The organism is Sedimentibacter saalensis (genome assembly GCF_007830175.1).
In the GTDB taxonomy this organism is placed as follows: domain Bacteria; phylum Bacillota; class Clostridia; order Tissierellales; family Sedimentibacteraceae; genus Sedimentibacter; species Sedimentibacter saalensis.
The window spans coordinates 57,672-115,342 of record NZ_VLKH01000011.1; the positions used below are offsets into that span (position 1 = coordinate 57,672).

The window sequence follows — 57,671 nt, forward strand, 5'->3', positions numbered from 1 at the left end:
CTTTGACAAAAGGGTACAGGACCCATATGTAATGACAGATGAACAAAGAGAATATGTCAGGAAAAATATTTTTCCTTACTGGAAGGGAAAATCACTGGAAGAATCATTTTTGTCAAGGCTTCCGGAAGATACTGCAAAAGTTGCAGTAGACACTGGAATTGTTGACAATGATTCCAAGTGGAGGCAGGCAGTGGGGGAAATCACTCCTGATTACCAGGATGTTCTTTTTAAAAAGGGATTCGGAGGAATCATAACAGAGGCTAAGAAACACATGGAAAAATTAAATGAAGTTTCTGCCGAAAACCTGAAGAAAAAAGAATTTTATCAGTCAGTAATTTTAACATCTGAAGGAATCATTTCACTTGCAAAAAGATATTCGCAAAAGGCTTCAGAATTGGCAGACAGCGAAACAAATGAAGACAGAAAAAATGAACTGAAGAAAGTTGCCGAAGTATGCTCCAAGGTTCCTGAAAATCCACCTTCAACATTTCATGAAGCAATACAGTTTGTATGGTTCACACAGCTGGGCGGAATTTTGTCGGAAAATCCTCTTGCCCTTAATGTAGGAAGGTTTGACCAGTTCATGTATCCATATTATAAATCTGATATTGAAAATAACATCATGAATAAGGAACAGATTCAAGAGCTCATTGAAGCACTGTGGTTAAAACTTTCAGAGTGGGTGTGGACCATTTCTGCAAATACTGCAGAGTTTTTTGCAGGATACAACCAGTTTCAAAATCTTACAATCGGCGGAAAGACCAGAGACGGAAAGGATGCCGTAAATGAGCTGTCATACATGGCTCTTGAAGCTACAGAAAATGTAAAGACACATCAGCCTGGCTTAAGCGTGAGGATACATCAGGACTGTCCAAGAGAATTTCTGGATGCAGTAACTCACCTTGTTAGCAAGGGCACGGGATTTCCTGCCATACACAGCGACCAGGCAGGTTATCAGATGCTCATAAATGCCGGCTATGAGCCTGAAGATGCCAGGGATTGGAACAACTGCGGCTGTGTGGTTCCTCATTTCAGAAAAACAGGAGAGTGGACATCGGCTGTTAATATAAATATTACAGCTGCTTTGGAATTTGCTCTCAATAAGGGCTGCAGCAGAATAACCGGTGAAAAAATGGGTGTTGATGAAAAAGAACCAAAGACATTTACAAGTTATGAAGAAATTGAAGAGGCTTTTTACAGGCAATTTGACAATTTAATTAAACATTCGGTAATTTCAACGCTGGTTGCACAAAATCTTCATAAAGAAATGGTGCCAAGGCCCTTCTTGTCATCCTGCATAGAAAATTGTATAGATGAAGGGGTGGACTTGGTTGATGCAGGTGCAAAGTACAATTTAGGCCCTGTACTTACAGGCATAGGACTGGCTGTTACGGCAAATTCTCTGGCTGCAATTAAAAAGCTAGTATATGAAGAAAAATGCACGGACATTGAAACACTAATTAATGCAATTGATGCAGACTGGGAAGGATATGAAGAGCTGAGACAAAAAGCATTGAGTGTTTCAAAGTATGGCAACAATATAAATTATGTTGATGATATTGCTGTAAATATAGCAAACCATTATTACAAGGAAAGCCACAGGTACAAGGACATTAACGGAAACAATTTCAATACTGCATTTATGGGAATATCAAATTACCTGCCTGCAGGAAAGGTAGTAGGGGCAACCCCCTGTGGAAGAAAATCACGTGAGCCTCTTTCTGAAGGAGTATCTCCTTTTGCAGGATCAGATACATCAACTCCATTGGCGGCAATGCGTTCTGCAGCAAGATTGAATCAGGATGTTCATTCAGGAGGAACTCTTCTCAATTTAAGACTAAGCGAAGATCTTGTGAAGACAAAGAGAGGACAAAGCAATCTGGGCAGCATGATACAGGCATTTTTTGCGCTCGGTGCATTTCATGTTCAGTTCAATACTGTTTCCACTGAAACGCTTTTAGATGCACAAAAACATCCTGAAAATTACAAGGACCTGCTTGTTCGTGTTGCAGGCTACAGCACTCAATTTGTAAATTTGTCAAGAAGTATGCAGGATGCAATCATTGCAAGAAATGCTCATGACAAATTTTAATTAATGGTTGTAGAATGTATGAACGGATATTTTATGGAACCTCAAAATTTTTCTGTCAATGACGGAGATGGTATAAGGACTGTTATATTTTTTGCCGGATGTCCATTGAATTGCAAATGGTGCGCTAATCCTGAAAGTACACTGGATTTTAAGCGAGTTTCATTCAACAAGGAAACATGTATTTCCTGCGGCAAATGTGCACAGTTGTGCCCAGGTGGAGTTATGATTGATTTAAACAGTCCGGGACAAAGAAAAAAGTGTATTTCTTGTGGCATATGTGTGGAAAGTTGCCCTACAAACAGCAAGAAAAGACTTGTCAGAATGTATTCAGACAGAGAAATACTTGAAATAATAAAAAGTCAGGAGATTTTTTACAGGTATTCCAATGGAGGCGTTACATTTTCAGGTGGCGAGGCAACCCTACAACAGCATATGTTAAGAATTTTAGTGAACAGCCTTTATGATAAGGCTGTTCATATGGCCATTGAAACATCAGGTTATTTTTATTTTGATGAAGTAAAGGATATTTTAGCAAGACTGGATTTGATATTTGTTGATATAAAGCACATGGATGAAAAGAAACATGAATTATACACAGGAAAAAGCAATAAAAAGATACTGGAAAACATTAAAAAAATGAGCGAACTGGATGTTCCCATTGTTGTGAGAATACCTGTAATAGAGGGTGTAAATTCTGATGATAAAAACATTAAAGAAACAGCTGTGTTTGTTAAGGAAAATATCAAAAACCCAAAAATAGAGCTTCTGCCATATCATAATTTTGCAGAAGAAAAGTATGAATGTTTAGGGCTTGATAAAATGTCTCATAATTTTATAAGACCGTCAAACGAGCTTTTATCTCATTTAAAAATGATTATAAAAAATGAAGGCGCAGAAACAGTCAGCTATATTTAGCTGGCTGCTTCTGCACCTTATATTTATTTTAACTTTAGCATTTCTTCGTGAATTTTTTCAAGTTCTTCAGGTATGTTGATTTGCTGAGGACACTTGGTCATGCATTCACCGCATTTCTGACACTTGTCGGCTCTTGCTTCTTCAGAGGTGAACAGGAAGTAGCTTCTTGCAGCTATGTCTTTGTTTTCAGATTTTTTGTAATCGTTATAAATTTCAAAAATCCCAGGTATGTCAACGCCAAATGAGCAGTCCATGCAGTAACGGCATCCTGTGCAGGGAACCGGCTTGATTTTTCTCAGTTCCTCAACAACTTTGTCAATAACGTTATATTCTTCATCATTTAATGTTTTTAAGTCTGTGAATGTGTTCATGTTGTCTTCAAGCTGTTCCATGTTTGACATTCCGCTTAGGATTATAGCTACATTTGGTAATGATGCAACCCATCTCAATGCCCATGAAGCTGCAGATTTTTCAGAATTGTAGGATTTAATATGTTTCATGGCCGAAGGTGCAAAGGAAGCCAGAAAACCTCCTCTTACAGGTTCCATTACAAAGCACGGTATGTTGTGTTTTTCAAGTATTTCATATGCTCCTTTTGCATCATATTCAGTCCAGTCCCAATAGTTTATCTGAAGCTGGACGAAGTCCCATTTGTGAGAAGATACAAACTTTTCTAAAATATCATTGCTGTCATGGTATGAAAAACCAATATTTTTAATTTTGCCTTCATCCTTCTTTTTCTTGATGAAATTGTAAAGATTGAATTTTTCCACGGTCTCTATAGTATTTTTGTTCAATGAATGAAGAAGATAAAAATCAAAATATTCCGTATTGCATTTTTCAAGCTGCTCATTGAAAAGCTCTTCTGCATCTTTTTCTTCCTTGATTTTCCATACAGGCAGTTTGTTTGTCAGGTAGTAGTTTTCTCTTTTAAACTCCTTAAGAACCTTTCCAAGAAACTCCTGAGATTCTCCGCTGTGATAATTGTAAGCTGTGTCAAAATAATTTAAGCCATTGTCCATAGCATGACGAATAAGCTCTCTTGCCTGGTTAAAGTCAATTTTACCGTCTTTTACAGGAAAACGCATGCAGCCGAATCCCAGTTTTGGGAAATTCACATCAAGACTTTCTATAAATTTTCTGTCCATAATAAACCTGCTTTCATTAATATTTTGAAGTAAATACAGTATACTAACAATTATAACAGCAATTCCAAGATATTGGAAGATAATACAAGATGTTTTTAATCATATCTTCATAAAATTTCTATAATTTTGATGTAAAATTTTAACATAAAAAATATTTAAAAAACATATTGACAAAAATGCAAGACAGAGTTACTATAAAGACACCCCCCGGGTAGGGGGTGTGCAGGAGGTAGATATGAAAGCTGATAAGGTAAAAATAAACCGTTTATTAAAAACAGCGGCAGGTCAAATGGATGGAATAATGAAAATGGTTGAAGAAGATAGATACTGTATAGATATTTCAAATCAGATACTTGCTGTTCAATCAATTTTAAGAAAGGCAAACAACGAAATACTTAAGTCCCATATGGAAATGTGTGTTAAGCAGGCATTTATGGAAGGTAATGAAGAAGAAAAAATAGACGAAATTATTTCACTTTTAAATAAAGTATCAAAGTAAAGGAGATAAAATGAAATCACAAAAATTTAATGTGACCGGCATGACATGTTCAGCATGTTCTGCAAGGATTGAAAAAAATATAAACAAGACTGAAGGAATCAAAGAAGTAAATGTAAACTTGTTAAGCAACAGCATGACAGTCAAGTATGACGAAAGTGTATTAAAGGAAAATGACATTATAAAGGTTGTTGTTGATACAGGATATGGAGCAAATGTTGCAGACACAAAAAAATCTGCTGCAAAATCTGATGACAAAAAAACAGATGCTCAGGCTGAATTTAAGGATATGAAAAAGAGGCTTGCAATTTCATTTGCATTTTCAATACCGCTTCTTTACCTGGCCATGGGGCACATGTTTGAATGGCCGCTGCCTAGCATATTTCATGGTGATAAAAATGCAATGACTTTTGCTTTTACTCAGTTTCTCCTGGCTCTACCTGTAATGATAACTAACAAGAAGTATTATACAGTGGGCTTTAAGACATTGTTCAAAGGATCTCCAAACATGGATTCACTCATTGCCATAGGTACGACAGCTGCCATTGGATACGGTGTCTTTGCCATATATAAAATAGGCTATGGACTGGGACACATGGACATGGAAATGGTAATGAAATATTCCATGGACTTATATTTTGAATCAGCTGCCATAATACTTGCACTTATTACTCTTGGTAAATTCCTTGAGGCTAGGGCAAAGGGAAGAACATCAGATGCCATTAAAAAACTCATGGATTTGTCTCCTAAGACTGCCCTTGTTGAAAGAAACGGAATTGAAGAAGAAATACCGGTTGAGGAAGTTGTTAAGGGTGATATTATAGTAGTTAAACCTGGACAGTCAGTTCCTGTTGATGGAATAATCACATTTGGAAACTCATCTCTTGATGAATCCATGCTCACAGGAGAAAGCATTCCTGTGGAGAAAAAAGCAGGAGACAAGGTTATAGGAGCAAGCATAAACAAATCCGGATATTTTAAGTTTGAGGCGCAAAATGTGGGTGATGATACAACATTGTCTCAAATCATAAGGCTTGTTGAGGAAGCAAGTTCTTCCAAGGCTCCCATATCAAAGCTTGCAGATAAAATAAGCAGCATATTTGTTCCGGTTGTAATTACCATAGCAGTATTAGCTACAATTGTGTGGCTGGTTCTTGGAGCAACATTTGAATTTGCATTGTCCATAGGAATTGCTGTGCTGGTAATTTCCTGCCCATGTGCACTTGGTTTAGCAACACCGACGGCAATAATGGTCGGAACAGGCAAGGGAGCTGAAAACGGAATTCTTATAAAGTCTGCAGAAGCACTGGAAATTGCTCATCAGATACAGACAGTGGTAATGGATAAGACAGGAACTATAACTGAAGGTAAGCCAAGAGTCACAGACATGGTAACAAACGGCATAAGTGAGACAGAAATGCTTAAAATAGCAGCATCAGCTGAAAAAGGATCAGAACATCCTCTTGCAGATGCAATAGTTGAAGAAGCAAAAAACAGAAACCTTGAGCTTTACCAGGTTAAGAATTTCCAGGCGCTTCCCGGACAGGGACTTGAAGCCGAAATAAACGGAAAAAATTATTACCTGGGCAATTTAAGACTTTTAAATGAGCAGAAAATCAATATAAACGGCTTTGGTGAAAAAAGTGAGAAACTTGCAGAAGAAGGAAAAACACCTCTTTATTTTGCCGATGAAAAGAATGTTCTTGGAATAATTGCTGTTGCTGACGTTGTTAAGAAAACAAGCAAAAAAGCAATTCAAGAATTTGAAGCAATGGGAATCGAAGTTGTAATGCTCACGGGAGACAACAAAAAAACAGCTGAAGCCATAAGAAAACAGCTGGGAATATCAAGAGCAATAGCGGAAGTTCTTCCTCAGGACAAGGAAAGAGAAATAAGAAAAATTCAGGAACAGGGAAGAAAAGTTGCAATGATTGGAGACGGCATAAACGATGCTCCTGCTCTTGCAAGAGCTGATGTTGGAATTGCCATAGGTGCTGGAACCGACGTTGCCATAGAATCTGCCGACATAGTATTAATAAGAAGTGATTTATTGGATGCTGTTACAGCAGTGCAGCTGAGCAAGGCAACAATCAAGAATATTAAGCAAAATTTGTTCTGGGCGTTTATTTACAATGTAATTGGAATACCGCTGGCTGCAGGAGTGTTCTATGTAATCTTGAATTGGAAGCTAAACCCTATGTTTGCTGCAGGAGCCATGAGCTTAAGTTCAGTGTCTGTTGTGTCAAATGCCTTGAGGCTTAAGTTCTTTAAACCGGTACGAATTGTGGAATCTCTTGAAGGAACAAAAGAAATAAATGAAACAAATGAAACAAAAAATCAAAAGGGTGACTCAGTCATTAATAAAGACTTTACAAATAAATCAAACAATAATGGAGGAAATAAAATGAACAAGATTTTAACAGTTGAAGGAATGAGCTGCGGACACTGCAAGGCAGCAGTTGAAAAGGCGCTTAAGAATGTTGATGGAGTTGACAATGCGGTTGTGGATTTAAACAGCAAGACAGCAGAAGTAACTTTGTCAAAGGAAGTTAGCACAGAAGATCTGACAAATGCGGTTACTGAAGCAGGATATGAAGTTATAGAAGTAAAATAATTCAAAGGGCAGCTATGCTGCCTTTTTATTTTGTCGTCACTACAATAAAATTTTACCTTATTTTAAAACGCAACAACAAATATTAATACATAAAAAATAAATTTATGATATAATGTATGTAAAACAGTATAAGAAAGGATCAATATGAATTTAAAAAGAATTTCATTTATATTTCTGATTCCTGTTTCTCTTTTTCTCACCTTGTATGCAAGATATTACATGAGTTTTGCAGAATATTATGCTGTTGAAATATATCCTGTATTTGCGGAAACAATAAGTTTTGTTTCGTCAAAGACATCTGAATCCGCAGCTGAAATAATAATTCTTTTTGTGGTTGTCCTGCTCATCATTTATACGTTATCAATGATTGTAAACTCAGTAAAATACAAAACGGCTGATTTTTTCAAGCAATATGCTGTAAATATATTGTCTTTTGCATCAGTTATTTATTTTTTATTTGTGCTTTTCTGTGGAATCAATTATTCAAGATATGAATTCACATTTTACAGCGGACTTGAAATAAAGGAATCATCAAAGGAAGAGCTCATTGCTTTGTGTGAAATATTAATTCATGATGCCAACAGCCTCCGCTCGAATCTTACAACAGGTGAAAACAACACTGCAGAGCTTTTCGACCGGAATTATTACGGCACTGCCCAAAGAGCAAGAGATTCTTTTGACAATATTGCAAAAGAGTATAGTGTCCTTAAGGGAAATTATCCTGCACCAAAGCCTGTGAAAATGTCCCGGGCAATGTCCCACATGAATATAACTGGGGTGTTTTTTCCATTCACATTCGAAGCCAACGTCAATGTTGATATTCCTCCATATCAGATTCCTGCAACCATGCTTCACGAACTGGTGCATTTGAGAGGATTCATGAGAGAAGATGAGGCCAATTTCATTGCTTATCTCTCAAGCATAAATTCAGGTTTTGAAGATTTTGCATACAGCGGGACAATGCTTGCCCTTACTTACAGCATGAATTCTCTGTATGCAGAAGATCCGGAATCTTATGCAAGTCTCAGGGAAACATATTCTCAAGATGTAAAAAATGACATGATTTTCTCATGGAATTACTGGAAAAATTTTGACACAAAGGTTGCTAAAATTTCAAACAACATAAATGATGCATATCTTAAGGCAAACAACCAGGACGACGGTGTCAAAAGTTATGGCAGGATGGTTGATTTGCTTCTGGCATATTACAGAAATTAAGGAAATTAGGCATAATAATCCTTCAGCGGGTCAAACTAAGAAAAATCAATTGAAAGGGGATTATTATGGCACAAATAAATTGCACGGTTACAAACTGTTACTTCAACAATAGACAGGGATGTACGGCGCCTTCCATTGAAGTTGACGGAAAAAAAGCCGAAAAAAGCCGCCTTACTAGCTGCAATACTTTTATTGAGCAAAAACCAGGAATAAGAAGTTCAGTAAGTGAGCCCAAAAGCGACACAGAAATCAAATGCGAGGCAGTGAAATGTATTTATAACAAATCAGAACACTGCAATGCTTCAGACATTCTTGTTAACGGCAGGAATGCATCGGTTCCTGAAGAAACATGCTGCAGCACTTTCAGAGATTAAAAGAAATAGGATGCAATGCATCCTCAGATTGATGATTGTCAATAGTCTGAGGATGCCATGCATTCTTTTTTTGTATTTTTGTTTAATATATTAATAATGATGGTATATAATTTAGGAACAAAACAATTCTCAAAACGTCTAATATATTATAAATAATTAAGGAGGTGCATTATGAATACAATTAAATTAATGAAGAAAATTTTCATATTGTCAGTTGTCTTTATATTTTGCTTTACAATTGCAGCTTTTGCGGAGGACAGCGTGACGGTGTATGTTGACAATGAAAAAGTAGATTTTGATGTGAATCCTTTTATTGAAGGAGGAAGAACCCTTGTACCATTAAGAGGAGTTTTTGAAAAACTTGGAGCCAGAGTTGACTGGAACAAGTCTATTCAGGAAGTTGTCATAAAAGATGACAACAATGAAATACAAATGCTCCTCAATAAGAACAAGGTTATGGTAAATGGTGAAATTAAGGATATTGATGTATCCACAATGATGATAAACAGCAGGACATTTGCTCCACTCAGGTTCATAAGTGAAAATCTTGGACATGATGTAAGATGGGACGGCAGTACAAATTCAGTATATATAACTAAAAATACGTCTGTTCCGGAAAACAAAAATATTTTAAAGACTGTGGGATCCAAGGAAAATCTCATTGCCCTTCTTGAATACAACTCAAAGCTTTACGGCTATTTGTGGACTGACAGATTTGTTGCAGCAGAAGATTCCAATGTAACAGACAAGGAAGAAGCAGTTCAGCAAGTGCCTCAGGAAGCAGGAGCTTCTCAGGACCATTCAGATACAAACGTGCAGGTTGAGGGAGTACAGGAAGGTGACATAATTAAAAATGATGGAAAATACATCTACATAAAAACAGGCGAAAAACTCAAGATAATTGATTCAAACCCCTTAAACCCTAAGATTGTATCAACTGTAAATGTTCCGGAAAACACAAGCATAAGTGAAATTTACATTTCAGGAAACAAGCTTGTAGTCATAGGACAAAACAATTTTTATTATATAATGAAGGAATACGAAAAATCGGCTGTTCCGGCTGAAGACAAGACTGTTGACTACATCATGCCGCCACGTTACTACGATGACAGAACAAATGTGCTTGTATATGACATTTCAAATGTTGAAAAGCCTGTTCTTCAAAGGGAGCTGCTGCTTGACGGCAACTACCTGTCAGGAAGAGAAATAAACGGGTATTTGTACATGGTTACAACAAGGTATTTAAACATTTACTATGACAGACAGGATGTGTCTCTTCCTTATTATACTAATGTGCTTAAAAATGAAAAACATGAATTTACATATGATGATATAAAATATTTTCCAAACTATATAGATTCAAGATACATGTACACTGCAGGAATTAACCTTAATGATTCATCTGTTGAACCTGATGTTGATGTGTACCTTGGAGGTTCGGACACAATTTATGTTTCCGAGGGCAGCCTTTATGCAGCTGTTGCTGATTATTCATATGATTACAACATAAAGCAGACAGAGCTTTACAGCCCAGGGTATTCAACAAGTACAGTTGTTTACAAATATGAGCTTGAAAAAGGAAATATAAAGGTTGCAACTCAGGGTGAGGTACCGGGAACAATAATAAACCAATTTTCCATGGATGAGCATGAAGGTATGCTAAGAATTGCCACCACCACCGGAGAAGTGTGGAATGAAACATCAAAAAACAACATGTACATTCTTGATGAGAATTTGAAATTAAAAGGAAAGCTTGAAGGTCTTGCTCCAGGGGAAAGAATTTACAGCACCCGTTTTGCAGGAGACAGAGTTTACATGGTTACATTCAGGCAAGTAGACCCTCTTTATGTAATTGATGCATCTGATCCTTCAAATCCAAGGGCTGCAGGAATGCTGAAAATTCCGGGCTACAGCACATACCTTCACATTGTTGATGAAAAACACATACTTGGGTTTGGATATGATACGAAGGTGAGCGAATGGGGTGGAATTGTAAATGGTGGATTCAAAATGTCCTTGTTTGATGTTTCCGACATAAAAAATCCAAAGGAAACATTCACAGAGGTTATTGGAGAACAAGGAACATACTCGGAACTTCTGTACAACCACAAGGCACTGATGTTCTCCCTGAATAAAGGTATAATGGCTTTTCCGATCAACAGCACTGCAGAAAACTACAAGACTGATTTCAACGGAGCATATGTGTACAACGTGAGCCTTGACAACATAAGTTATAAAACAAAAATATCACATATGGACAGTGATAATTATCTCTATGGCTATGAAGTAAAAAGAATAATATACATCGGCGATTTCATTTACACATTCTCTGAAAATGAAATGCAGATTCACAGCATCACCACAAACAAAAAAATCAATGAGTTAAATATTTATTAAACTAATAGAAAATATATATCAGACATGTATATGCATGTCTGATATTTTATTAAAAAAGTTCGACAAATTTCGCATAAATACTGATATAATCCCAAGTTATGAACAATGAAAACATTTTTGTAATTTTTAGCAAAATATTTTAAAATTCTCAAAATGTTACAAAAATATTGTCAACTTGTAAACAATGTGTTATAATTACTGAGTGATTTAACATAATTTATCATATTTGGAGGGTATCATGAAAAAAGGATTATCTTTAGTATTGGTGTTATTGATGGTAACATCTCTATTTGGATGTGCAACAAAGACAGAAGCTCCTGCAGCTGAAACTTTAACTGGAACAGGTGAAGGATTTGGCGGAGAAGTTACTGTTACTGTAACAAAAGAAGGTGACAAAATCACCAGCGTTGTAGCAGTTGGAGAAAAAGAAACTGCCGGAATCGGTTCAAACGCGATTGACCAACTTCCTGCAAAAATAGTTGAAGCTAATTCAACTGAAGTAGATGTAATAGCAGGCGCTACTTATACAAGTAAAGCAATAATATATGCAGTTAACAATGCTCTTGATCCAGCAGCATTCCCATATCCTGCAGTTGAGGAAAAACCAGCTGAAACTCCAGCACCAGCACCAGTTGGAGAAGCAGGACCTATTGTCAAATTTGGTTTAGGACAAAATATTGAAATAGGTAAATCAAAAGATGCAACAGCTGAACAAACAGCAGTTGGCCAGGCAGATGTTACAATAGCAGCAGTTGGATTTGACGCAGAAGGCAAAGTTGCCAGCGTTACAATAGATGTTGCTCAGACAAAAATAGCATTTGACAAAGATCTGAAAGTTACTTCTGACAGAGCAGCTGAAGTTAAATCAAAGAAAGATTTAGGACCGGACTATGGAATGGTTAAAGCATCAAGCATAGGCAAAGAATGGTTTGAACAAATCGAAGCTTTTGAAAACTGGATGATTGGCAAGACAATGGATGAAATCACTGGATTAAAAGTAAAAGCAAGAGATGAATCACATCCTGCAGTTCCAGATGTTCCTGAATTGACTTCATCAGTTACAATCTCTGTTGATGCTTACCTTGCAGCAGTTGAAGAAGCTTGGACAAACGCACAGGATGTAGCAGGCGCTGAAAAAGTAGGACTTGGAGTTGAAACTCATATAGGAAGTTCTAAAGATAAAGCAGCTGATGTTCTTCCATTAGCACAGGCTGATACATACATGTCTGCAACAGCTTTGACAGCAGATGGAAAAGTTGCCGGAACAATAATTGATAACGCACAAGTTAAAATAAAATTTGACGAAAAAGGTGTTGTAACTTCTGACAGAGCAGCAGAATATAAGACTAAGAAAGAACTCGGAGCAGAATACGGAATGGTTAAGGCTTCAGCTATTGGCAAAGAATGGTTCGAGCAAATGGAAGCATTTGAAGACTGGATGACTGGAAAATCTATTGAAGAAATCACTGGATTGACAGTTAAACAAAGAGATGATAACCACAAAGCAGTTCCAGATGTACCTGAATTGACTTCATCAGTAACAATCACTGTTGAAGGTTACCAGGCAGTTGTTAAAGAAGCAGCAGCAAACGCAAGATAATAAATGAGATTAGGGGGCTTGTAAAAGCCCCTTTTTAATTATATAAAATAATTGATATTATTTAAAATATTTGATATTATAAGCTAGGGTGATAAATATGAAAAAAATAATTCCTATATTGATGACAGGAATTTTAATTTTTGCTTTTTTTACAGGCTGCCAAAAACAGCAAGAGCCTGAAAAGGAGCAAGTTTATGATAAATTCAGCTATACTTTTTTAGATACCTTTGATACGGTTACGCAGGTTGTGGGTTATGCTAAGACAGAAGAAGAATTCAACGGATATGCTGAAAAAATTCATGAAAGAATGCTTGAGCTGCACCAGTTATATGACAAGTACAACACTTATGAAGGAAAGAACAACATAAAGACCATTAACGACAATGCAGGTATACAGCCTGTGAAAGTCGATAAGGAAATAATTGACTTAATCCTCATGACAAAAGAAATGTATGAAAATGTAGGAAAGAAAACAAATGTGGCTTTGGGCTCTGTTTTGAAAATTTGGTCTGAATACAGAGATGAGGCTGAAGCAAATCCTGCTGAAGCTAAAATTCCTCCTATGGACATTTTGCTTGAAGCAAATGGACACACTGACATCAACAAGGTAATAGTTGATGAGAAAAATTCAACTGTGTATCTTGAGGATCCTCTCATGAGCCTGGATGTAGGAGCCGTTGCAAAGGGATATGCAACAGAAATTGTTGTTAAGGAAATTATCCAGGAAGGTTTCACATCAGGCATCATAAGTGCAGGAGGAAACATACGAGCTTTTGGTAAACCTATGGACGGCATTAGAGACAAGTGGGGAGTTGGAATTCAAAATCCTGACGGTGTTCTTGGCACATCGGATGAAAGCATATTGGAAACAGTGTTTCTGACAGATGCATCTGTTGTAACCAGCGGTGATTATCAGAGATTTTACATGGTTGGAGATACAAGAGTTCATCACTTGATAGATCCTGTTACTTTGATGCCTGGGGATTATTTCAGAGCTGTATCAATTGTAACTGAAAATTCAGGCAAAGCTGATTTCCTTTCTACTACTGTATTCCTGATGCCTTATGAAGAAGGCAGAGCACTTGTTGAGTCCCTTGATGGAGTGGAGGCTCTGTGGGTATTTAAGGATGGATCAATACAAACAACGGAAGGCATGGATAAAATAATGAAGAGCAAGGGTGCCTCCGGAGCAATTGCTAAGTAATAGGCAGGGTATATGAAAAAATCTAATTTTTTTGCTTTTATTTCCAGGATGAAGTATATAAACAGATGGGGGCTAATGCGAAACATCAAGGATGAAAATGTGTCGGAACACAGTCTTGACGTTGCGGTAATAGCTCATGCCCTTGCTGTTATTCAGAAAAGACGTCTTGACATGGATGTAAATCCGGAAAAGACTGTTCTCTATGCAATTTATCACGATGCTTCCGAAATATTTACAGGAGACATGCCAACACCTGTTAAATATTTCAACACTGTAATAAAGACAGCCTACAAGGATGTGGAGCTTGCTGCGAGCAGGAGGCTCTTAAAACTTTTGCCTGAGGACTTTTACAGTGATTATGAAGGAATTCTCATACCTCGTGAAGATGAAAAGGAAATTTGGAAGACAATCAAAGCTGCTGATAAAATAAGTGCCTACATCAAATGTATCGAGGAGGAAAAATCGGGAAACAAGGAATTCCTCAAGGCTAAGCAGACAATATTAAAAGACTTGATCTCCATGGACAGAGAAGATGTGAATATTTTCATGAGTGATTTCATGGATGGATATGAACTCACACTTGATGAAATGGAATAATATAAAATAGAGTTATAACCAACAAGCAGGCTATAACTTTATTTTATTAGACTGAATTTTTTCATGTGGTATACTTAAATAAAAAATATAAGGGTAATATTATGAATCAATACAATTACATGACCTTTAAGTCAGTATCTTATGCAATGAAAGTTGAAACGGCACTTAAAAAGTGTGGCGTAAATTTTAAAATAATACCTGTTCCAAGAAGTATCAGTTCAAGCTGTGGCCTGTGCGTAAGGTTCCAGAAGGAAGACATGGAAAAGTTCAAAGAAATAATAGAAAAAAACAGCCTTGTCTACGACAATATTTACTTGGATATTTAGACTGCATATGAAAGATAACAGCCGCAAAGAAAACCAATTAAAAGCAATACAGAACTGCTTTTACCTTTATGTAGCATGTTTGCTTCGGGAATTAACTGGCTGGCAGAAACATAAAGCATGCTGCTGGCTGCAGCTGACAGGCAGAAGGCTATAAAATAAGTTGAAATTCCGCCAAGCTCAGCTCCAAGCACTGCTCCGAATGCTGTGGGAAGGCCCGTAAGCAGAGTCAATAAAATTACATACAAGGGCGAGGCTCCTGCCATTACAAGAGGAACTCCAACGCTCATACCTTCCGGAATATTGTGGGCAGCAATCAATATTCCTATTTTTATGCCTAAATTGTCAGAGTATACTGTGCTTGAGCCCACGGCTATACCTTCCGGAAAATTGTGCAGGCTGAGACTTACTATGATTATCATGCTCATTTTTATGTAATCCAGTTTTTTGCCTGCATATCTGGAAAGCTTCTTTGTGGGAATCATTTCTTCCGCGAAAAAAACCACAATAAGTCCAATGAAAAGACCCAATGTCACAATGAAGAAACCTCCTATTTCATAGGCTTCAGGCATGAGGTCAAAAGAAATTACAGAAAGCATTATTCCTGCTGCAAAGCTTAAAAGTCCTGAAACTGTTCGGTCACTGGGGCTTTTAATCAGCAATGACACTATTCCACCAACACATGTTCCGATTCCGCCAATAACAAATCCCCATATAAAATAATATAAAATATCCAAAGTTTCCTCCTGTTTGTTCATCTTATTAATATATATGCAGCCAGTTTTTTTTAAGAAATTAAAAATTAATTAAGAAGTAAAATCTTGTACATAATTATAATGTAGTATATAATTAGCCATAGAACTATTGATAAATGATTCTTTGCATATTTTCTTAAATGAGAATGCAGGAAAGGAAATTATATTAAATGAAAGAAATTATAAATACAAAAATAGTTAAAATGGATCCTGACAATTTGGACTATGATATAATAAAAGAAGCCGCACAAATCATCAACAACGGCGGTGTTGTTGTGTTTCCAACAGAAACAGTCTATGGAATTGGAGCAGATGCTTTAAATGACACTGCTGTGGAGAAAATTTTCAAGGCAAAGGGAAGGCCTCAGGACAATCCTTTGATAGTTCATATTCAAGATGTTGAAGAACTGTATGATTTATCCAGAGAGGTTCCGGAAAATGCAATAATATTAGCAGAAAAATTCTGGCCGGGTCCCCTGACTATGATTTTGTATAAAAAGGATATATTATCTGACAAAATAACAGCAGGACTTAGTACGGCTGCAATAAGGTTTCCAAAAAACAAAATTGCCCTGGCACTTATAAAGGAAAGCGGAAAACCAATTGCTGCACCAAGTGCCAACACTTCCGGAAAACCAAGCCCTACAGAAGCTTCTCATGTAATTGAAGATTTAATGGGCAAGGTAGATATGATAATTGACGGAGGGAGCACCTACATAGGAATCGAATCAACTGTTGTAGATGTGACTGGGGATGTGCCCATGATACTAAGGCCCGGTGGAATAACAAGAGAAGACATATCACGAGTTTTAGGAAAATGTGATTACGATCCTGCAATCATTAAAAGCAATGAAAAAATTGTTCCAAAATCACCGGGACAAAAATACAGACATTATTCACCTAAAGCAAAAGTTATTTTGTACAAGGGAACTTTAGATAATATTGCACAAAGAATAGTTGAAGATTATGATAAATTTACACAGGATGGATTAAGGGTGGGCATTATGTCAACTGTCCAGACTGAAAAATATTATGAGGACAAGACCACAATTTGTGTTGGAGACAGAACAAAGCCCATATCAATTTCGTCTAATTTATTCAAGGATTTGAGAAATTTTGACCACATGGGGATGGATGTAATTCTTGCAGAGGCTGTTGAAGAAGAAGAACTTGGAAAGGCAATCATGAACAGATTGGGAAAAGCAGCAAGCGAAACAATTATTGTGTGAGGTATCTATGAATATTTTATTGGTGTGCACCGGCAATACATGCAGAAGCAGCATGGCTGAGGGAATTTTCAAGCAGATGCTCATTGATTCAAATGTTGAAAATATTAATGTATCTTCAGCAGGATTAAGTGCTTTTCAAGGGGACAGAGCAAACCAAAAAGCTATAGATGTTTTGAAAAATCAGGGAATAGACATATCAGGGCACAGGGCCAGACAGCTTACAGGAGAAATGATAAACAGCTCAGATTTGATTTTAACCATGACAGATGCTCATAAGATGTCAATATTGAATTATGCGCCTAAATCAAAGGGAAAAGTGTTTACGCTTAAGGAATATGCCAGAATTACAGGCGGTGAAGAATCGGGTAATATTAATCTTGACATTCATGATCCCTACGGCAGGGAATACAGCGTTTATGAGTCAGTTATGAGCGAAATACGATATGAGATAGAGTCGATTGTCAATAAATTGAAACAAAAAAATAATTAAGAGCTAAGAATTAAGTGAAAAAATGGAGGAAAAATGAAAATAGTACTTGCATGTGATCATGGAGGATTTGAATTAAAGGAAGCAGTAAGGGAACACTTGACTAAGAAAGGTTATGAAGTAAACGACATAGGCGTTTATGACACAAATTCCGTGGACTACCCTGATTACGGAAAAAAAGCTGCTGAACTTGTTGCTGGAAGCGATGACAAGGGGATAGTAATATGCGGAACAGGCATAGGTATTTCCATAGCAGCAAACAAAGTTCACGGTATAAGATGTGCTTTGTGCACAAATGAATATATGGCGAGGATGTCCAGAATGCATAACGATGCAAACATGCTTGCTTTAGGAAACCGTGTCATAGGTCAGGGGGCTGCACTTGACATAGTGGATGTGTGGCTTTCCACAGAGTTTGAAGGCGGAAGACACTTGAACAGAGTTAAGAAAATCATGGAAATAGAAAATATATAAAGAAGAGGAAATGTTCATGACTGGTTACTTTATAGCTTTTATTTCAGCTGTAATTATATCTTTTATAATGACTCCGCCTGCAAGACAGCTTGCAATAAAGGTTGGAGCACTGGATGTACCAAAGGATCCTAGAAAAATACACAATAAGCCCATGCCTTATTTCGGAGGTCTGGCTATTTATGTTTCAATAATGGCATGTATGTTTGTTTATCTGCCTCATACAAGGACTAACATGTATATAATGGCAGGCGCAACAATAATTGTGCTAACAGGAGTTGTTGATGACATGTATGGAATGCCTGCCAAGATTAAAATGCTCATGCAGCTTATTGCAGCATTTGTTGCATTAAGAGGAGGCGTTCAGATACACTTCATTACAAACCCCCTTTCAGAAACAGGAATGAGCTACTTGCTCTCATGGCTTTCATACCCCATAACATTGTTCTGGATTGTGGGTATCACTAACACAATAAACCTCATAGATGGTTTGGATGGCCTGGCTTCCGGTGTAGCCAGCATAGCAGCAACAACTCTTCTTTTTACGGCAGCAACAATGGGACACGACTTCATTATGATGCAGTGTGCCATAATAGCAGGAGCTTCTTTGGGATTTCTTCCATTTAACTTTAACCCTGCAAAAATATTCATGGGTGATACAGGTTCTCTGCTTCTGGGATACATGCTTGCAGTAACTTCTGTTTCAGGTATGGTAAAAAGTGTTGCGGCTGTGGCCCTGGCTGTGCCTGTATTTGCTTTGGGTCTTCCCATATTTGACACCACATTTGCAATAATAAGAAGATATTTAAACAACAAGCCAATAATGCAAGCCGACAAGGAACACCTTCACCACAAGCTCATGAAAATCGGACTCAATCAAAGGCAGACCGTATTGATAATGTACTTCATCAGCATGATGTTGGGAATTGTGGCAGTAATAATAGCCGATGCAGATCCGTTTATAGGAATTATTCTGGCAACCATTATGGTAATAGCAGTATTTTATTTTGCAAAATTAGCAGGATTCTTCAGAAAAAAAGAACAATAATACAATTAAGAATGAAGAATGAAGAATTAAAAATTAGTAGTTGAATTTGGGCATTGCCCAAATTCTTCATTTAATTCTTAATTCTTAACTCTTAATTCTTCATTTAATACGGAGGTAGTGATGAATAAAGTAAAGGTGCTTGTTGTTTTCGGTACACGGCCGGAAGCTGTTAAAATGGCCCCCATAGTGAAAGCCCTTAAAAATGATGAAGAGCATTTCATCTCAAAGGTATGCGTAACAGCACAGCACAGAGACATGTTGGACCAGGTTCTTAAAATATTTGATATTGAGCCGGATTATGATTTGAATATATTCCAAAGCGGCCAGACACTGACGCAAATAACCTGCAGGGCTCTGTCAGGACTTGAAGGTGTTATAGAAGAATTTAAACCGGACCTGATTTTGGTACAGGGCGACACAACAACAGTATTTTCAGGAGCCCTTGCTGCATTTTACCACCAGGTTAAAATAGGCCATGTGGAAGCAGGACTGAGAAGCGGCAATTTGTATTCTCCATATCCTGAGGAAGCAAACCGTATGCTTACGGGAGTACTTACAGATTTCCATTTTGCTCCAACACAGACTTCAAAAAATAACCTGCTCAGGGAAGGCTATGATGAAAACAAGATTTTCATAACTGGAAACACATCTATAGATGCTCTTGGCTGGGTTATAGACAAAAATTATAAGTTTAGCGAAGAAGCATTAAACAACATAGATTTTGAAAAGAAGAAAGTAATACTCCTGACAGCTCACCGCAGAGAAAATATTGGAGAGCCCATGGAAAATATTTTTTCTGCTGTAAGAAGAGCAGCCGAAGAAAATAAAGATGTGGAAGTAATATATCCAATGCATTTAAATCCTAAGGTAAGAGAAATTGCAAGAAAGCTATTTGACGGAATGGAAAATGTCCACCTCATCGAACCTCTTGACTATCTTCCTTTTACAAACCTCATGTCAAAATGTTACCTTGTTGTTACAGATTCAGGGGGAGTTCAGGAAGAAGCACCATCCCTGGGCAAGCCGGTGCTTGTTGTAAGGAAGGAAACTGAAAGACCTGAAGGTATTTCGGCAGGAACAGCAAAGCTTGCCGGAACTGACGGACAGGTTATTTACAATGAGCTTAATATACTCATAAACAATGAAGAAGAATACAAAAAAATGGCCAATGCAGTTAATCCATACGGTGACGGAATGGCTGCAATGCACATAATAGATGCCATTAAGAAAAAAATGCTGTAATCAAAGCCTGTCAATAATGTAGGGAGGACTACTGTCCGCCCGCAGTCTATCGTAACCAGCCCTTAGTTTTTATATAATATGGAGTCAATAGTTTTAGCCTGTAAACAACAGGCTTGTTTTTTTGCCAAATATTAAATGAAGACAAAAACATATGTCAAATAAAACACAATGAGCGTCAAAATATGCTGGCCGCCCAGAAAAATGTACTGACAAAGGGCTCTGTTGTCCTAAATAGTTGTAATTTGTTATAATAAATATATTGACAAACAGTCTGTTTTATATTATACTTCGAATATCAAAATATTTGAAATAAAATAAAAAATGATATCAAAATAATAGACATTAAAACATCTAAATTTATGGAGGAAATAATGATTTTAGAAAAAGTAAAAGCAATTTTAGTTGAGGAATTGGACGTAGAGGAAGAAAATATAAATCTTGACAGCAAAATTAAAGACGATTTGGGAGCGGATTCACTGGATCTTTTCGAATTGATCAGCAAAATAGAAGATGAGCTTGACATCACTATTGATGAAGAAGATTACGGCAAGCTTGTAACAGTTGGAGATATAGTAAACTACATTACAGACAAACAATAATTAATTAGAAGACGCCTGCGGGCGTTTTCTCTTATGCGGAATAATTCGCAATTTTATTACAATACGAGGAGAATATATGATTAATACAGTTATATGCAGCCTGCTGAACATAAAATATCCTATTTTTCAAGGAGGCATGGCACAAATATCAGATGCTGAGCTAGCTGCTGCCGTGTCCGAAGCAGGAGGTCTAGGAGTTATAGCATCAGGCAACAACACTGCGGAATTTATAAAAAAAGAAATACATAAGATCAAATCGCTTACTGATAAGCCATTTGGTGTTAATGTAATGCTTTTAAGCCCATATGCCAACGATGTGAGCAACCTTCTGATGGAGGAAAAAGTTCCGGTAATAATTACAGGAGCAGGAAATCCCGGAAAATATCTTAAGCTTTGGAAAGATGCAGGAATTAAGGTAATACCTGTTGTTCCTTCAGTTGCTTTTGCAAAACATTTTGAAAAGCTCGGAGCCGATGCCATCATCTGCGAAGGTACTGAATCAGGCGGACACGTAGGAGAACTTACAACAATGTGCCTGACTCCTCAGGTGGTTGATGCTGTAAATATTCCTGTTATTGCAGCAGGTGGAATCGGCGACGGAAGAGGTATTGCTGCTGTCTTAAGCCTTGGAGCTCAGGGTGTTCAGGTTGGAACAAGATTTTTGCTTGCCAATGAATGTAACGTTCACCAAAACTACAAAGACAAGGTTCTAAAGGCAAACGACACAGACACGGCTGTTACAGGAAGAAAAACAGGCCATCCTGTAAGAGTTTTGAAAAATAAACTTGTGAATCAATTTAAAGAAATTGAAAAGAACAACGGAACCGTTGAAGAAATGGAACAGCTGGGCAGAGGAAGACTTTACAAGGCAGCAGTTGAAGGGGATGTTGATTACGGTTCAGTAATGTCAGGACAAATTGCAGGCTTGGTGAACAAAGAACAAAGCTGCAAGGAAATTATTACAGAAATGTTTGATGAAGCGGAAACTATTATGAAAAACTTGAGTTCATTTATTTCAGGAGGTAGTAATGAGTAAGACAGCTTTTGTATTTCCAGGACAGGGCGCTCAGTATGCTGGAATGGGAAAAGAATTTTATGACAATTTCGAAGAAAGCAAGGAAATTTTTGAAAGAGCTAATCAGGCTCTGGGATTTGACATCGCAAAGCTTTGTTTTGAAGGACCTGACCAGGATTTAAGTGTTACAAAAATAACTCAGCCTGCACTTCTTACAACTTGCATGGCAATTTATGAAGTTTTGAAGAAAAACAACAAGGATGACTCTGTTGTCATGGGAGGACTTTCCCTTGGTGAATATTCAGCACTGACTGCTGCAGGAGCAATGGATTTTGAAACTGCTGTCAAGCTTGTTTACAACAGAGGAAACTACATGCAAAATGCAGTTCCTCTGGGCGAAGGCGGAATGCTTGCACTCATGGGATGTACAGATCAGGATGCAATAGCATTTTGTGAAGATGTAACAAAGAGCTGCGGACTTCTTGAACCTGCAAACTTCAACTGTCCGGGACAAATAGTTGTGGGTGGAAAAAGTGAAGCAATAGATGAAGCATTATCAAAGACCTCCCAGTTCAACATCAGAAGAGCCGTTAAACTTCAGGTAAGCGCGCCATTTCACACATCAATGTTGAAACCTGCCGGTACAAAGCTTAAGGAAGATTTGGCTAAAATTAATTTCAAGAAACCAAAATGCAATGTTATTTCCAATGTAGACACAGAATATTACGAAGACGATCAGGTAATAGCTGATAAGCTGGAAAAACAGGTTTACAATCCCGTTAGATGGGAAGAATGCGTAAGAAAAATGATAGCTGACGGTGTGACTACATTTGTTGAAATAGGACCTGGAAAGACATTGTCAAGCTTTATAAAGAAAATAGATAAAAATGTTAAATCAATAAATATAGATAGCATTGCATCCCTCAAAGAATATATAGAATTGTCTTATGCTTAGCAGGTGATTTTCCTGCTAAGTATTAGAAATTATTATTATTGCGAATAGAATTGTCTTATGCTTAGGCAGGATTGAGGCATTGATGCAATACATCGGAAAGGATTACTATGAAGACTGCAATTATTACCGGAGCTTCAAAGGGTATAGGAGCTGCAATTGCTTTAAGGCTTAATGAACTGGGCTACAACCTGGTATTAAACTACAGAAGCAACACAAGCTCCATGGAAGAATTAATCAATAATTTTCCAAACAAAGAAACTAAAAATGTGACTGTACAATGCGACATATCAAATTATGAGGATGCCAAGAGACTTATTGACGAAGCCTATGACAACTTTGGTTCTGTTGATGTGTTAGTAAACAATGCAGGAATAACCAAGGACAACATACTTCCAATGATGAGCGAAGATGAGTTTGATCAGGTTATCGATACAAATTTAAAAGGAACATTTAACTGCTGCAGACACATTTCCAAAAGAATGCTTAAGCAGAAGTACGGAAGAATTGTAAATATTTCATCCGTGGTTGGGCTAGCAGGAAATGCAGGACAGGTAAATTATGCTGCTTCGAAAGCAGGAGTTATAGGAATGACCAAATCTATGGCAAGAGAACTTGGAAAGAAAAATGTCCTTGTAAATGCCGTGGCACCTGGATTCATTCAAACTGAAATGACAGACAAAATACCAGATGACATAAAAAATGAAATGATGAAAAATATACCTCTGCAAAAGCTGGGACAGCCAAGCGACATTGCAGATGCAGTTGAATTTTTAATATCTGACAAAGCATCCTATATAACAGGACAGGTATTATCAGTCAACGGCGGATACTACATGTAAATTAAAAAAATAGTGTAGGGGAGGACCTCGTGTCCTCCCGAAAATAGCAAAATTATTGTATTAATAACACGGGTGGATACAAGATCCGCCCCTACGATTTGATAAAAATTAGGTTTGTCAATAGTCTAATTAAGAATTAATAATCTTAATTAATCGAAATTGGAGGAAAAAATGAAAAGAAGAGTTGTAATAACAGGTGTTGGTGTTGTAAGTCCAATCGGATCAGGCGATGCTTTTTGGGAAAATGTAAAAAAAGGAACATGCGGAATAAGCCCTATTGAATCTTTTGACACTACTGAATTCAGCGTAAAGCTTGCTGCTGAAGTAAAGGATTTCGATCCTACACTGTACATGGACAAAAAAGAATCAAAGAGACAGGACAGATACAGCCAGTTTGCACTTGCTGCAGCTGATATAGCAGTAAAAAATTCAGGACTTGACATAGAAAAAGTTGACAGCGACCGTTTTGGAGTAATAGTAGGAAGTGCAGTTGGAGGAATTCATACAATTGAAGCCGAGCATGCAAAGCTTCTTGAAAAAGGACCAGGAAAAGTGTCAACATTTTTTATTCCTATGATGCTTTCAAACATTGCATCAGGACTTGTGGCTATTAAGTACCAGGCAAAGTCTGTGAACTTCAGCACAGTTACTGCATGTGCAACAGGAGCAAATGCAATCGGAGAGTCATACAAAAGAATCCAGGATGGAATTTGTGATGTAATGATTGCCGGAGGAAGTGAAGCTGCCATAACTCCATGTTCAATAGCAGGTTTTTCTGCCCTCACTACTCTTTCAACAACTACAGATGTAAACAGAGCATCAATACCTTTTGACAAGGAAAGACATGGATTTGTAATGGGAGAAGGAGCCGGAATAATGGTTCTTGAAGATTATGACCATGCAGTAAAAAGAGGAGCTAAAATATATGCAGAGCTGGTAGGCTATGGAGCAACATGCGATGCATATCACATGACAAGCCCTGATCCAAGTTCAGAAGGTGCTTCAAAAGCCATGAAAAATGCCATAGAAGATGCCGGCATAACACCTGTTGACATAGGATACATCAATGCTCACGGCACAAGCACACTGTACAATGACAAGTTTGAAACACAGGCTATAAAGAACATTTTCAAGGAGAATGCAAAGAATGTACCAATAAGCTCTACAAAATCCATGACAGGTCACTTGCTGGGAGCTGCCGGAGCTGTAGAAGCAATAGTATGTGCTAAATCCTTGGAAAACGGATATATTCCAGCAACAATAAATCACCAGGTTACTGACCCTGAACTGGATTTAAACTTCGTTCCTAACACAGGAATTGAAAAGGAATATGACTATGCATTGTCAAACGCATTTGGATTTGGCGGACACAATGCAACATTGGTTCTTAAAAAATATAAAGGAAACTAATATGGTTTACAATACAAGCGAAATACAAAAAATAATACCTCACAGATACCCAATGCTCCTCATTGACAAAATTGAGGAGCTCGTAGAAGGGGAAAAGGCTGTGGGAGTTAAAAATGTAACAATGAATGAACAGTTTTTCCAGGGACACTTTCCTGGAAACCCTGTTATGCCAGGTGTTCTCATTATAGAAGCTTTGGCACAGACAGGCGCTGTAGCCATACTCTCCATGGAAAAATTCAAAAACAAGACCGTGTACTTTGGTGGAATCAAAAGCGCAAAATTCAAGAGAAAAGTATGTCCGGGAGACACATTGAAACTTGTTACTGAAATAACAAAATTAAAGGCTAGTTTTGGCATAGGAAATGCTATTGCTTACGTTGATGGCGAAATTGCAGCAGAAGCAGAATTAATATTTGCTGTGGAGTAGAATTGTGACAATATTTTCACAATAAATTTTCCATATTTTAAAAAAATGTGTTATAATTTATAATGTGACACATTTTTTTATTTTTATAACCTTTGCAGACGTTTTCTGTTTATTTTTAGCGAGATTACATGTTAAACATTTAACCATAGATAAAAAGAACAATTGAATTTGTGCAAATCATGTATTTTTAATGATAATATCGGAAAACTAGTTTATGTTGAAATAAAAGTTAATTACATAAACAGTTAAATATTTCAAAAAATAAATGTAACAAAATCACTTGCCCTATAAAATTATTGTGCTATAATATCATATACGTATCTAATAAGGACATAGTATCCAAAAAGATACTGTAGACAATGAAGAGGTGATTAAATGAGTGCAGTTTCATGCGACAATATGTTCAGTGATAAAGAAAGACACAGCACATGCTATATGAGCGACAAGTGCATAAGGTACAAGGTATGTCCAATGGTTCTTGTTCAGAAGCTTTTAGCAGGAAAAAGAAAAATAATGATACTCTGGTATTTAAGCGGCAAGGTTTTAAGATTTAATGACATTAAGAGAAGACTTCCGGATGTCACTCAAAAAATGCTTACGCAACAGTTGAGAAGCTTAGAAGAAGATCATTTGATATTCAGGCATGTTTATCCGGTTGTACCACCAAGGGTTGAATACGGATTGACAGAGCTTGGAGAGAAAATAATTCCCTTGCTGGAAATGATGCATGGTTTTGGTGCAGAGTATTTAGAACTTGGATATAAAGATAACAATCCGGATCTAAATTAAGTATCTTTTAGGGTACTATAGTACAAAAAAGTGCGTACTTGTCAAGTAAAGTCAAATTAAATATACTGTTAAGGGTAACAGTTGAATTTTACGGTTTCTTACATTTTACAAATTTAAAAACCTAAGAAAAATAAGGTTTTTTTATTCAAAAATGGGGAAAAATTTACAATCGCAACTTGTCACTTTAATAACAAGCAGTGTGCTTCAAAGAAAATTAATACGGAATATTTCATGGATGCATGTTATATTATTCCAAATTTATTGACAAACATTTTTTTATATTTTATTATTAATGAAATAGGAAAATGTTTGATTTTATAAAAATATTTGACAGAGGTGGTGGTATAGTGTCTATTGAAATAATCAAGGTAATAAAGGAGGCAGAGGAAAAGGCTGAAGTCACAAAACGAGAAGCCGCTCAGCAAGCAAAACAAATTATTACCAATGCTAATGCGCAAGCTCTACAAATTGTTGATGAAGCAAGAGAAAATGCTGAGTCAAAAAGAACTGATGTGCTAAAAGCAGCAGAATCCCAGGGACAGCTTCTTTATGACAGCATAATCAGCGACGCTGCAAAAAAATGTGATGACATTTTAAAAAGCGCAGAAAAAAACATGGATAATGCAGCATCAATTATACTGGAAAGGATAGTGAAGGCCAGTGGCAATAGTTAAGATGAAGAAAATAAGCACCATAGGTTTAAGCAGCATTAAATCTTCATTAATAAAGGAACTCATGGATTTAGGAGTGGTCGAAATAAGTGCCCAGGATTCAAAATTGACCGACCCGGAGTGGATTTCCTATGTTAAAAAAGATGGAAATGAAGTTGAAGTGCTGGACTGTGATGCGAAAATATCAAAAATAAACGAAGTTTTAAACAGTCTGGAAAAGTATGACAAAAGTAAAAAACCAATGTTCTTTACAAGAAAATCAATATCTTCAAAAGATTTTGAAAATGCCATCAGTGAATTAAGCAAGACTGAGGAAAACGTAGCAAAGGTGCTGGATATGAACAAGAGCTTCAATGAGCTAAGTTCAGAGGAAAATAAAATTGAGACAGCCATACTCAGTTTAAAGCCTTGGGCAAGTTACGAGATTCCTTTGGAATTAACCGAAACAAAGTATACAAGCATCTTTACCGGTGTTGTTCCAAATATAGTTGATGTTGAAAAGCTTAAGTCTGATCTTCGGGAAAAAACAGACAGATGCATAGCAAATCTTGTTGGAAGCGATAAGGATCAACATTATTTTTCAATTATATGCCTCATAAAGGAAAAAGATGATGTTTATGAGATTTTAAAGCAATATGGTTTCAACACAGTGGCTTTCAAAGATTTAAAGGGTACTGCAGCCCAAAACATTGTGCAGTATGAAAACAATTTGAAAGAAATTTCTGAAAATAAATCAGAAGTTGAAAAAAATATTACAGATTATGTTCCATACAAGGAACAAATTCAACTGTTTTATGATTATCTGGTAATTGAAAGAGACAAAAATAAGATACTTGGGAACTTGCTGAACACAGATTCAACTTTCTATATTGAAGGGTGGATACCTGAGGTAAGCAAGGAACAGATTGAGAATGTACTCAACAAACATCAGTGCTGGTTTGAAATATATGAACCTGAAGAAGGAGAACAAACTCCTATAGCTATGCAAAACAATTCTTTCACACAGCCTTTTGAAGCAATTACAGAGCTTTATAGTCTACCTTCATCAAGCAACATAGATCCTACACCATACATGGCTCCGTTCTATTGCTTATTTTTTGGGCTGATGCTTGCAGATGTGGGCTATGGTTTGATTATGGCCGCAGCAACTTACATGGTTTTGAAGAAGTTCAAGCTTGAAGGATCAATTCAAAAGCTTATGAGAGTATTTTTCTACTGTGGAATATCAACTGCATTCTGGGGAGTGATGTTTGGAAGCTGGTTCGGTGATGCCATACCTGCTGCAGCAAGACTGTTGTTCAATTCTGATTTTACTGTGAAACCTTTGTGGCTGAATCCCATGGAACAACCTATGACACTTTTAATAGTATCATTTGTTTTCGGAATTATCCACTTGTTCACCGGTATGGCAGTAAAGGCACACATTCTCATAAGAGACGGAAATCCTCTGGATGCCTTGTTTGACATAGGTTTCTGGTATGGACTTATAATAGGATTGATATTGCTTTTATTCGGTAATACAGTGATTCCGGGTTCAGGGCAGATAGGCAAATGGATGTCCATAATATTTGCTTTAGGTTTAGTTCTTACTCAAGGAAGAGCGAAAAAGAATATTGCGGGTAAACTCATAAGCGGTGTATTGAGCCTGTACAACATAACAAGTTATTTAAGTGATGTTCTATCATATTCAAGACTCTTGGCCTTAGGATTGGCTACAGGGGTTGTATCTTCCGTTATGAGCATATTGGGCTCTATGGGAGGCAGAAACGTTTTTGGCATATTGTTGTTTGTGGTGGTTATGATTATAGGACACACATTCAATTTTGCAATAAATGCTCTTGGAGCTTTCGTACATGCTGCGAGACTGCAGTATGTTGAATTCTTCGGTAAATTTTATGAAGGCGGCGGAGAGCCATTCAAGCCGTTTACGAAAAAAACTAAATATAACAGAATAATCAAGGAGGAAATTTAAATGAACAATATTTTAGTTAGTGGTAACTTTTTAGCAATTTTAGGAGCTTCTGTGGCTGCATTGGCAGGTATAGGAAGTGCAATAGGCGTTGGTATAGCAGGTCAGGCAGCAGCTGGAGTTGTTGCGGAAGATCCTAAGAAATTTGGTTCTACATTGATTTTGCAGGCATTGCCTGGTACTCAGGGTATATATGGACTTTTGGTTGCATTTATCATCCTTAACAAAATCGGTTTATTAGGCGGAAGCATGGCAGAACTTTCAGCAGTTCAGGGAGGATTATTCCTTGCAGCAGCTCTTCCTATAGGTGTGGTAGGTATTATTTCAGCAATTCATCAGGGCAAGGTTGCAGCAGCTGGTATTATGCTTATTGGCAAGAGACCAGAAGAAATAGCAAAAGCTATGGTTTACGCTGCAATGGTTGAAACATATGCAGTATTGGCACTTCTTATTTCTTTCCTTATGATAAACGGAATTGCTATTTAATAAAAGTACTAAAATTTAAATAAGGATGTGAAAAGATGAGCATTGAAAATATAACTACGAATATTTTAAGCGATGCAAGAAACATTGCTGAGATTTCCATAGCAAATGCTGAGAAAACTAAGCAAGACATAATAGATAAAGCTAAATTAGAAGCTGAAGCAATTATAAAAGCTGCTGCAGAAAAGTCTGAAAAGGAAGCTGAAGGCTTGAAAAGCAGAAAGGTATCTGCTGCAGAGCTTCAAGGAAGAAAAATGATGCTTTCCGCAAAGCAGGAAGTCATTAAGAAAAGCTTCAATTCAGCACTTGAAAAGCTTAAAACAATGCCAGAAGACGAGTATTTAAATTTCCTTACAGATGAAATTGTAAAGATTCCAAATTGCAAGGGAACAATAATATTGAATGAGCGTGACAAGAACAAAATCGGCGAAAAATTAGTTAAAGCAGTCAATGAAAAATTAAAAGCAGAAAAGATTGTATTAAGCGATAAAACAATTGAATCAAGCGGAGGATTTGTGCTTAACAACGGATCAATTGAAATCAACAGCACCTTTGAAACCATATTGGACTCCATGAGGGATGAACTTACAAACGAAGTTGCAAATGCGCTTTTTAAATAATTTTCCTGCCTGAAAGGAGGAATGGCTTTGGCAAAGATTAAAGATACAGATTATTTGTTTTCTACTGCACGTGTTCGAAGTGTTGAAAAAAACATGCTTACTCGTGAAAGAGCAGAAAAGATGATTGATGCAAAAACAAATGAAGATGCCTTAAGGGTGCTGGATGATCTGAATTACGGCAATTCCGGCGAAGCAGTCGAACCTAATGACTATGAAAAGCTCTTATCATTTGAACATAAGAAGACATATGACTTCATAACTTCTGTAGCTCCTGAGCTGGATTTCTTCAACATGTTCTTGTATCCATACGATTATCACAATTTAAAGGTAATCATGAAGGCGGAATACTTAGGAATAGATGCTTCAGAGAATCTTGTTGATACCGGATCCATAGACCTGAAAGTTTTGAAATATTCTGTAAAAGAAAGAGACTTTTCAGGCCTCACAGAAAACATGAGCAAAGCTTTAAAGGAAATAATCGAAACATTTCCTAAAACAAATGATCCTCAGGTAATAGATTTTGTACTGGACAAATATTGTTATGATGAAATGCTCAGTTCAGCAGAAAACACAAACAGCAATTTTATAATTGATTATGTCAAGATGCAAATAGATGCAATCAATTTGAAAACATATGTGAGACTTAAAAGAATGAACAAGTCATGGGACTTTTTCACGAAGGTTTTCTTAAACGGCGGAAAAATTAATGAACAGGTGTTTATCAAAAACTACGATGAGCCTTTTGAAAAGTTTGCTGAGCAGCTTTCGGCATACGGCTTCAGGGAATTATTCCTTGAAGGCACAGAATCACTGGTAAGCACAGGAATGTTTACAAAGCTTGAAAAACTTCTGGACAACAAAATCATCGAGCATGTTAAGGGTGCTAAATATATTCCTTTTGGAATAGAGCCTCTTGCAGGCTACCTAATAGCAAAGGACAACGAGATTAAAATTGCAAGAATTATAATGGCAGGCAAACTTGCAGGTATCTCGCCGGAACTTATCAGAGAGAGGTTGAGAGAGACTTATGTATAAGATAGGTGTTATAGGAGATAAACAAAGTATTCTGGGTTTTAAGGCAGTTGGACTTGATGTTTTTGACTGTATAACGAAAGATGATGCAAGACACACTCTTCGTGAGATAGCAAAGGAAGATTATGCCATAATCTATATTACGGAAAATTTCTATGCTGAAATCAAGGATACTGTTTACGAATACAATGAAAAACGCCTGCCGGCAATAATACCTATTCCCGGAATGCATGGAACTGAAGGAATAGGAATTCAGAATATCAAAAAGGCAGTTGAAAAAGCAGTCGGTGCCGACATATTGTTCAACAATGACTAATAAACAAATGTATATAAAATTGAAAGCAGGTGATTTATTTAATGAGCCAAGGTAGAGTAGTAAAAATATCCGGTCCGCTTGTCATTGCAGAAGGAATGAAAGAAGCAGACATGTTCGACGTTGTACGTGTAAGTGAACAGGGATTGATTGGTGAAATTATAGAGATGCGCGGCGACAAAGCATCTATACAGGTATATGAAGAAACAGCAGGATTAGCTCCAGGAGCTCCTGTGGTAACTACAGGTGCACAGTTGTCAGTAGAATTGGGACCTGGTCTTATTGAAACAATTTATGACGGTATTCAGCGTCCATTGGAAGAAATAAGAAAAATTGCAGGACCTAACATAGCAAGAGGAGTTCAGGTTCCATCTCTTAACAGAGAAAAGAAGTGGGAATTTGTTCCTGTAGCAAAGGTTGGTGACAAGGTTCAGGCCGGTGATATCGTAGGTACTGTTCAAGAAACAATTGTTGTTCAGCAAAAAATAATGGTTCCTTATGGAGTCAGCGGAACAATTGAAGAAATAAAATCAGGAAGCTTCACTGTTGAAGAAACAGTATATGTTGTTAAAAAAGACAACGGAGAAAAAGTAAATCTTACAATGATGCAAAAATGGCCTGTAAGAAAGGGTCGTCCATACAAGGAAAAACTTGTTCCGGAAAGACCGCTGGTTACAGGACAAAGAGTTATAGACACAATGTTCCCTATATCAAAGGGTGGAGTTGCAGCTGTTCCGGGACCTTTCGGAAGCGGAAAGACAGTTGTTCAGCATCAGCTGGCTAAATGGGCTGATGCGGAGATAGTTGTTTATATAGGCTGCGGCGAACGTGGAAACGAGATGACAGACGTTCTTATGGAGTTCCCTGAATTAAAGGACCCAAGAACAGGTGAATCTCTTATGAAGCGTACAGTCTTAATAGCAAACACATCAGATATGCCTGTTGCTGCCCGTGAAGCAAGCATCTACACAGGTATTACAATAGCAGAATATTTCAGAGACATGGGTTATTCAGTAGCGTTGATGGCAGACTCAACATCCCGTTGGGCGGAAGCTCTTCGTGAAATGTCAGGCCGTCTTGAAGAAATGCCTGGTGAAGAAGGATATCCGGCTTACCTTGCATCACGTCTTGCTCAGTTCTACGAAAGAGCAGGAAGAGTTATAAGCCTTGGTTCAGAAGGAAGAGAAGGAACGCTGTCTGCAATAGGAGCCGTATCACCTCCAGGAGGAGATATTTCAGAACCTGTTTCACAGGCAACCCTTCGTATAGTAAAAGTATTCTGGGCTCTTGATGCTCAGCTTGCTTACAAGCGTCACTTCCCGGCAATCAACTGGCTGAACAGCTACTCCTTGTATGTTGACAGACTTAACAAATGGTTTGATGAAAATGTGGCAAGAAACTGGTCAGAGCTTCGTGCAGAAACAATGAAGCTTTTGCAGGAAGAAGCTGAATTGAACGAAATAGTCCAGCTGGTCGGCGTTGATTCACTTTCAGTTGACGACAGGCTCAAGCTTGAAGCTACCCGTTCCATAAGAGAAGACTACTTGCATCAAAATGCTTTCCATGAAGTTGACACATATACTTCACTTGAAAAACAATATAAGCTTTTGACATTAATTTTGAAATATTATGAAGACGGCTTGGCAGCACTCAAGGACGGAGCAGATTTTAAAGCATTGTCAGACCTTGCTGTAAGAGAAAGAATAGGAAGATTTAAATATACAGAAGAAAAAGATATAGCAGGAGTTTATGAGGACATCAGAAAACAAATTGAAACTGAAATGTCAGCTCTTGTAGCAAGCAGGGAGGTTGAGTAGGATGATTAGAGAATATAAGACTATATCTGAGGTTGCAGGTCCTCTGATGCTTGTAAAAAATGTTGAAAATGTAGCATATGACGAGTTGGGAGTAATTGAACTTCCAAACGGAGAAACAAGAAGCTGCAGAGTTTTGGAAATTAACGGAAGCAATGCTTTGGTACAGCTGTTTGAAAGCTCTGCAGGAATAAACCTGGCAGAAAGCAAAGTTAAGTTTCTGGGAAGAGGAATGGAACTTGCCGTGTCATACGACATGCTTGGCCGTGTATTTGACGGCCTTGGAAGACCTATAGACAACGGTCCTGAAATAATTCCTGAAAAAAGAATGGATATAAGCGGTCTGCCTATGAATCCTTCAGCACGTGACTATCCTGATGAGTTTATACAAACAGGAGTATCTGCAATAGACGGTCTTAACACACTTGTTAGAGGTCAGAAGCTGCCTATATTCTCAGGCTCAGGTCTGCCTCACGCTGACCTTGCGGCACAAATTGCACGTCAGTCTAGAGTTCTCGGAACTGAATCAAACTTTGCCGTTGTATTTGCAGCAATAGGTATCACTTACGAAGAAGCAGACTTCTTCATTACAGACTTCAGGAAAACAGGTGCAATAGACAGAACAGTATTGTTCATGAACCTTGCAGATGACCCTGCCATCGAACGTATTTCAACTCCTCGTATGGCTCTGACTGCTGCTGAGTTCCTGGCATTTGAAAAAGGAATGCACGTCCTGGTAATTCTTACAGACATAACAAACTACGCAGAAGCTCTCCGTGAAGTATCCGCAGCCCGCAAGGAAGTTCCGGGAAGACGTGGATATCCAGGTTATCTTTACACTGACTTGGCTTCACTTTATGAAAGAGCAGGAAGAAAAAGAGATACAGAAGGATCTATCACCATGATTCCTATACTCACAATGCCTGAAGACGATAAAACTCACCCTATTCCTGACCTTACAGGATACATTACAGAAGGACAGATAATTCTTTCCCGTGAATTGTACAGAAAGAATATCAAGCCTCCTATAGACGTTCTTCCTTCACTTTCACGTTTGAAAGACAAAGGTATAGGCAAAGGAAAAACAAGAGAAGACCACTCAGACGTACTGAACCAGCTTTTTGCAGCTTATGCAAGAGGTAAGGAAGCTAAAGAGCTCATGGCAATACTGGGTGAGGCTGCTCTTTCCGATACAGATAAGTTCTATGCAAAATTTGCTGATGAATTTGAAAAGAAATATGTGTCACAGGGATATGAAACAAACAGAACAATTGAAGAAACTTTGGAAATAGGATGGAATCTTTTGACACTTCTTCCTAAGAGTGAATTGAAACGTATAAGAGACGCGTATATCGAAAAATACTATCCAAAAAATGAATAATGAGGGGGGAAACGCATGGCAAGGTTAAATGTAAATCCGACCAGAATGGTGTTAACCTCTTTGAAAAAGCGATTAAAAGTGGCTGTTAAGGGTCACAAGATGCTGAAAGATAAACGTGATGAGCTTATGAAGCAATTTTTGGAGCTTGCCAGAGAAAATAAAAGGTTAAGAGAGCAAGTAGAAGCCCAGATCGGAAGCATCTATTCAAATTTCGTAATAGCCAGCGCCGTCATGTCTTCAGAAGTATTGAATGAAGCGTTGATGTATCCAAAGCAGGGAGTTTCCATAGAAGTAGGCAGAAAAAATGTAATGAGTGTTGATGTGCCGGTTTTTGATTTTACAACAACAACAGATGACACTTCTAACATTTATCCTTACGGTTTTGCCAACACTTCGGCAGAGTTAGACAATGCCATTGAAAATTTGTCGGGAGTATTTCCTGAAATGCTTCGTCTGGCTGCTGTTGAAAAAGAAGTTCAACTTCTTGCGGCTGAAATAGAAAAGACAAGAAGAAGAGTTAATGCTCTTGAATATGTAATGATTCCTCAGTTCCAGGAAACAATCAAGTACATCCAAATGAAGCTTGATGAAAATGAAAGAGGAAATCAGACAAGACTCATGAAGGTCAAGGACCTGATGGTCAAGGCAGCCATAGAAGAAAAACAAGAAAATACCAAGGCTGCACTGGAAGAGTACAGTTCACAATTTTAAAATAAATGGTGTCGCAAATGCGGCACTGTTTTATTTTTTCTTGACAATCTGTGTCTTTACATATATACTTTGAGTATCAAATAACTAGATATTTAAAACAATGGAGAATATATGGAATTAAAAGAATTGAAAATAGGAAATTTGACAGCAAGAATCCCTATAGTGCAGGGAGGAATGGGCATAGGCGTTTCGCTTTCCAACCTTGCAGCAGCCGTTGCCAACCAGGGTGGCATCGGAACAATATCAGGCGTACAAATAGGTTTCAGAGAGTCTGATTTCGAAACAAATCCTGTAGAAGCAAATTTAAGAGCAATTGCTAAAGAAATAAAAAAAGCAAGAGAAAAAACAAAAGGAATCATAGCCATGAATTTTATGGCAGCCATGAACAACTATGAACTTTATGTAAAAAAAGCTGTTGAGGAAAAAATAGATCTTATAGTGTCAGGAGCAGGTCTTCCCGTTGCCTTGCCAAAGCTGGTAAAGGACTCGGCAACAAAAATTGCCCCCATAGTATCTTCTGCCAAGGCTGCAAAAATAATCATAAGAAGCTGGCTCAAACATGACCGTCTGCCTGATGCTGTTGTGGTGGAAGGACCATTGGCCGGAGGTCACCTTGGATTTAAGATGGAAGAAATGATTGAAGGAACTTACAAGTCCTTGAAGGAAATTGTAGTTGAGGTTAAAGAACTTATTGCTTCCTATGAAGAACAATATGGAGTTAAAATACCTGTTATAGCTGCAGGTGGACTTAGAACAAAGGAAGATATAATGGAGCTGGCAGATGCAGGAGCAGATGGCTTTCAGCTTGCAAGCATTTTTGTTCCCACAGCTGAATGCGATGCCCACGATAATTTCAAGCGTGCATATATAAATGCACAAAAAGAAGATGTAATGATAATCAAAAGTCCTGTTGGTATGCCAGCAAGAGCAATACAGACTCACTTCCTTACAAATTCCATGGAAAACGGATGTATTGTGAACAAGTGCTACGGCTGCATATCAGAATGCAATCCTAGAGAAATTCCATACTGCATATCAAGAGGCTTAATTGATGCGGTAAACGGCGAAGATGGATTGATTTTTTCCGGAGCGAATCTTGACAGCATTGACAAGATGACCACAGTAAAAGAAGTAATAGACAAGCTGATAAATTAATTTTTATCCTATGAACAAAAAGGCAGATGATCATCTGTCTTTTTTGCATGTCAAAAAACACGACCATTATTTACACTTGACACCATTTAAAAATGCATTTATACTTATATTTATTACATTGTTAAAATTTACTGATGTGATTAATATAATAAAAAAGTGGTAATATAATTAAATAACTACTAAAAGGAGGTTGTTTATGAAAGGAGACACATTTCAAATTTTTATTTCAATGATAATCTACATGACTGTTGTAATCGGCATCGGACTGTATTTTGCAAGGAGAGCCAATGAAAGCAGCGAGAATTATTTTTTGGGCGGAAGGTCACTGGGCCCTCTTGTTACAGCCATGAGTGCGGAAGCATCCGACATGAGCGGATGGCTTTTGATGGGTCTTCCCGGGGTTGCATACTGGTATGGCTTAAGCGATGCTGCATGGACAGCTATAGGACTTGCTGCAGGAACATATTTGAACTGGCTTTTTGTGGCTAAAAGACTTCATAATTATTCAGTTGTTGCAGGCGATTCCATAACACTTCCGGATTTTTTCAGCAACCGTTTTAAAGAAAAAAATAAAATTATCATGACCATTTCAGCAATATTCATTCTTGTTTTCTTTACGGTTTATGCTTCTAGCTGTTTTGTCACAGTAGGAAAATTGTTTAATAGTCTGTTTGGTTTCAAATACCAGTACATGATGATTGCAGGTGCAATGTTTGTATTGTTTTACACATTTGTGGGAGGTTTTCTGGCTGAGACAGCATCTGACACCATGCAGGCCTTCGTTATGATTTTTGCGCTCATTACAATATTGGTTGTGGGGGTATCGGCAGCCGGAGGATTGGCAATTGTTGCATCAAATGCAAAATCAATTCCAGGATTTTTCGAGTTTTTCGGCATTGCTTCCCCAAAGATAGCTGACGGAACACAAGAGATAATAAATGGTGTTCCTCAGTTTAATGAAGCTGGTAAGTATGGGTGGTACACAATTTTATCCACTATGGCATGGGGTCTTGGTTACTTTGGAATGCCACAGGTTCTTCTGAGATTCATGGCAATAAGAGATCCAAAGGAACTTACACAGTCAAGAAGAATTGCCACTGTATGGGTTATAATTTCTCTTGGAGCAGCTGTTGCCCTGGGAATAATAGGAAGGTCCTTGTTCCCTGCACAGCTTACAACTTACAGCGCTTCTGAAAGCATCTTTATAGTGCTTACATCAAGACTGCTTCCTTCTGTGCTTGCGGGATTTGTAATGGCGGGTATACTGGCTGCTACAATCAGTTCATCTGATTCATATCTCTTAATAGCAGCTTCTGCATTTTCAAAAAACATTTATCAGCATCTCATCAAAAAAGATGCAACAGACAAACAGGTAATGAACATGTCAAGAATAATTCTTGTATTGATTTCTGTTTTAGGAGTAATCATTGCTCTTGATGAGAACAGCGTTATTTTTACAATAGTATCATTTGCATGGGCAGGATTTGGAGCTACATTCGGCCCAATAACAATATTTTCGCTTTTCTGGAAACGAACAACCAGGGAAGGTGCAATTGCAGGCATGTTGTCAGGAGGAACTGCGGTATTTGTCTGGAAGCTGATTTTAAAGCCAATGGGAGGATTCTTTGGAGTATATGAACTGCTTCCTGCATTTATAGTTTCCTGCATTTTCATTTATGCAGTATCAAAAATGACAGCTGAACCTTCAGATGAAATAAAAGATGAATTTGAAAAGGTAAAGAAAATGGCACAGGAATAAAAAAAGGGCGAAAGCCCTTTTATTTATTTCTCCAAATCCTTGCATGTGTCCATTATCTGATGATATACGTCTTCAATGTGGCGTGAATAATTTTTGTTTTCTAATTTGCTCACGCAGTTTTCAATAACCATTTTTTCTCTTGTTTCATCATATACGGGAAGATCATGTTCTTTTTTGTACTGGCCTATTTTAAGAACCACATTAAATCTTCTTTCCAGGAGTTTCACCAGTTCATCATCGATTGAGTTTATTTCTTTTCTGTATTCTTCCATTATTATATTCCCTTCAACTTATATTTTTCTTCCAACTGCCTGGGCAATGAGTTTTAATTTTTCCATTAGAAGTGTGAATTTTTCCGGCTTTATGGATTGATTTCCATCACACAATGCATTTTCAGGATCGTTGTGAACTTCAATTATAAGTCCGTCGGCTCCTGCAGCCACAGCAGCCATGGCCATGGGCTCTACCATCCACCACATTCCCGTGGAGTGGCTGGGGTCAACTATTACGGGAAGATGGCTAAGTTTTTTAATTGCTGGAATCGCACTTAAATCAAGTGTGTTTCTCGTGTAATTTTCAAATGTTCTTATGCCTCTCTCGCATAAAATCACGTTGTCGTTGCCTCCCAGCAAAATATATTCTGCGGACATTAAAAGCTCTTCAACAGTGGAAGAAAGGCCTCTTTTGAGCAATATGGGTTTTCTGGTCTTCCCAAGCTGTTTTAAAAGCTCAAAGTTTTGCATGTTTCTGGCCCCAACCTGTATTATGTCTACGTTCTCAACATATTCGTCAATATATTCTGTTGACATTATCTCTGTAACAATTGGAAGACCTGTTTGTTTTCTCGCGTACTTCAAAAGCTCCAACCCCTCATCCTTAAGACCTTGAAAGCTGTAGGGGGATGTTCTGGGCTTAAAGGCTCCTCCCCTTAAAAATGAAGCTCCGGCTTTTTTGACTGATTGGGCAATTGATAATATTTGTTCTTTGCTTTCAACAGAACATGGTCCTGCCATTATGGACAGTCTTTCTGCGCCTATGGTTTCCTTTCCAACTTTTATGTGGGTGTCATCGGGATGGAAAAGTCTGTTTGCTTTTTTGTAAGGCTCCTGTACAAATACAACCTTATCTATGTATTCATAGGCCTTGAACACGTCCGGGTCTATTTTGCTTGTGTCGCCTATAATGCTTAATATGTGGTAATTGGGCTCGTTTATTTCATTTAATTCAAAACCCATTTTCAATATTTTTTCTTTTATTATATGAACTTCGTATTCATCAACATTCTTGTTTAAGATTAATAACATACTAACCCCCGAAATGTATTTCATGATTAAAATCTATCATATTATTGCAGAAAGTCAATATTTTTTTCAAATTTGCTCTTTTTTGCCCTTCTGGATAAAATGCCGTAAATTGTCATAATTCCGCGCAAAACAATAAATTAAATTGCAGATACTATGCTTTTGTGATATAATTTACTCAAATATGGATGGCTAGGAGGTATTATGAAAAGTAAAATACTTAATAAAATATTATTGTTAACTGTGGTAATTTCTCTGCTGTTTACAATGACTGCAAATGCCGCTGCATTTACTGATATATCAACTCACTGGGCTAAAAGCTACATAGAGAGAGTGGCAGCAAAGGGGATTGTATCCGGATATGATAACGGAACGTTCAAACCTGACAACAATGTCACGGTGTTGGAAGCCTTGGTGATGATATCCAGACTTTATGACATAGACGATGACTTGAAAGAAAAGATAGTTGAAGAATATGAACCTTCACTTAAGAAAATGACAAACACATTGTACAGTGAATGGTCTTTTGAATATTTATCGGTTATAATCGAGCTTGGAGTTGTTTCTGAAAACGGTATTGAAGACATGTTTGCAAAGAAAACAATATTCCAGCAAGCAACAAGAGAAGAAATAGCAGTACTTCTGACAAAGGCGATGATGCTTGGAGATGAAGCTCAGAATTTAAAGGTTTACACTCTTCCCTTTGCTGATGCAGCTAAAATATCCACATCCGCAAGACCTTATGTATATGTTATGTATGACAAGGATATATTTACAGGAGACTCAAATAAAAATATAAATCCATCAAATAAAATTACAAGGGCTGAAATTGCAACTTTGCTGGACAAGGCGTGGAAATATATAGATGAAAATGATGTGTATCCTGACTTTGACGATTATGTACCCACAACATCATTGAACGGAATAATAACAAAGGTTTCGACAGGTACTGCAGAGTCATACATTTATGTAAAGAACGACAGCGAAGTTGAAAGCATTGTTAAAATAAACAAGGATACAGCTATTTATTTAAACGGGAAGGCTGTAAATATAGACAAGCTTAAAGAGGACATGCTTGTAAAGTGCAAGATAGACAGCGAAAGAATTGCAGTGAAACTGGAAGCAGACAGTTCAACAGACGTGGTAAGGGGCATTATTTATTACGTTGCATACGTTGCTCCTGCAAAAATTACCATAATAGATGAAGACGACGATAAAATTACATATGATATGCCTACGGACGTTAAAGTATACCTTGACGGCAAGGAAATAGCACTTAAGGAACTTAGTAAAAATGATGAAGTCACATTGTACATAGATAACGATAAGGTTTATCAAATTAATTCCATAAGCAGAATAAAGAAATTCAATGGAACCATAACTGCCATCGACTACAATTATCCTATAGTGGTTAAAATGAAGACTAAAGAAGGCGTTATTAAATCATTCACGTTCAACAGCGATGTGGATGTAACAAGAAACGATAAAGATTCAAGCTTTGACCAGGTAAGGGTTGGAGATGAAGTTACTGTAACAACAGAATATGATGATATGATTGCCATCAACACTATTGCAAAAGAAGCTGAAATGAGCGGAACTATTAAGGAAATTATAATAGGGGATGACAACAAAATTAAAATTGCCGACGAAGATGGTGAAACAACACAATATGCTGTGAGCAACAATGTTATAATTACCATAGGAAGCAACAATGCAACCATTTATGACCTTAGGGTTGGCTACAATGTAAGTGTCAATACTTCAGGCAATGAAATTGTTACAATAGAGGCAGCTCAGCTGCAGACTGCAAAGAGCTTCTCAGGAAAAATAATCTACATCAATTCAACCGACAAAATAATCATGATGCAAAATGTTAAGGACAACGGTCAAAAGGAGCTGGTTTACCTTACCGTTACAAACAATACAAAGATATTTGACACAACAGGATCTACAAAATACTTTAAGGATCTGAAGGAAGGCGAAAACATATTGAGCACTGCTATTTCCCAGAGCGGAGAATATGTGGCAGCAAGCATAATGATACAGTAAACAAAAGCATCTGGGAACAGATGCTTTTTTATAATATAGGAAAGTTCTCTTTCCTATATTATAAAAACGGGGATTGCAAAGGGCGGGACGCCCTTGCCGTCAAGGGGGGTGCTCAGTAAAAAATACGTTAGTATTTTTTACGCCGAAGGGGGACATAGGTCCCCTTAGCGGAGTTGCGGAGCAACTTTTTACTTCAAGACAAGGAGATGATTATATGAAAAAAACTGCAATAATTTTGATGTTAGCTTTAACTTTTGTGTCACTTCTATCGGGCTGCACCAGACTGCCGGCATCTGTGGAAACAGGAGTGAAGCCTTCTGAATATACGGGAAAACTCAGTGCGGAGGAAATGAAGAAGGAAAATGAAAGCTTAAAGACTGAACTTGACAGCAAAAAATTAGAACTTGAAAAATTGGAGAAGGACTATCTGAATCTTGCTAAAAACAATGAAGCTATAATTTCCCGGCTTCAAGAAGCTGAATCATTACTCGACATAGTTGTAAGTGATGACTTACCTGATTTTAAATCAGAAGGAACAGACAAGAACAGCATCATATCTTACTTGAACGACAGCATATCATCACTTGATGATTCATACAGAAAAATTGAAATAATTCAGTCCACAGACAGCAAAATATTGTTTCTTACAACAGGCTACGGAGAAAAATTCAGCCAGGTGTTCACGTGGACTATAGGTGAAGACAAGCCTTCAATAATCGAAGGGGCAAGTTTTGAAAGGTCAGGAAAGTGGCAGTGGCTTTTACAGGATAGGTTCATAGTCATTGATTCCGGAAGCGGTGATAAAAAAATAATTGATGCTGAGAACAGCAGGGTTGCAGGAGAATTCAAAGCAAAGGGTGAAATATATCTTTTGCCTGACACTTCAACAGTGCTGATTCAAAATCCTGAAAGCAATGTTTTCTCTCTTTATGACTTTGGTCTGTCATCAGACCAGGAGCTTAAGCTTGACAGCAAGAACAAATATACATCATTCCGTGTTGATGATAAAGACATTATATTTGAAGGAACATACAAGGATCAGGGAATAGAATATAATGTTTCGGCAACAATTAATATTGAAGAAATGAAGGAAGCTTACAGCATAAAAAGCATTGATGAAACAGGTGCAAATGAAAATATGGACACAATAGAATCAGAGGATTCATTGGATGGCCAAAGTGATAATTCAGAAGGAAAAACAGTGTGATAATATGAAATATGATGTCATTGTAATAGGAGCAGGTGCAGCAGGTCTTTTTGCTGCTTGTAGCATCAAGGACAAAAGTGTGCTGCTCATTGAAAAAAACAGCGCTGCAGGCAGGAAAATTCTTTTGTCAGGGGCAGGTCAATGCAACTTCACAAACAGCTGTGAGATGAGCGAATTCTTAACAAGATACGGCGAAAGGGGCAGGTTTTTAAAGACTGCCCTTTTCAGCTTTACAAACAAAAATGCAGTGGAGTTTTTCGAGAAATCAGGAGTAGAGACCATTGCTAGAGAAGACGGTAAAGTTTTTCCCGCATCATTTAAATCATCAGATATAGTTGAAGCATTAATTGAAAAGTGCAGAAAAAACAATGTGAAAATTATATATGATGAGTCAGTAGAAAAAGTGAGCAGGGATGAAGATAAAGACATGTTTCTGGTGAAAACAATAAAGAACACTCATGCAGGAACAAATCTCATAATTGCTGTTGGTGGAAAATCGTACCCTAACACTGGCTCTTCCGGTGACGGATACGAACTTGCAAAGTCACTAGGGCACACAATAGAACAGCCAAAACCATGTCTGGCACCGGTGTATGTGGAAAATTACCCATTCAGTGATTTGTCAGGAATATCCTTTGGAAACATCAAAATAAGTCTTTGGAGAAACAACAAAAAAATCAAGGAATTTTCAGGAGACATGCTTTTCACTCACGTGAACATTTCAGGACCTGTCATACTCAACAATTCTAGATATATGGAAAAGGGAGATGTGCTTAAAATCAATTTCACTTCTTTTCCAAATGCTGAAGAATTTAAAACTGATTTTGAAAATATTATTTTCAGCTCAGGCAAGTACAATGTGAAGACTGTGCTCAAATCTCTTGACATGCCAAAGCGCTTCACTGATAAAATAATGGAGATTACAGGAATACAAGAAGACAAGATGTGCAGTGAACTTGATAAAAGTAAAAGGAAGAAGCTTATGGAGATGTTTTGTGAACACAGCCTCACAGTGGAAAGACTTGGAGACTACAACATTGCTATGGCCACAAGGGGTGGTGTGAAAACATCTGAAATCAATCAAAAAACAATGGAGTCAAAAATTGTTCCCGGTCTTTACTTTGCCGGAGAGGTAATTGATTATGATGGAGACACTGGAGGATTCAACATACAGGCAAATTTTTCAACCGGGCATCTCGCTGCAGAAAGTATAAACAAAAAATAAAAGGCGATTGCTGTAATACTGCAATATCAACAGTGCCAGAATTTTCACACATTACGGCGCTGTTGACATTCTGCGAACATTATACTATAATTGGGTAAACGTAAACACAAGTTTGAGAAGTTAATTTACCATGACTAGGAAAATAATAATAAAAGATGCAGGAGGTTACAAGTGGCAAAGAAAAAAAGCATATTGGATTTGCATAAAATGAAACAGAGCGGCGAAAAAGCGGTATGGGTTACTGCTTATGACTACCCCATGGCATCTTTTGCTGAGCAGGCAGGGATGGACATGATACTTGTAGGCGATTCCCTGGGCATGATTGTGTACGGTTATGACGGCACGGTTCCTGTAACAATGGAAGACTGTATAATTCATTCAAAGGCTGTGAGAAGGGGTGCGCCAAACACATTCATCATTGGAGACATGCCTTTCGGATCATATCACATATCAGACGGAGATGCAGTATATAACGCATGCAGGTTTTTAAAGGAAGCAAACTGCGACGCTATAAAGCTTGAAGGTGGAGCAAGGGTTGCAAGTAAAGTGAAAGCCATTTCTGATGCCGGAATAGTGGTGTTCGGGCACATAGGACTGACCCCTCAGAGCGCAGGGCAGCTTGGCGGATTTAAGGCCCAGGGTCTTTATGTGGACAGCGCGAGATCATTGATTAAAGATGCTCTGGCAATTCAGGAAGCAGGAGCATTAGCCCTTTTGCTTGAAGGTGTGCCACCGGAACTCACTGAATTTATTTCAAAAAAACTCACTATTCCTGTTTACGGAATAGGAGCAGGAATTCCATGTGATGGACAGGTTCTTGTACTAGGTGATCTTCTTGGAATGTTTCAGAATTTCACACCTAAGTTTGCAAAAAAGTATGCCAATCTCGCTGAAGTTGTAACAAATGCGTTCAAGGAATATGCCGATGATGTGAGATGCGGAAATTTTCCTGAAGAAAAGCATGTCTACCACATCAAGGACAGCATTGAGGATTTTGAAAGATTGTTTGAAGAATTCAAAGAAAGTTAAAAAACCGTAATAAAGAAATATTATTTTGCATTAAAGCAAAAAAAATATATAATATTAGTGGGATAACATATCCCGGTATCAACGTGAAATAGTTGAAATTTAACAGTAACTTTAAATCAGGAGGTCTTTATGGCAGAATTTTTAAGCGACATTGAAATTGCACAGCAGGCGAAAATGGAAGTTATCAACAACATTGCGGACAAAATAGAAATACCGGACCAATATGTTGAAAATTATGGTAAATATAAGGCTAAAATTGATTACAGATATCTGCAGAACGAATTAAAAGATAACGATGAAGCTAAACTCATACTTGTGACAGCAATCAACCCTACTCCGGCAGGGGAAGGCAAGACAACAACAACCATCGGACTTGGAGATTCTCTTTCAAGCCTTGGCAAAAAAACAATAATCGCTCTTCGAGAACCATCCCTTGGACCTGTATTTGGAGTAAAGGGCGGTGCAGCTGGAGGAGGATACGCACAGGTTGTTCCCATGGAAGACATAAATCTTCACTTTACAGGAGATTTTCATGCCATAGGAGCTGCTAACAATCTTCTGGCAGCCATGATTGACAATCACATACACCAGGGCAACGAGCTTGACATAGACACAAGAAGAATTGTGTGGAGAAGAGCTGTTGACATGAATGACAGACAGCTAAGACACATAGTGGACGGCCTTGGAGGAAAGACAGAAGGAGTAACAAGAGAAGACGGCTTCGACATAACAGTTGCTTCAGAAGTAATGGCTGTATTCTGTCTGTCAAATGACATAATTGAATTAAAGGAAAAATTATCACATATAATAGTAGCATACAACAGAAAGGGAGAACCTGTAACTGCCGGTCAACTGAAGGCTCATGGAGCAATGGCGGCTCTTCTTAAGGATGCCCTTAAACCAAATCTTGTACAAACATTGGAAGGAACTCCTGCATTCATACACGGAGGACCATTTGCAAACATTGCTCATGGCTGTAATTCAGTTATTGCAACCAGAATGGCAAGCAAGATTGCTGAATACACTGTTACTGAAGCAGGATTTGGCGCAGACCTTGGAGCTGAAAAGTTCATAGACATAAAATGCAGGACAACAGGTCTAAGACCAAGTGCTGTAGTAATAGTTGCAACAGTAAAAGCACTTAAGTACAACGGTGGAGTTGCTAAGGCAGACCTTGGAGCCGAAAACCTTGAAGCTCTTGAAAAGGGACTTCCAAACTTATTAAAGCATGTCGAAAACATAACTCAGGTGTTTAAACTTCCTGCAGTTGTTGCCATAAACAAATTCCCTACAGACACTGAGGCTGAACTGAATCTCATAAAAGACAGGTGCAGGGAGCTTGGAGTAAATGTTGCTTTGTCTGAAGTGTGGGGCAAGGGAAGCCAAGGCGGCAAGGAACTGGCAGAAGAAGTTTTAAGGCTTTCAGAAAAAGAAAGCAACGTAGAATTTGCATATGAACTTGATATTCCAATAAAAGATAAAATAAAAGCCATTGCAACAAAGTTGTATGGTGCAGAGACTGTTGAATTTTCTCCAAAGGCAAGCAAGGAAATTGCCAACTTTGAAAAGCTTGGATTTGGAAATCTGCCAATATGCATGGCTAAGAACCAGTACTCTCTTACAGATGATCCTAAGATTCTTGGAAGACCTACTGGATTTAAAATTACAATCAGAGACATTACCATATCAGCAGGAGCAGGATTTTTAGTGGCTCTTACAGGAGACATTATGAAAATGCCAGGACTTCCAAAGGTGCCTGCTGCAGAAAACATAGATGTTGACGTTGACGGAAAAATAAAAGGGCTGTTCTAAGCAGCCTTTTTTCCTCATATTATATTCAATACAAAGGGGTGGTTAGTTGAGCAATGTTTGTTTATCGCCAAAGGAAACTTCAGATGCTCTAATAAATTCATCAACAGTAAAAGCCTCGTATCCTCTGGGAAAACGAATGCTTTTAAGTGTAGCAGCAGGATTTTATATTGCATTGGGAGGGCATGGCTTCATAGTTGCATATGAAAGCTTGTTTTTAAGAGCAGCAGTCTTCCCTGTGGGACTCATGCTTATTGTATTGGTGGGAGGAGAACTCTTCACAGGAAATTGTCTCATGACATTTGGATTTTTGAATAAATCAATCAGTTTGAAAGATTTTATAAAAACACTTGTGCAGGTGTGGATTGGAAATTTCGCAGGTGCTCTCCTGGCAGTGGCAATACTGTACTTAGGTGGAGCATATGCTAAACCCATTCTTGCAGAAACAATTGCTCAGGTTGCAAATGCAAAGGTGTCACTTTCATTTTTGCAGGTTGTTATGAGAGGAATATTGTGCAACATTCTTGTGTCTCTTGGTGTGTGGTTTTCACTGACGGCAAGGGATACTGCAGGAAAGCTTCTTGGGTGCTGGTTCCCTGTAATGCTTTTTGTTCTTTGCGGTTATGAGCATTCTGTAGCAAACATGTTTTTTCTGCCCATGGGGATGCTGTTTAATTCTTCTGTGACAGCTGCACTGATTTTAAAGAATATAATTGCAGCAACCATTGGTAATTTCATAGGAGGAGGCATAATGGTTCCTGCTCTTTATTATAAAAGCTACTATAAATAATAAAGAAAGCATTAAGCTTAAAAAGCTTAATGCTTTTTTGATGTAATTCTATTTGTTCTTGTCCTTAGAAACCGTTACAATCAGTACACCGGCTAAAATTAAAATGCAGGAAGCAACATTTCTCAAGGTGGTTGGTTCACCTAAAAAGATTATTCCAAGCAAAATGCTTGTTATTGGTTCAAACATCCCTAATATTGATGTGGATGTTGGTCCCACGTTTTTTACGGCTATTGGAATAAATGTGTTTGCCAGGAATGAAACGAAAAATGCCACCAGAAATGTAAAAAACCATCCTGTTGCAGTCATTTTAAAAACCAAGGTGTTGGTAATTGTCCCAAAAATAAACAAATAAACTGATGAAAATATTGCAGCATAAAATGTTATTTTAAAAGGATACATTTTGTTCAGTCCGCTTTTATCGATGAACAACAGATGAGCGGCATAAACAACTCCTGACAACAACGCCAGAAATATGCCAACAAGGCTGAAGTTACCTTCAAAAAACATTAATACACCCACTGTTGAAAGAACAAGGGCGATTATTGTTTCCTTGCTTATTTTTTCCTTGAAAATAAACACACAGGCAACAGTTACTAGCACGGGATATATGTAATGAATAGTGGTGCTCATGCCTACAGATATGTAGTTGTATGATGCATATAGCGTAAGGGCTGTGAGAGTTGAACCCATTGATCCTAGTATTGCAAGCTTTTTAAGTTCATTTTTGTCAGCCGCAACCGGAATTTTCTTATATTTTAGGATGGCGAAAAGAAGAGGTATTGAAAGGAAGTTTCTGTAAAATGTCAGAGACATAGAATTACTTCCTTCCAGATAAGTCAGTTTTCCAAGAACAGGGGTGAAACCATAAATAAAAGCTGCTAAAATAGCAAAGATCAGACCCTTTGTCTTATTCATAATATCCCCCCTGCAGCGGCTATTTACCGCAGCATTTTTTGTATTTTTTTCCTGAACCGCATGGGCATGGATCGTTTCTTCCGACCTTTTCACCTTTTACTACTATTTTTGAACGGTTGAAATCTTTTTTTATTTCTTTTCTTTTTTCATCATCAAAAATGTTCTTCCACTCTTCCATGCCGTAAAGCCATTCTGCTTTTGAATCATGCATGTTCCAGAGAAGTTTTTCAAAGTCGAATTCAACTTTTATCTGAGTATCTTCTTCCAGGTTTTCAAGCTCCAATGTTTCTTTCAAACTTGTGTTTCCACCATCTAAAAATCCTACAAACTCCATGGCAGTCATGTTGTTTTTTTCTGCCAGTTCTTTTATTGTTCCTTCCATAACAGGATTTTTTGTCTGAAGAATATTTTTGTAGCATTCAGTTTCTTTTGTCATATATTCATTAAAAAAAGCCTGATATTCTTCTTGTGTTGTTATTCCTTTTAATGTTTCTGTCCATTCTGTATATAAACTCATAATTTCCTCCAAGTGTTATTTTACTATCTAATTCTAACAGAAAAAAAATAAATTTCAAGGAAAATTGATTTAATTAATAAAAAAGAGCCCGAAGGCTCTTGAATTTATTTTTCTTTCAGCAAGTCTCTAATTTCCATTAAAATCTCTTCTTGAGTAGGACCTTTAGGTGCTGCAGGTGCAGGAGCTTCCTGTTTTATCAGTTTTTCCTTTGATTTGTTTATCAGCTTTACAAACAGGAAAATTGATGCAGCTACTATTAAAAAATCTACAACATTCTGAATGAAATTGCCGTAAAGTATTGCAGCTTCAGCCTTTACCACGGTTTCTCCATCCATGACCGCAGGGCTCATGACATACTTCATTGTTTTGAAGTCCATGCCTGCCATTAAATACCCAAGTACAGGCATTATAAGGTCGTTTACCACTGAGGTAACTATTTTGCCGAAGGCTCCACCCATTATAACACCCACTGCCATATCCAAAACATTTCCTTTGAATGCAAACTTTTTAAATTCTTTCCACATGGTTCCTCCTAGACATTTATCAATATTGTAATATCGTTATTTACAATATAACATTTAAATGGTTATAATGTCAATTTTTATATGAGGTTCCTCCATCAGTTATACCAAGTTCAAATGTGTCGTCGTAAGTGATGTATCTCACATTGTTTTCTATTACAGTATTTTCTTCTGCTCCCTTGAAAACAACAAACACCTGATTATTTTTAGACGACTTTTCAAGAATAGCTTTTAAAACCTCGACTTCACGCTGGTCGTTTATTTTGTCAAGACTGCTGTTCAGAGAAAGAACAAGAACTTTGTCCTTATAGTTTTCAAAGCTTTTTATGTTGTTCCACATTGTGGTGTTGTTTGCACTCATGGTTCCATTAGAAACAATGCCGTCAAAGTATATTATGTTTCCAGATTTTGAACCTGATAATTCAGACTTTTCAGCAGTTATCGAAAGTTTTTCCGTGAAGTTTTTTATTGAAGAAATCTTCATTGAATCAATAAACTGTGTTTCGTCTCTGAGTCCTAAAGCTTTGTCTTTAGGTTCATACATTATTCTCAAGTTGTCGATGTAAATGGTTCCGGAATCTTTTCTTGTTTCATTGATTTCTGCCAGATAAATATTCTTTAATGTGACCGGATATGCTGTTCCCTGAGGAATGAAGGCTTCAACCCACTTCCAGCCTGTAAAATTCACTTCATCTTCAAATGTTATTTTTATTTCATTGCCGTAGGCATCTGTTATTCTTGTTCTTAACCAGTGATTCTTGCCATCACCGTAAACCCACATTCCAATTGCCTTTGGCTTTTCTTCAAGTTTAATTCCCTGACCGTTGTCTCCGAACTCTATGAATGCAATGCTTTGATCAGTCATTTTCGTAAAGTCATAATCAAGCTTCAATGCATTTGAGCCTTCCTTTACAATTTCATCAGTAATGGAGATTTTGCCATCAGAACCTTCGGGATACAAGTTAAGCTTCAAACCTTCCAAATTCTCAAATCTGTTAAGGGTCTGGAACCTATATCCAACCTTTACTATTATGTTCTTGACTGCATTGCCGAATGTTGCAGTGATGGCACCGGTGTTGCTTGTTTCTCCCGCAGTGAAAATTCCGTCAGTTACTTTACCAACCTTGTTCCTGTATGAATATGAAAGGTATTTTGAAGGAATGTATGCTGTTTTTCCGTCTTTGTCAATTCCCAGTGCATTGCCTAAATTGTAGGTGTCTCCATGGGACATAACCAGTGTTTCTGCATCAAATTCCAATGCTACAGGACTATCAAGCACTTCAATATCAATGCTTCCTGATGCATTTCCTACAGTTGCGGTTATTGTGACATTTCCTGACTTGCTGGGGTAAAATATGTTGTTAACTACTTTGCCTGAATTTGAAGGTTTTACAGCGTAATCTACTTCGCTTGTTTTTACATTCACAGGTGTAAAATATTCATTGTAAAACTTAAGTTCAAGGGCGGCTTCAGTGTTGTTAAAAACTGCCTTATCTGCTGTTATTTCAATTTTGTTTATGTTGTCGCTGTCAGGAGAATTATTGAAAACTCCCACACCGGAAGCAATGCTTCTTTCTCTTCCATCAGAAGGAATGTTTACCACTGTTACATTGGAGTTTTTAAGAAAATCAACTCCCATTGTTGTTGATCCGCCGCCGTCCATGTTTACTGCAGTGTATGCTCCAAGGTCTATCATTATCTGTGCAAGTTCTGTTTGTTTTACTCCAACGTAATTTTTGTTTCTTCCGTCGATTGTAACCATTATAATTTCAGTGTTGTCTTTGTTAAATCCAATGGCAGTTCTAGGATTTGATCCAAGCACCTCGCTGCTTGCTTCATTGAACTGTCCGTCCTTTACCAGGTAATTGAGTGCCCCGAAAGCCCATTCAACATTTTCAGGGCTGAAATCAAGCTCTATGTCAAGAGATACAGGATTGCCCGGCTGGAATGATTTTAGCAGTTGTTCCATTGAAGTCTGATTGGAACTTGCTATTATATATCCGTCTGTTGGAATCAATGTTGAAGGCTGGTTTTTTCTCACTTCAGAAACTGTTCCTTCTTTTACAACAACTTCAACAATGTCCTTGTTTGTGTATCCTGGTGAAGTTTTATTCCAGTCTGTTGTCAGAATTGTTGGAGCCCAATCCAACGATGAAGTCTTGTTCATTACTGTAACATCAAAGACTGTGCCGTCTGAGCCGTAAAGTGTAATCTTGGGGTTCCATACGGATATGTTAACAGAACCGTTCAGCAACCTTGATACAGTCGGATAACCGTAACTGTAAGGAAGAGGTGACGTTATTATTTTACTGTCAGAAATAAGAGGACCATATGTGTATGTAGGGCTTCCCATGTAGAAGAAGTCTCCGTTAACTGCTGCAACAGCCCCTGAGGATTTCATCATGGAGCTTAAGGAGGCCCTGTTAGATACTCCATTTGCATTGGTTATAGGGTCAACAGTTGTGTATTTATCCGTCAAATCAGCTCTTATGACATTGATGTTCATCCACCCCAGAGAAGTGTACCTTTCTATACTTTCATATGTAATGCCCGTGGAGAGCCTTGTTTGTTCTGTTAAGTCGTATACTGTGTAAAAACTGCTGGCATACGCGTTAGATGCCATCAATAGAGCAATGGCTGCTGAAACAGCCGCGATCTTTTTAATAATCATTGTATCATTCCCTTCAATTTTATATTCCATTATACCACATTTAAATAACAATTTAACACCTAAATTTCCCCATGTGTTAGCAATTTATAGAAATGCAGATAATATTTAAGACGTAGGGAGAATTAAAAAGTTCCATTACAGGATTTTAAAAAAACTCTGCATGACCAATTTTGAAATAAATGTAATAAATGAAATCCATTGGGGAAATATAAGAATAGATGATTAGCAGATTATTAAAATTTCAAGCAGTAGAAACAATACAACATTGTAATTTAAGTGGTTTTTTGAGAGAAAAATTTTACAATAATATTGTTGACATTAAAAAAACTATATGCTATTATTGAACAAACTCCTTATCAAGAGTGGTGGAGGGACGAGGCCCTATGAAACCCGGCAGCCTGATTATTCAAGGTGCCAAATCCCGCGGATTTCCGATAGATGAGGTTATACAAAGACTGCGACCTCTTCTTTGGAAGAGTTTTTTTATGTATGTAATTCATATGAGAAAGGAATAAAAGATGAAGAAATGGTTATTTACATCTGAATCAGTTACAGAAGGTCACCCAGACAAAATGTGCGACCAGATTTCAGATGGCATCTTAGATGCAATTTTGGAACAAGATCCTAATGGAAGAGTTGCCTGTGAAACAGTTACTAAAACAGGTTTCGTGCTAGTGGCAGGAGAAATAAGCACAAACTGCTACATTGACATTCCAAAGATAGTTAGACAAACAGTACAAAACATAGGATATGACAACGCTGAATACGGATTCGACTACAAGACATGCGCCGTATTTACATCAATAGAAGAACAGTCACAAGACATAGCAATGGGTGTTAATGAAGCCGACGAATACAAGAAGGCTCATGTTGACACAAATGACATGATAGGTGCCGGAGACCAGGGTATGATGTTTGGATTTGCATGCAATGAAACTCCTGAACTTATGCCTATGCCAATATCACTGGCACACAAACTTGCACTGAAGCTGTCTGAAGTTAGAAAGAACAAGACTGTTCCATACTTAAGACCTGACGGAAAAACTCAGGTAACAATCGAATATCACGACAACAAGCCTGTAAGAGTTGACACCATAGTAATTTCAACTCAGCACAATCCTGAAGCTGACAGAGAAACAATTCAAAAAGACCTTTTGGAACATGTTATCAAGACGACTGTTCCAGCAGAGCTTCTTGATGAAAATACAAAATATTTCGTTAATCCAACAGGAAGATTCGTTATTGGAGGACCTCAGGGAGACTCAGGACTCACTGGAAGAAAAATTATAGTTGACACATATGGCGGATACTCAAGACACGGCGGCGGAGCATTCTCCGGAAAAGATCCAACAAAGGTTGACCGTTCAGCAGCATATGCAGCAAGACACATTGCAAAGAACATTGTTGCAGCAGGACTTGCAGAGAAGTGCGAAGTTGAGCTTGCTTATGCCATAGGAGTTGCTAAGCCGGTTTCAATAATGGTTGAAACTTTCGGAACAAACAAAATTGCCGATGAAAAAATTGAACAGGCAGTTGCAGAAAACTTTGACTTAAGACCAGCAGCAATCATTGAAAACTTCAAGCTGAGAAGACCTATTTATCAGCAGGTTGCAGCATATGGCCACTTCGGAAGAAACGACCTGGATCTTCCATGGGAAAAGACAGACAAGGTTGAAGCATTGAAAAAATATTTATAATAACCTTAGGGTTAACATACAAAAAAGCAGAGTATTGCTCTGTTCAGGTTGCTGACAAGTATCTATGGACGTTGTCATTCTGAGGGCGTAGGCCGAAGAATCTCATGTTTTCAATAAAGATGAGATTCTTCACTTTCGCTCAGGATGACATCATCAGAGTTTGTCAATAGTCTGGCAGAGTGATACTCTGTTATTTTTTTGCCTAATTTCATATATTTAAATCTATAAAAAACATTTCATTAATTTACATCTCCCGTTCATCCATAATTCTCTAAATTTTTTTAAAAATAAAATCACTATATGTAGAAATTTAATAGATTGCATGGATATTTGAATTATATTGTAAAAAGTAAAATGATATTTACTGAATTTACATACAAAATTTGATTAATTATCCACGTTTAATTATCTATAATATATAAGAGGTGTTAGACAAATGAATCGATTAGAAAGCAACTTTACTAAATATGAGGATCATCTTAAGAGTGTAGTCATTGAGTTTTATGAAAACTATTATTGTGGCGAACGTTTGCAAATGTACAGTTATCTGGATACAGAATTTCAAAGAGATGTACCTTTAAATTTTTTTTTAATTCATTCAGATTATTATATGGACTTGGGCAAGCTTATCCACATAGACAGTGTTGAAATACAAAGAGAGAAAAAAATTGCATTAATAGAAGGGGTTATTGAGGTCGGAAAAAAAAGAAAGGAGGTTGTCTTTGTTTTAAAGTCTGACTTTGGAGGCTGGAAATTAGACGGTGATGTGATATTTCACATGAAATGATGAGAAATGGTTTTAAAGAATAATTAAAGGAGGAAATTAATGTTGAAAATGAGGACAATCCTGTTAACAGTCTTAATTATGCTGTTGTCAATAGGCACTGTACTGGCAAAGACATCACCAGTTGTCTCAACCAGTGATAATAAGGTCAGTATAACAGGTAAATCAGAAGTTGCTAACGAAGATATTACAATTATTATTACAGATGAGAATGGTGTAAGGCAATACATTGATCAAATTGAATCTGATGAAAATGGAAACTATAGTTTCGAGCTCAGTTTGAAGGATGGGAAATATATAGGCAAGGTCAGTACAGGACTTAATAAATATGATGTTGCTGTTACAGTAAAATCAGGCACGGGAAGTGAACCTGATGATGATGAACCTGGAAAGCCCCATGTTCCTGGTGGGTCAACAGCAAATAAACCTCAAGAACCGCTGCAGCCAAGGAAAAGCTTTGCAGACATAAAGTCTCATTGGGCAATAGATGAAATAGAGATATTGGCAGGTAAGGGGATAATTTCGGGAATGAATGATGATTACTTTATGCCTGATGAAAAGATAACACGAGCTCAGTTTGCTGCATTGCTGTTCAGATTATTAGAACTTAAATCTGAAGAATACAAAGGTATGTTTAATGATGTGAATTCTGAAGATTGGTATTCAACAACAGTTGAATCAGTTGCAAAAGCTGGTATAGTCCTGGGTTATAATGATAATTTCTGCCCAAATAAAGAAATCAGCAGAGAAGAAATGGCAGTTATGATAATCAGGGCGTTAGAATACAAAGGAATTAGTACAAGCACTTCACCGGTAAACTTTAGTGATAGAGAACAAATTTCCGAATGGGCCCTGGAGAGTGTCGGTAAAGCTGTCAGTATGGGAATTATCAAAGGGATGACTGCAACAACATTTGAGCCAAAGCTGGGAGCAACACGTGCACAAGCAGCAGTAATGATATATAGGATAATTGAACTTCTTTAGTTCTTACGCAAGGATATCGGTTATTTAACTGAACAAATAAATTTTATAGGAGGAAAGCATGAAGTTTAAAAAGAGTTTGTCATTAGTCATTGTAATTTCTATGTTGTTATCTATGTTTTCTACTGCTTTTGCTTTTGATACAGCTGGGATACAAGATAGCGACAGAGCATGGGATGTTCAAGAGACAGCTGTTGATCCGGAAGAATATAAAAATCCGTATGGAGCTTTGCAGGCTCATGAGGAGAAGGAGAATATCAGGAGCTTCAGTTCTTTAGCAGTACAAAGTTCATCCTTGCCTGAAGTTGATAAAACAACAGGATCATCAATTTATGGACATTTGTACCAGCTGTCAGAGGTGATTGGAACAAGGCAATCCGGTACAGAAAAAGAAATAGAGGCTAAAGATTACATTGTTTGGGCATTTGAGGAGGCTGGTTATGCGCCTGTAGTACAATCATTTGCATATGTTCGAAAAGATAAATCAGAAGTAAATTCAAATAATATTATTGCAATTAAAAAAGGAAGATCTGAAAAACAGATTATTGTCGGAGCTCACTATGACTCTGTAAATACAAAGGGAGCAAGCGATAATGCTTCAGGAGTGGCAGTAATGCTGGGAACAGCAGAAATATTAAAAAACGTGACAACTGATTATACAATTAAATTTGTTGCATTTGGAGCTGAAGAGGCAGGACTCAAAGGTTCAAGATATTATGCTTCTCAGATGACTGAAGCAGAAATTGCTAATACAATAGCTATGATAAATCTGGATACTGTATTAGTCGGAGACAAAATGTACGCATATGGTGACTCAGGGGAAAAAGGCTGGGTTAGAGACCAGGCTTTATCATTGGCAGATGCACTAGATTTAGATGTTATAACACAACAAGGGTTAAATCCAGATTATCCTGCAGGAACAACAGGAGACTGGAGTGACCATGCACCATTTAAAAACCTGGGATTGCCATATTTGTATTTTGAAAGTACAAATTGGGAAGAAACAGATGGCTTAGATGGATCTGTTGAAACTGTAGAGCAAGGACAAATTATGCATAAATCAATAGATAATCTTACCTTCTTACATGAAGCATTCCCCGGAAGAATAGAGGACAGATTATATACGTACACAACTTTGCTTTCCAATTTATTGGTACAAATTAATCCACCAATATCAGATGATATGGTGGGCATTGCTGTAAGTACAAACTTATTGTCCATGTCAGAGGCCAGAGAAGTTGAAGTAGCTGTTAAATTGGGATATGTTCCTGATTTAAACAACCTAAAATGGACACTTGGAAACAAATTGTTTGGAGATTGGAAATCCTTTAAATCAGGCTCTTATACGGGTGAACCTTTTATAAAATTTGCAATAGAGCCATATTTAGATGGTGATACTGTAAGAGCTACTATTAAGTGCGACTTGCCATATGGTACATCTAATCTTCAGGGAAGACCATACCCCAGAACAAAATATCCGGATTTATTAGGAGAATACAATCTTGCTGTGACAGATGTGACTACTAATGTTGTTGCAAAGACTGTTATGAAGTTAAATGCATATGATTCATATCATACATATGACCAGATACTTCCTGAAATTGAACGGATACTGGACATAGCTAAATCCGATAGATATTTAGAATATGATCCTATGGGCAAATCAGCTGAAGGCAGAGATATTCCATTTGTTATGTTTGCAAGAGATAAATCTGACCTTGATAATTATTTGAATGATACGTTACCTATGATGTTGGAAAATCCGGCTTTATTAATTGAAAAGATCAATGCTGGAACAGCAGGAAACTATAAACCGGCAATTTGGTTTAACAACATTCACTCAGATGAAGCTAATGGTGTTGATGCTCAGTTAGATATGCTGGAAATGCTGGCAACTATGGATGAGATTACATTTGAAACACTTAATGACAGTAATAAGGTTATAACAGTGACTTTAAATGTTCAGGATATTCTGGATAATTTTATATTGCTGTTCAACTTAAACAATAACCCTGATGGCAGA

52 protein-coding genes and 1 riboswitch (2 of these 53 cut by a window edge) are annotated in these 57,671 nt (G+C 37.5%); of the genes, 44 read left to right on the forward strand and 8 right to left on the reverse strand.

Annotated features, from left to right (window positions below):
* Positions 1 to 2,092 carry the 3' portion of a glycyl radical protein gene (locus tag LY60_RS15190; protein ID WP_145085806.1) on the forward strand. Its footprint begins 278 nt before the window's first position, so the window shows 2,092 of its 2,370 coding nt (coding positions 279-2,370); its start codon lies off the left edge, out of view; the stop codon is at positions 2,090 to 2,092.
* A gap of 18 nt (positions 2,093 to 2,110) precedes the next feature.
* A complete protein-coding gene (locus LY60_RS15195) occupies positions 2,111 to 3,007 on the forward strand; it encodes a glycyl-radical enzyme activating protein (RefSeq protein WP_145085809.1) in 897 nt (298 codons plus the stop codon).
* Positions 3,008 to 3,030: 23 nt separating this feature from the next.
* On the opposite strand, the gene LY60_RS15200 is transcribed toward LY60_RS15195, so the two are convergent.
* Positions 3,031 to 4,155 (reverse strand): aldo/keto reductase, encoded by a 1,125-nt coding sequence (locus LY60_RS15200; RefSeq protein ID WP_145085812.1) that lies wholly within the window; start codon positions 4,153 to 4,155, stop codon positions 3,031 to 3,033.
* A gap of 235 nt (positions 4,156 to 4,390) precedes the next feature.
* On the opposite strand from LY60_RS15200, the gene LY60_RS15205 reads away from it, so the two are divergent.
* From LY60_RS15205 to LY60_RS15245, 9 genes are all read left to right on the forward strand, one after another.
* Positions 4,391 to 4,654: a metal-sensing transcriptional repressor gene (locus LY60_RS15205; RefSeq protein ID WP_019227326.1), complete on the forward strand. Its 264-nt coding sequence runs from the start codon at positions 4,391 to 4,393 to the stop codon at positions 4,652 to 4,654.
* Between the two features lie 10 nt (positions 4,655 to 4,664).
* Positions 4,665 to 7,265: a heavy metal translocating P-type ATPase gene (locus LY60_RS15210; protein WP_145085815.1), complete on the forward strand. Its 2,601-nt coding sequence runs from the start codon at positions 4,665 to 4,667 to the stop codon at positions 7,263 to 7,265.
* Positions 7,266 to 7,409: 144 nt separating this feature from the next.
* On the forward strand, positions 7,410 to 8,483 hold the full coding sequence (locus LY60_RS15215; RefSeq protein ID WP_145085818.1) for a DUF3810 domain-containing protein: 1,074 nt from the start codon (positions 7,410 to 7,412) through the stop codon (positions 8,481 to 8,483).
* Between the two features lie 65 nt (positions 8,484 to 8,548).
* Positions 8,549 to 8,857, forward strand: coding sequence for a DUF1540 domain-containing protein (locus LY60_RS15220; RefSeq protein ID WP_145085821.1), 309 nt, complete (start codon positions 8,549 to 8,551; stop codon positions 8,855 to 8,857).
* 171 nt (positions 8,858 to 9,028) lie between these two features.
* Positions 9,029 to 11,254 carry a beta-propeller domain-containing protein gene (locus tag LY60_RS15225; protein ID WP_145085824.1) on the forward strand — a complete coding sequence of 742 codons (2,226 nt, stop codon included), beginning with the start codon at positions 9,029 to 9,031 and terminating at the stop codon, positions 11,252 to 11,254.
* A gap of 238 nt (positions 11,255 to 11,492) precedes the next feature.
* A complete protein-coding gene (locus tag LY60_RS15230; RefSeq protein ID WP_145085827.1) occupies positions 11,493 to 12,854 on the forward strand; it encodes an FMN-binding protein in 1,362 nt (453 codons plus the stop codon).
* A gap of 97 nt (positions 12,855 to 12,951) precedes the next feature.
* Positions 12,952 to 14,058, forward strand: a complete 1,107-nt coding sequence (locus LY60_RS15235) for an FAD:protein FMN transferase (protein ID WP_145085830.1) — start codon at positions 12,952 to 12,954, stop codon at positions 14,056 to 14,058.
* Positions 14,059 to 14,070: 12 nt separating this feature from the next.
* The gene (gene yfbR / locus LY60_RS15240) at positions 14,071 to 14,655 is read left to right on the forward strand and encodes a 5'-deoxynucleotidase (RefSeq protein ID WP_145085833.1); all 585 of its coding nucleotides are present in this window, start codon (positions 14,071 to 14,073) and stop codon (positions 14,653 to 14,655) included.
* 101 nt (positions 14,656 to 14,756) lie between these two features.
* Complete coding sequence (locus tag LY60_RS15245; protein ID WP_019227318.1) at positions 14,757 to 14,981, forward strand: putative Se/S carrier protein; 225 nt, start codon at positions 14,757 to 14,759, stop codon at positions 14,979 to 14,981.
* Here LY60_RS15245 and LY60_RS15250 read toward each other — a convergent pair.
* Positions 14,978 to 15,715, reverse strand: a complete 738-nt coding sequence (locus LY60_RS15250) for a ZIP family metal transporter (RefSeq protein WP_170226267.1) — start codon at positions 15,713 to 15,715, stop codon at positions 14,978 to 14,980. The genes LY60_RS15245 and LY60_RS15250 overlap by 4 nt on opposite strands.
* 188 nt (positions 15,716 to 15,903) lie before the next feature.
* Here LY60_RS15250 and LY60_RS15255 point away from each other — a divergent pair, with 188 nt between their 5' ends.
* From LY60_RS15255 to putP, 23 genes are all read left to right on the forward strand, one after another.
* Positions 15,904 to 16,962, forward strand: a complete 1,059-nt coding sequence (locus tag LY60_RS15255) for an L-threonylcarbamoyladenylate synthase (protein WP_145085839.1) — start codon at positions 15,904 to 15,906, stop codon at positions 16,960 to 16,962.
* A gap of 7 nt (positions 16,963 to 16,969) precedes the next feature.
* The gene (locus LY60_RS15260) at positions 16,970 to 17,452 is read left to right on the forward strand and encodes a low molecular weight protein arginine phosphatase (protein WP_145085842.1); all 483 of its coding nucleotides are present in this window, start codon (positions 16,970 to 16,972) and stop codon (positions 17,450 to 17,452) included.
* Between the two features lie 33 nt (positions 17,453 to 17,485).
* Positions 17,486 to 17,923 carry a ribose 5-phosphate isomerase B gene (gene rpiB, locus LY60_RS15265; protein ID WP_019227314.1) on the forward strand — a complete coding sequence of 146 codons (438 nt, stop codon included), beginning with the start codon at positions 17,486 to 17,488 and terminating at the stop codon, positions 17,921 to 17,923.
* 16 nt (positions 17,924 to 17,939) lie between these two features.
* Positions 17,940 to 18,968, forward strand: a complete 1,029-nt coding sequence (locus tag LY60_RS15270; RefSeq protein ID WP_145085845.1) for a glycosyltransferase family 4 protein — start codon at positions 17,940 to 17,942, stop codon at positions 18,966 to 18,968.
* A 120-nt stretch (positions 18,969 to 19,088) separates the two neighbouring features.
* The gene (gene wecB / locus LY60_RS15275) at positions 19,089 to 20,210 is read left to right on the forward strand and encodes a non-hydrolyzing UDP-N-acetylglucosamine 2-epimerase (protein ID WP_145085847.1); all 1,122 of its coding nucleotides are present in this window, start codon (positions 19,089 to 19,091) and stop codon (positions 20,208 to 20,210) included.
* A 371-nt stretch (positions 20,211 to 20,581) separates the two neighbouring features.
* Entirely contained in the window at positions 20,582 to 20,809 is a 228-nt protein-coding gene (gene acpP / locus LY60_RS15280) for an acyl carrier protein (protein ID WP_019227311.1), read from the forward strand.
* 76 nt (positions 20,810 to 20,885) lie between these two features.
* On the forward strand, positions 20,886 to 21,845 hold the full coding sequence (gene fabK, locus LY60_RS15285; protein ID WP_145085851.1) for an enoyl-[acyl-carrier-protein] reductase FabK: 960 nt from the start codon (positions 20,886 to 20,888) through the stop codon (positions 21,843 to 21,845).
* On the forward strand, positions 21,838 to 22,779 hold the full coding sequence (gene fabD / locus LY60_RS15290; RefSeq protein ID WP_145085855.1) for an ACP S-malonyltransferase: 942 nt from the start codon (positions 21,838 to 21,840) through the stop codon (positions 22,777 to 22,779). The genes fabK and fabD overlap by 8 nt, the downstream gene beginning before the upstream one ends.
* Before the next feature lie 107 nt (positions 22,780 to 22,886).
* On the forward strand, positions 22,887 to 23,618 hold the full coding sequence (fabG, locus tag LY60_RS15295) for a 3-oxoacyl-[acyl-carrier-protein] reductase (RefSeq protein WP_145085858.1): 732 nt from the start codon (positions 22,887 to 22,889) through the stop codon (positions 23,616 to 23,618).
* Positions 23,619 to 23,789: 171 nt separating this feature from the next.
* Entirely contained in the window at positions 23,790 to 25,028 is a 1,239-nt protein-coding gene (gene fabF, locus LY60_RS15300; RefSeq protein ID WP_019227307.1) for a beta-ketoacyl-ACP synthase II, read from the forward strand.
* Between the two features lies 1 nt (position 25,029).
* Entirely contained in the window at positions 25,030 to 25,455 is a 426-nt protein-coding gene (gene fabZ / locus LY60_RS15305) for a 3-hydroxyacyl-ACP dehydratase FabZ (RefSeq protein WP_145085862.1), read from the forward strand.
* A gap of 375 nt (positions 25,456 to 25,830) precedes the next feature.
* Positions 25,831 to 26,244, forward strand: coding sequence for a winged helix-turn-helix transcriptional regulator (locus LY60_RS15310; protein WP_019227305.1), 414 nt, complete (start codon positions 25,831 to 25,833; stop codon positions 26,242 to 26,244).
* A gap of 305 nt (positions 26,245 to 26,549) precedes the next feature.
* Positions 26,550 to 26,918: a hypothetical protein gene (locus tag LY60_RS15315; RefSeq protein WP_019227304.1), complete on the forward strand. Its 369-nt coding sequence runs from the start codon at positions 26,550 to 26,552 to the stop codon at positions 26,916 to 26,918.
* On the forward strand, positions 26,905 to 28,887 hold the full coding sequence (locus tag LY60_RS15320) for a V-type ATP synthase subunit I (RefSeq protein ID WP_212633497.1): 1,983 nt from the start codon (positions 26,905 to 26,907) through the stop codon (positions 28,885 to 28,887). Before LY60_RS15315 ends, LY60_RS15320 begins: the two co-directional genes overlap by 14 nt.
* A complete protein-coding gene (locus LY60_RS15325) occupies positions 28,888 to 29,370 on the forward strand; it encodes a V-type ATP synthase subunit K (RefSeq protein WP_145085868.1) in 483 nt (160 codons plus the stop codon).
* 35 nt (positions 29,371 to 29,405) lie between these two features.
* Positions 29,406 to 29,987 carry a V-type ATP synthase subunit E gene (locus LY60_RS15330; RefSeq protein ID WP_145085871.1) on the forward strand — a complete coding sequence of 194 codons (582 nt, stop codon included), beginning with the start codon at positions 29,406 to 29,408 and terminating at the stop codon, positions 29,985 to 29,987.
* Between the two features lie 27 nt (positions 29,988 to 30,014).
* Positions 30,015 to 31,022, forward strand: a complete 1,008-nt coding sequence (locus tag LY60_RS15335) for a V-type ATP synthase subunit C (protein WP_170226268.1) — start codon at positions 30,015 to 30,017, stop codon at positions 31,020 to 31,022.
* Positions 31,015 to 31,335: a V-type ATP synthase subunit F gene (locus LY60_RS15340; protein WP_019227299.1), complete on the forward strand. Its 321-nt coding sequence runs from the start codon at positions 31,015 to 31,017 to the stop codon at positions 31,333 to 31,335. Before LY60_RS15335 ends, LY60_RS15340 begins: the two co-directional genes overlap by 8 nt.
* 41 nt (positions 31,336 to 31,376) lie before the next feature.
* Positions 31,377 to 33,149 carry a V-type ATP synthase subunit A gene (locus LY60_RS15345; protein WP_019227298.1) on the forward strand — a complete coding sequence of 591 codons (1,773 nt, stop codon included), beginning with the start codon at positions 31,377 to 31,379 and terminating at the stop codon, positions 33,147 to 33,149.
* A gap of 1 nt (position 33,150) precedes the next feature.
* Positions 33,151 to 34,527 carry a V-type ATP synthase subunit B gene (locus tag LY60_RS15350; RefSeq protein WP_019227297.1) on the forward strand — a complete coding sequence of 459 codons (1,377 nt, stop codon included), beginning with the start codon at positions 33,151 to 33,153 and terminating at the stop codon, positions 34,525 to 34,527.
* A 15-nt stretch (positions 34,528 to 34,542) separates the two neighbouring features.
* On the forward strand, positions 34,543 to 35,238 hold the full coding sequence (locus LY60_RS15355; RefSeq protein WP_145085878.1) for a V-type ATP synthase subunit D: 696 nt from the start codon (positions 34,543 to 34,545) through the stop codon (positions 35,236 to 35,238).
* 111 nt (positions 35,239 to 35,349) lie between these two features.
* A complete protein-coding gene (locus tag LY60_RS15360) occupies positions 35,350 to 36,393 on the forward strand; it encodes an NAD(P)H-dependent flavin oxidoreductase (RefSeq protein ID WP_145085881.1) in 1,044 nt (347 codons plus the stop codon).
* Positions 36,394 to 36,589: 196 nt separating this feature from the next.
* Positions 36,590 to 38,152 carry a sodium/proline symporter PutP gene (gene putP, locus LY60_RS15365; protein WP_145085884.1) on the forward strand — a complete coding sequence of 521 codons (1,563 nt, stop codon included), beginning with the start codon at positions 36,590 to 36,592 and terminating at the stop codon, positions 38,150 to 38,152.
* Between the two features lie 23 nt (positions 38,153 to 38,175).
* Here putP and LY60_RS15370 read toward each other — a convergent pair whose 3' ends face one another.
* Entirely contained in the window at positions 38,176 to 38,424 is a 249-nt protein-coding gene (locus LY60_RS15370; RefSeq protein ID WP_145085887.1) for a chorismate mutase, read from the reverse strand.
* Positions 38,425 to 38,442: 18 nt separating this feature from the next.
* Complete coding sequence (gene aroF, locus LY60_RS15375; RefSeq protein ID WP_145085890.1) at positions 38,443 to 39,456, reverse strand: 3-deoxy-7-phosphoheptulonate synthase; 1,014 nt, start codon at positions 39,454 to 39,456, stop codon at positions 38,443 to 38,445.
* 201 nt (positions 39,457 to 39,657) lie between these two features.
* On the opposite strand from aroF, the gene LY60_RS15380 reads away from it, so the two are divergent.
* From LY60_RS15380 to LY60_RS15405, 6 genes are all read left to right on the forward strand, one after another.
* The gene (locus LY60_RS15380) at positions 39,658 to 41,502 is read left to right on the forward strand and encodes an S-layer homology domain-containing protein (protein WP_145085893.1); all 1,845 of its coding nucleotides are present in this window, start codon (positions 39,658 to 39,660) and stop codon (positions 41,500 to 41,502) included.
* Positions 41,503 to 41,716: 214 nt separating this feature from the next.
* Entirely contained in the window at positions 41,717 to 42,709 is a 993-nt protein-coding gene (locus LY60_RS15385; protein WP_145085896.1) for a hypothetical protein, read from the forward strand.
* A complete protein-coding gene (locus LY60_RS15390; protein WP_145085899.1) occupies positions 42,672 to 43,934 on the forward strand; it encodes a BaiN/RdsA family NAD(P)/FAD-dependent oxidoreductase in 1,263 nt (420 codons plus the stop codon). Before LY60_RS15385 ends, LY60_RS15390 begins: the two co-directional genes overlap by 38 nt.
* 171 nt (positions 43,935 to 44,105) lie before the next feature.
* Positions 44,106 to 44,963: a 3-methyl-2-oxobutanoate hydroxymethyltransferase gene (gene panB, locus LY60_RS15395; protein ID WP_145085902.1), complete on the forward strand. Its 858-nt coding sequence runs from the start codon at positions 44,106 to 44,108 to the stop codon at positions 44,961 to 44,963.
* Positions 44,964 to 45,092: 129 nt separating this feature from the next.
* The gene (locus tag LY60_RS15400; RefSeq protein WP_145085905.1) at positions 45,093 to 46,775 is read left to right on the forward strand and encodes a formate--tetrahydrofolate ligase; all 1,683 of its coding nucleotides are present in this window, start codon (positions 45,093 to 45,095) and stop codon (positions 46,773 to 46,775) included.
* A gap of 46 nt (positions 46,776 to 46,821) precedes the next feature.
* Positions 46,822 to 47,562: a formate/nitrite transporter family protein gene (locus LY60_RS15405; protein WP_145085908.1), complete on the forward strand. Its 741-nt coding sequence runs from the start codon at positions 46,822 to 46,824 to the stop codon at positions 47,560 to 47,562.
* Positions 47,563 to 47,610: 48 nt separating this feature from the next.
* On the opposite strand, the gene LY60_RS15410 is transcribed toward LY60_RS15405, so the two are convergent.
* From LY60_RS15410 to LY60_RS15425, 4 genes are all read right to left on the reverse strand, one after another.
* Positions 47,611 to 48,477: a DMT family transporter gene (locus tag LY60_RS15410; RefSeq protein ID WP_145085911.1), complete on the reverse strand. Its 867-nt coding sequence runs from the start codon at positions 48,475 to 48,477 to the stop codon at positions 47,611 to 47,613.
* A gap of 19 nt (positions 48,478 to 48,496) precedes the next feature.
* Positions 48,497 to 48,994: an SEC-C metal-binding domain-containing protein gene (locus LY60_RS15415; RefSeq protein WP_212633498.1), complete on the reverse strand. Its 498-nt coding sequence runs from the start codon at positions 48,992 to 48,994 to the stop codon at positions 48,497 to 48,499.
* A gap of 104 nt (positions 48,995 to 49,098) precedes the next feature.
* Positions 49,099 to 49,518, reverse strand: a complete 420-nt coding sequence (gene mscL / locus LY60_RS15420; RefSeq protein WP_145085914.1) for a large-conductance mechanosensitive channel protein MscL — start codon at positions 49,516 to 49,518, stop codon at positions 49,099 to 49,101.
* A gap of 70 nt (positions 49,519 to 49,588) precedes the next feature.
* Positions 49,589 to 52,186: a phosphodiester glycosidase family protein gene (locus LY60_RS15425; protein ID WP_212633499.1), complete on the reverse strand. Its 2,598-nt coding sequence runs from the start codon at positions 52,184 to 52,186 to the stop codon at positions 49,589 to 49,591.
* Between the two features lie 350 nt (positions 52,187 to 52,536).
* Positions 52,537 to 52,631, forward strand: a riboswitch (SAM riboswitch).
* A 73-nt stretch (positions 52,632 to 52,704) separates the two neighbouring features.
* On the opposite strand from LY60_RS15425, the gene metK reads away from it, so the two are divergent.
* The 4 genes from metK to LY60_RS15445 all read left to right on the forward strand — a co-directional run.
* Positions 52,705 to 53,883, forward strand: a complete 1,179-nt coding sequence (gene metK, locus LY60_RS15430; RefSeq protein WP_145085919.1) for a methionine adenosyltransferase — start codon at positions 52,705 to 52,707, stop codon at positions 53,881 to 53,883.
* A 436-nt stretch (positions 53,884 to 54,319) separates the two neighbouring features.
* Positions 54,320 to 54,670 carry a hypothetical protein gene (locus LY60_RS15435; protein ID WP_145085922.1) on the forward strand — a complete coding sequence of 117 codons (351 nt, stop codon included), beginning with the start codon at positions 54,320 to 54,322 and terminating at the stop codon, positions 54,668 to 54,670.
* Positions 54,671 to 54,709: 39 nt separating this feature from the next.
* Entirely contained in the window at positions 54,710 to 55,651 is a 942-nt protein-coding gene (locus LY60_RS15440) for an S-layer homology domain-containing protein (RefSeq protein ID WP_145085925.1), read from the forward strand.
* Positions 55,652 to 55,709: 58 nt separating this feature from the next.
* Positions 55,710 to 57,671: the beginning of a M28 family peptidase gene (locus tag LY60_RS15445; protein WP_145085928.1), read on the forward strand. The gene runs 2,094 nt beyond the window's last position; only the first 1,962 of its 4,056 coding nucleotides appear in the window; the start codon lies at positions 55,710 to 55,712; its stop codon lies off the right edge, out of view.

Bases quoted from the DNA above. Each gene is read 5' to 3' on its own strand.
- LY60_RS15195 (WP_145085809.1), top strand. From the start codon at position 2,111: ATGAACGGATATTTTATGGAACCTCAAAATTTTTCTGTCAATGACGGA.
- LY60_RS15200 (WP_145085812.1), bottom strand. From the start codon at position 4,155: ATGGACAGAAAATTTATAGAAAGTCTTGATGTGAATTTCCCAAAACTG.
- LY60_RS15205 (WP_019227326.1), top strand. From the start codon at position 4,391: ATGAAAGCTGATAAGGTAAAAATAAACCGTTTATTAAAAACAGCGGCA.
- LY60_RS15210 (WP_145085815.1), top strand. From the start codon at position 4,665: ATGAAATCACAAAAATTTAATGTGACCGGCATGACATGTTCAGCATGT.
- LY60_RS15215 (WP_145085818.1), top strand. From the start codon at position 7,410: ATGAATTTAAAAAGAATTTCATTTATATTTCTGATTCCTGTTTCTCTT.
- LY60_RS15220 (WP_145085821.1), top strand. From the start codon at position 8,549: ATGGCACAAATAAATTGCACGGTTACAAACTGTTACTTCAACAATAGA.
- LY60_RS15225 (WP_145085824.1), top strand. From the start codon at position 9,029: ATGAATACAATTAAATTAATGAAGAAAATTTTCATATTGTCAGTTGTC.
- LY60_RS15230 (WP_145085827.1), top strand. From the start codon at position 11,493: ATGAAAAAAGGATTATCTTTAGTATTGGTGTTATTGATGGTAACATCT.
- LY60_RS15235 (WP_145085830.1), top strand. From the start codon at position 12,952: ATGAAAAAAATAATTCCTATATTGATGACAGGAATTTTAATTTTTGCT.
- yfbR (WP_145085833.1), top strand. From the start codon at position 14,071: ATGAAAAAATCTAATTTTTTTGCTTTTATTTCCAGGATGAAGTATATA.
- LY60_RS15245 (WP_019227318.1), top strand. From the start codon at position 14,757: ATGAATCAATACAATTACATGACCTTTAAGTCAGTATCTTATGCAATG.
- LY60_RS15255 (WP_145085839.1), top strand. From the start codon at position 15,904: ATGAAAGAAATTATAAATACAAAAATAGTTAAAATGGATCCTGACAAT.
- LY60_RS15260 (WP_145085842.1), top strand. From the start codon at position 16,970: ATGAATATTTTATTGGTGTGCACCGGCAATACATGCAGAAGCAGCATG.
- rpiB (WP_019227314.1), top strand. From the start codon at position 17,486: ATGAAAATAGTACTTGCATGTGATCATGGAGGATTTGAATTAAAGGAA.
- LY60_RS15270 (WP_145085845.1), top strand. From the start codon at position 17,940: ATGACTGGTTACTTTATAGCTTTTATTTCAGCTGTAATTATATCTTTT.
- wecB (WP_145085847.1), top strand. From the start codon at position 19,089: ATGAATAAAGTAAAGGTGCTTGTTGTTTTCGGTACACGGCCGGAAGCT.
- acpP (WP_019227311.1), top strand. From the start codon at position 20,582: ATGATTTTAGAAAAAGTAAAAGCAATTTTAGTTGAGGAATTGGACGTA.
- fabK (WP_145085851.1), top strand. From the start codon at position 20,886: ATGATTAATACAGTTATATGCAGCCTGCTGAACATAAAATATCCTATT.
- fabD (WP_145085855.1), top strand. From the start codon at position 21,838: ATGAGTAAGACAGCTTTTGTATTTCCAGGACAGGGCGCTCAGTATGCT.
- fabG (WP_145085858.1), top strand. From the start codon at position 22,887: ATGAAGACTGCAATTATTACCGGAGCTTCAAAGGGTATAGGAGCTGCA.
- fabF (WP_019227307.1), top strand. From the start codon at position 23,790: ATGAAAAGAAGAGTTGTAATAACAGGTGTTGGTGTTGTAAGTCCAATC.
- fabZ (WP_145085862.1), top strand. From the start codon at position 25,030: ATGGTTTACAATACAAGCGAAATACAAAAAATAATACCTCACAGATAC.
- LY60_RS15310 (WP_019227305.1), top strand. From the start codon at position 25,831: ATGAGTGCAGTTTCATGCGACAATATGTTCAGTGATAAAGAAAGACAC.
- LY60_RS15315 (WP_019227304.1), top strand. From the start codon at position 26,550: ATGTTTGATTTTATAAAAATATTTGACAGAGGTGGTGGTATAGTGTCT.
- LY60_RS15325 (WP_145085868.1), top strand. From the start codon at position 28,888: ATGAACAATATTTTAGTTAGTGGTAACTTTTTAGCAATTTTAGGAGCT.
- LY60_RS15330 (WP_145085871.1), top strand. From the start codon at position 29,406: ATGAGCATTGAAAATATAACTACGAATATTTTAAGCGATGCAAGAAAC.
- LY60_RS15340 (WP_019227299.1), top strand. From the start codon at position 31,015: ATGTATAAGATAGGTGTTATAGGAGATAAACAAAGTATTCTGGGTTTT.
- LY60_RS15345 (WP_019227298.1), top strand. From the start codon at position 31,377: ATGAGCCAAGGTAGAGTAGTAAAAATATCCGGTCCGCTTGTCATTGCA.
- LY60_RS15350 (WP_019227297.1), top strand. From the start codon at position 33,151: ATGATTAGAGAATATAAGACTATATCTGAGGTTGCAGGTCCTCTGATG.
- LY60_RS15355 (WP_145085878.1), top strand. From the start codon at position 34,543: ATGGCAAGGTTAAATGTAAATCCGACCAGAATGGTGTTAACCTCTTTG.
- LY60_RS15360 (WP_145085881.1), top strand. From the start codon at position 35,350: ATGGAATTAAAAGAATTGAAAATAGGAAATTTGACAGCAAGAATCCCT.
- putP (WP_145085884.1), top strand. From the start codon at position 36,590: ATGAAAGGAGACACATTTCAAATTTTTATTTCAATGATAATCTACATG.
- LY60_RS15370 (WP_145085887.1), bottom strand. From the start codon at position 38,424: ATGGAAGAATACAGAAAAGAAATAAACTCAATCGATGATGAACTGGTG.
- aroF (WP_145085890.1), bottom strand. From the start codon at position 39,456: ATGTTATTAATCTTAAACAAGAATGTTGATGAATACGAAGTTCATATA.
- LY60_RS15380 (WP_145085893.1), top strand. From the start codon at position 39,658: ATGAAAAGTAAAATACTTAATAAAATATTATTGTTAACTGTGGTAATT.
- LY60_RS15385 (WP_145085896.1), top strand. From the start codon at position 41,717: ATGAAAAAAACTGCAATAATTTTGATGTTAGCTTTAACTTTTGTGTCA.
- LY60_RS15390 (WP_145085899.1), top strand. From the start codon at position 42,672: ATGGCCAAAGTGATAATTCAGAAGGAAAAACAGTGTGATAATATGAAA.
- LY60_RS15400 (WP_145085905.1), top strand. From the start codon at position 45,093: ATGGCAGAATTTTTAAGCGACATTGAAATTGCACAGCAGGCGAAAATG.
- LY60_RS15410 (WP_145085911.1), bottom strand. From the start codon at position 48,477: ATGAATAAGACAAAGGGTCTGATCTTTGCTATTTTAGCAGCTTTTATT.
- LY60_RS15415 (WP_212633498.1), bottom strand. From the start codon at position 48,994: ATGAGTTTATATACAGAATGGACAGAAACATTAAAAGGAATAACAACA.
- mscL (WP_145085914.1), bottom strand. From the start codon at position 49,518: ATGTGGAAAGAATTTAAAAAGTTTGCATTCAAAGGAAATGTTTTGGAT.
- LY60_RS15425 (WP_212633499.1), bottom strand. From the start codon at position 52,186: ATGATTATTAAAAAGATCGCGGCTGTTTCAGCAGCCATTGCTCTATTG.
- metK (WP_145085919.1), top strand. From the start codon at position 52,705: ATGAAGAAATGGTTATTTACATCTGAATCAGTTACAGAAGGTCACCCA.
- LY60_RS15435 (WP_145085922.1), top strand. From the start codon at position 54,320: ATGAATCGATTAGAAAGCAACTTTACTAAATATGAGGATCATCTTAAG.
- LY60_RS15440 (WP_145085925.1), top strand. From the start codon at position 54,710: ATGTTGAAAATGAGGACAATCCTGTTAACAGTCTTAATTATGCTGTTG.